A 51507-nucleotide genomic window follows, 5' to 3' on the forward strand; every position below is an offset into this window, starting at 1 on the left:
TCCCACAATGATTGGGGCTGAAATCGGACTTGTGAATGCCACAAGACCTGTGGGTGCTGGCTTACCTGCGATGCAGGCGACTGGGTACATCAGGCCAACCGCGCTGATGCCATCGCGAGCAAGCCCGCTCCCACAGATAACAACCCACCTAAGCCCCCCATTTGTTCAAGGAGAACCCCATGCTTTTCCACGTAAAAATGACTGTAAACCTGCCACTGGACATGGACCCGACCAAGGCCGCGAAGCTCAAGGCGGACGAAAAGGAGCTGGCCCGGCGCCTGCAACAGGAAGGCAAATGGCGCCACCTGTGGCGCATCGCCGGGCACTACGCCAACTACAGCGTATTTGACCTGGCCAGTGTCGAGGAACTGCACGACACCCTGTTGCAATTGCCGCTCTTCCCCTACATGGATATCGAGATCGAAGGGCTGTGCCGTCACCCGTCTTCGATCCATAACGACGACCGCTAAACCTCTCAATCCCTGGATAAAAACAAGACAAGGTGAGCCCCATGACCGTGAAAATTTCCCACACTGCCGATATTCAGAGCTTCTTCGAAGAAGCCGCAGGCTTTCGCAGCGACAACGGCAGCCCGCGCCTGAAAAGCATCATCCTGCGCGTATTGCAGGACAGCGCAAAAATCATCGAAGACCTGGATATCACCGAGGACGAGTTCTGGAAGGCCGTGGACTATCTCAATCGCCTGGGCGGTCGTTCGGAAGCCGGGCTGCTGGTGGCGGGTCTGGGCATCGAGCATTTTATCGACCTGTTGCAGGACGCCAAGGACGCGCAGGCCGGTCTGCTCGGGGGCACCCCGCGTACCATCGAAGGCCCGTTGTATGTGGCCGGCGCCCCGGTGTTTGAAGGGCAAGCGCGCATGGACGATGGCAGCGAGGAGGGCGCCACTGTGATGCTTCTCGAAGGCCAGGTGCTGGACACTCAAGGCAAACCGTTGGCAGGGGCCACCGTTGATGTATGGCACGCCAACAGCAAAGGCACCTACTCGTTCTTCGACCAGAGCCAGTCCGATTACAACCTGCGCCGACGCATCATCACCGATGCCGAAGGCCGCTACCGTGCCCGCAGCATCGTGCCGTCGGGTTACGGCTGCGACCCGCAAGGGCCGACCCAGGAGTGCCTGGACCTGCTGGGGCGTCACGGCCAGCGTCCGGCTCATGTGCACTTCTTTATTTCGGCCCCAGGCCATCGTCACCTGACCACTCAGATCAACCTGTCGGGGGATAAATACCTGTGGGACGACTTTGCCTATGCCACCCGCGAAGGCCTGGTGGGCGAAGTGCAATTTCGCGACGACGCTGCCCGTGAGGTGACGGGGCGTTATGCCGAGCTGAAATTCGACTTCCAGCTGCAACAGGCCGTTGTCCCGGCAGCCGAACAACGCAGCCATCGTCCGCGGGCCTTGCAGGACAGCTGACCGCCCAGCAACAGCGGAGCAACAGCCTGACGTGAAAGCGGGCACTGCGCGGGCCGCTAAAGCCTGCGCAAGCGCCTGAACACGGGGGCAAAAGCAGCGGCATGGTCTGTGCAATGTTTCTGAAAAAACACTTCAGGAACCACAGCCATGCCTGCAACCCCCTCGAACAAACCGCGTTTTCGCCGCAGCCGCTTCTGGCAAGCCCTGACCCTGGCTGTCGTCAGTACCGGGCTGGCCACACTGGCCCATGCCGATGACAGCGATGTGCCTTCGCTGGCCGGTAAACGCATCGCCATCAGCATGACCGGCACCAGTCACTACTTCGATGTCAAAGCCTTTGAAGCGCAGGTGGCGGAGGTCAAACGCCTGGGCGGTACACCGATCACCCTGGATGCCGGGCGCAACGATAAAAACCTGGTCACGCAGTTGCAAACGGTGGTGACGCAAAAACCCGATGCGGTGATCCAGACCCTGGGCACCCTGAGCGTGATCGACCCATGGCTCAAACGCATCAGCAAGGCCGGTATCCCGCTGTTCACCATTGATGCACCGTCGCAATACAGCCTCAACAACACCACCTCGGACAATGTCGCCACAGGCAAAAACCTGGCGGCGCAACTGGTGGCCGACAGCGGCGGCAAGGGTAATATCCTGGTGTTCAACGGCTTCTACGGCGTACCGGTGTGCGCCATCCGTTATGACCAGCTCAAGCTGGCGCTCAAGGATCACCCGGAGCTGAAGATCATTGATCCCGAGCTTCGCGATGTCATCCCCAACACCGTGCAGGACGCCTACAGCCAGGTCAGTGCCTTGCTCAACAAATACCCCAAGGGCAGCGTGACGGCGATCTGGTCTGCCTGGGATATTCCGCAACTGGGGGCGAGCAAGGCGCTGGTGGACGCCGGGCGCACCGAGATCAAGACTTATGGGGTCGACGGCACCCCCGAAGTGCTGGAGTTGCTTAAACGCAGCGACTCACCGGTGGGCGCGGTGGTGGCCCAGCAACCGGCCCTGATCGGCAAAACCGCGGTGCAGAACGTCGCCCGTTATCTGGCCGGGCAGCACGACCTGCCCAAGGAAACCCAGGTGCCGACTCTGCTCACCACCGCTGCCAACCTTGAGCAGGTGCAAACGCTGCGGGGCGATCAGTGACGGTCCCGGCGCTGCATCTGCAAGGAATCGCCAAACGCTTCGGCCCCACTCAGGCACTGGATGGTGTGGATCTGCGAGTCGAACGTGGTTCGATCCACGGGCTAGTGGGGGAGAACGGTGCTGGCAAGTCGACCCTGATCAAGGTGCTGGCGGGTATTTACCACGCTGACAGCGGCACCCTGAGTGTGGATGGGCAGTCGTTTACTGATCTCAGCCCTCATCAGGTTGAAGCCCTGGGCGTGCACTTCATTCATCAGGAGCGCCTGCTGCCGCCCGGTTTTACCGTGGGCGAAGCGCTGTTTTTCGGCCATGAGCTGCGGCGCGGGCCGTTTATCCGCCGGCATGCCCAGGACCGTGAGGCGGCACGGCTGCTGCGCCAATACTTCGACCTGGAGTTCCCGCCGGGGGCTCTGGTGCGCGAGCTGGACAGTGCCCAGCGGCAGATCCTGCAAATCACCCGGGCCTTGCTGGCCAGGCCGAAAATCCTGGTGTTCGACGAACCCAGCGTGTCGCTGGTCAAGCGCGAAGTCGACCAGTTGCTCGCCATCATCCGTCGCCTGCGCGATCAGGGCCTGACGATTGTGTATATCTCCCACTACCTGCAGGAAATCGAAAGCCTGTGCGATCAGGTCACCGTCTTGCGCAATGGCCGCGCCGTGGCGGTGGTCGATCCGCGAACCACTTCGACTGCGCAGATTGCCCGCCTGATGGTCAATCGCGAGGTGGGTGAAATGTATCCTAAAACCCCGCTGTCAGCGGGTGAGGTGGTGCTCCAGGTCAAGGGTTTGAGCGCCGGGGTAGCCTATCGCGATATCAACTTGAGCCTGCGTCGCGGCGAGGTGCTGGGGCTGACCGGGCTGGTGGGTTCCGGGGCCAAGGAGCTGCTTAGAAGCTTGTTCGGTCTGTTGCAACCTGAGGCTGGCAGCGTGCATTTGCAGGGCCGCATCACGCGCCTCAAATCACCCCGCGATGCCGTGCGCAAAGGCATTGCACTGGTGCCCGAGGAGCGCCGCAGCCATGGGGTCGCACCGCAGCTGTCGGTGCTGGAAAACCTGACCCTGGCCGGGCTGGCGCGGTTTACCCGCTGGGGCCTGTTGAGCGCTGCGGCCGAGGCCCGGGAAAGCGACCGGCTGATCGCCGAACTGGGGATCAAGACCGCCGGGCGTGATGCCGCGGTCCAGCAACTGAGTGGCGGCAATCAACAAAAGGTCGCGCTGGGCAAATGGCTAGGGGGTGATTGCACGGTGTATCTGCTGGACGAACCCAGCGTGGGCATCGATATCGGCGCCAAGGTCGAGATCTATCGCCTGATCAGTCGTCTGGCGCAGGAGGGGGCTGCGGTGCTGGTGCTGTCTTCGGACCTGCCGGAGCTGATCGGCATCACCGACCGGATTGTGGTGATGCACCGGGGTGTCGTGGCCGGTGAATTCGATGCCCGGCAGGTCGACAGTGATCGCCTGCTGGCCTGCGCCACGGGCGCCCGGGAAATACTCGATCCATCCCTTGAATCCGAGCGGGAGCTTGACCATGCCTGCGTCTGAAGTCCTCGCCCAGCCGTTATCCCGACGCCTGGGCCTGTTGCTGTTGCGTCGCGGTTCGCTGCTGGCGTTTGTGGCAATTCTGGCGGTGTTCGCCGTGAGTGCGCCGAATTTCCTCAGCCCGGGCAATATTGCCAATGTGTTTGCCCAGTCGGCGATTCTCGGCATTCTCGCCTCTGGCCTGACCTGTGTGGTGATTGGCGGTGGCTCCAATGTGGTTTCCGGTGGCCTTGATCTGTCGCTGGCGGCCAATCTGGGCTTGTGCGCGGCGGTCTACAGCAGCCTGAACAACGCCGGGTTGCAAGCTGGGGAGGCGATCGGCCTGACCTTGCTGTGCGGGTTGGCAGTTGGCGCATTGAACGGTTTTACCGTGGTGGTGCTGCGTTTGCCGCCACTGCTGGCGACATTGGCGAGCATGAACCTGATCGCCGGTCTGGAACTGGTGCTGACCCACAACAGCGTATTGCCCACCGATTCGGCCCTGCTCGACACCCTGGCCAATGGCGAGTGGCTGCAGGTGCCCGTGCTGGCCTGGGTGCTGCTGGGGGTGGCGTTGCTGTTGGGCCTGCTGATTCAGCACAGCCCCTACGGGCTGCGGTTATACGCTGTCGGTGAGTACCCCGAGGCGGCACGGGCTGCCGGGCTGGGAGTGGGGCGGTATGTGTTTTCCAGTTACTTGATCGCCGGGTTGTGTGCGGCCACTGCGGCCTTTTGTTCGTCTGCGTATTTCAGCGGCAGCACCACGGGTTCCGGGGAACTGCTGCTGTCGGTGGTGGCCATCGCTTTTCTGGGGGTGGTGTTTTCCCGGCGGCTGGTGGCGAACATTCCCGGCACCCTGCTGGCGACGCTGTTGCTGGGCTTTTTGATTAACGGTTTCCAGCTGCTGAACATCGCCAGTTTCTGGGTCAACGGTGTGCAGGGGGTGCTGATCTTGTTGGTGGTGGCCATGTCCAGTGCCTTGCGCAAAGAGGAGGGTGGGTTATGACCACGCTTGCTGCAAAACCCGTTTCGCCGCTGTTTTTATCTCGTCTGCTGCGGGGGATTTTGCCGCTGCTGATTGTGCTGATCGTGGGCTTTTTCGCCGTGAACGCACCCGGCTTCTTGAGCCTTGGCAACTTGAGCAGCCTGTTGCTGAATAACTTTGTGTTGTTGGCGCTGGTTGCCATTGGCATGACCTGGGCGGTGGCGGCGGGAGGCATCGACCTGTCGGTGGGCACGGCGGTGGATTTTGCCGCCATGGCCTTTGTAGTACTGCTCAATGGCGGCCATGGCCTGGCCATTGCCATCCCCGGGGCTTTGCTGGCCGGGGTTGTAGTGGGTGGTTTCAATGCAGGATTGATCGCCGGGTTGGGTATCACGCCGTTTCTGGCCACCCTGGGCACCTTGTTTATCGGCACCAGCGTGCAGCAACTGCTCTCTGAAGGCGGGCAGCCGATCTACATCGCGCAGAATATGTTGCCGGGGCTTACTGCTATTGCCTGGCTGGGTGTGCCTTTACCCCTGTGGCTGGTGCTGGTCGTGGCGCTCGGCTATGGGGTGATACTGGCCCGTGGGCGACTGGGCCGCGAGATTCTGGCAGTCGGCACCCAGGTGCAACTGGCGCGGTATTCAGGCTTGTCGATCCGCTTGATCAGCCTCAAGGTATTTGTCGCCAGTGCCCTGGCCTGTGCCGTGGCCGGGATTGTGCTCAGCTCCACGGTTAACGCTTATGTGCCGATGTCGGGTAACGGGTTTTTGATCAATGCCATTGGCGCGGTGTTTATGGGCACTACCTTGAGCCGCAGCGGGCGCGCCAATATTCCTGGCACGCTGCTGGGGGTGCTGTTTATCAATGTGATTGCCAATGGCTTGCTGCTGATCGGCTGGAATTTCTATTGGCAGCAGGTAGCGACCGGGGCGCTGATTTTGCTGGTGCTGGCGTTCAGTTTTGCCAGTCGGCGACTTCAGGCACTGTAGTTTTAATATGGGAGCGGGCTTGCTCGCGATGGCATCGCCGCGGTTAGCCTGAAACACCGCGTCACCCCTATCGCGAGCAAGCCCGCTCCCACAGAGGTTGTGGTTTACCCGGTTTTCAGGTTGTTGCCAATCTGCCACAAATACAACGGCTCGGTCCCGTTCACCGTCCAGTCCCCGACAATCCGCGCCTTGTAAATCCACGGATTGTGGGACGCCGCGGTGCGCGCATTGCGCCAGTGGCGATCCAGCGCCTTGCTCACACTCACCCCGGAAGCCCCCAGGGCATTGAACAGATCGCTGGTCGCGCGCAGGATCAATTCCGACACCACCACCTGGGCCTTGGACGTGTCGATTTCAGCATCGATATTGGCCTGACGTTCGGCCTCGTCATCCCCGGCCTGACGTGCAATATAGGCCCGTTGCAGTGGCTCGGCTGCGCGCAGGGTGGTCGCTTCTGCGGCATACACCTGGGCCGATATCTGCCCGACTACTTGCAGGATTTGCGCATCACCACTGGCGGTGCTGGCATTGCCGTGGCTGTAGACCCGCTTGCGCTCACGCACCTCCTGCGCAATATCGCGCTCCACCGCACGGCCGATCCCTGCCAGTACCGCCAATAACACAAGCTGGTAAAACGCCGTCTGGTATTTGAAACGCGTCTCGAAGGGGATCACATGCTCGGCGCTCAGTGGGACGTTGACATACACCGACGTGCCGCTGCCGGTGGTGCGCTGGCCAAAGCCGTCCCAGTCATCGCTCTGGGTCACGCCGGGATGACGGGCATGCACCAGGGCAATCACCTCGGCGCCGTTGTCCGAACGTTGGGCATAGACATCGATCCAGTCCGCGAAGATGCTACCGGTACTGTAGTACTTGGCACCGTTGAGCAGATAGTTGTCGCCCTGGGGGCTGACTTTGGTCAGCACTTCCCCAAGCTTGACTGCGCCGACTTCGGTCCAGCCATTGCCCACCAATTCGCCCGCTACAAAGCGTGCAAACCAGGCCCCGCGTTCCGGGCTGGGCGGGGCATTGAGGCGGTCTTCGACAAAGGCAAAATGGCCGCGCAGGGACTGCGGGATATTCGAATCGGCCTCGGCCAGTTCAATCAGCAGCTGGAACAACTGGGTGATGGAAGCACCGGCACCGCCGTACTCCACTGGCACCCGCACCGCGCCAAAACCTGCCTGCTTGAGCCAGCGCACGGGTTCATAGGGCAGTTCGCGAGCCTGTTCACGGCCGATATTGCCGGCGGCGATCTTGCGAAACAGCGGGCGGAAGCGATTGGCCAGGGCTTCGTAGTCGGTGCCCACGGACAGAGGTGATGCGGTCATGGCAATTCTCCTGAAAAGAACAAAGGTCCTGTCGTGGGTGGTTGCATGGTTTGTGCCGTAGGCGACAAGTCCGCAAAGCCTGGAGTTCGGCCTGGTCAACTGACTGCTGGCCAACAGTTGCAAGACAAGCTGTATGCAAATCGCACAGCAAGCTCACGCACCTCTCCTGTGGGAGCGGGCTTGCCCGCGATGCAGGCACCACGATCTTTCAGCTAAACCGCGTCGCTGCTATCGCGAGCAAGCCCGCTCCCACAAGGGTTCTCGCAGAGGTGTGAAACCGGCACGGCCTGTGCAACAGCACGTTCAAATGCCTTGCCGTGGAGTAATTCGATGTCCCGTGAAATTCGTCTCAATGCCTTCGACATGAACTGTGTCGGCCATCAATCCCCGGGCCTGTGGGCTCACCCCCGTGATCGCTCGTGGCAGTACAAGGATCTTGAGTACTGGACCGACCTTGCCAAAATCCTTGAGCGTGGCAAGTTCGACGGGCTGTTTATCGCCGATGTGCTGGGCATCTATGACGTGTATCGCGGCAATGGCGATGCGGCGATCCGCCAGGGCGCGCAGGTGCCGGTCAATGACCCGTTGCAACTGATCCCGCCCATGGCGCTGGTCACCGAGCATCTGGGCTTTGGCCTGACTGCCTCATTGTCGTTCGAGCACCCGTATCCCTTTGCCCGGCGCTTGTCGACCCTCGACCATCTGACCAAGGGCCGTGCGGGCTGGAATATCGTCACCTCATATCTGGAAAGCGGCGCGAAGAATATCGGCCAGCAGGCCCTGACCGAGCACGATGCGCGCTATGACTATGCCCAGGAATACCTGGAGGTTTGCTACAAACTCTGGGAAGGCAGTTGGGAAGAGGGCGCCATCCTGCGCGACCGCGAGCGACGGGTGTTCAGTGACCCGAGCAAAATCCATGAGATTCGTCATCACGGCAAACACTTCCAGGTGCCGGGGATTCACCTTTGCGAACCTTCGCCACAGCGCACCCCGGTGCTCTATCAGGCGGGCGCATCGAGCCGTGGCAAGCAGTTTGCCGCCGAGCAGGCTGAGTGCGTGTTTGTCGCGGCGCCATCCAAGGAGCTGTTGAAAAAAACCGTGACCGATATCCGCCGCCGTGCTGCCGAAGCCGGACGTGATCCTTCGAAGATTCTGATTTTCAATCTGCAGACGGTGATCCTCGGCGAGACCGATGCACTGGCCAGGGCCAAGTTCGAGGAATACAAAGGCTATGTCAGCTACGAAGGCGCAATGGCCCTGATCAGCGGCTGGACCGGCATTGATTTCAGCCAGTTCAAACCTGACGAACCGCTCAAGCATGTGCATACCAATGCCATTCAATCGGCGGTCGAAACGTTTTCCACGGCGGACCCGAACACCATCTGGACTCCCAACGCACTCGCCGACTGGGTGGGTATTGGCGGTTTTGGCCCGCTGTTTGTCGGCAGCCCGGAAACCGTGGCCGACCTGCTTGAAGAGTGGGTGGCCGAGACTGATGTGGACGGTTTCAACCTGGCCTACGCGATCACCCACGAAACCTTTATCGATGCCGTAGAACTGCTGGTGCCGGAGCTGCAAAAGCGCGGTGTATACAAAAAGGAATATGCTCCAGGCACCCTGCGCGAAAAGCTGTTTGGTGACGGCCCGCGCCTGGCGGATGGGCATCCAGGGGCAAGCTATCGCAACCTTGGTGAACTCAACCGCAGCCGCGCAGCAGAGCCTGCTTGAAGACAGGGGCTGGACACAGGCAGGGTCGGTGACCGACCCTGCGTGCAGCGCTGAATAACTCCAGGAATGAGTGAATGACCTTAAGTGATGCGCCAACCGGACAGGCAACTCCTGCCATCCGCGAGGCCGATGTTCTGATTGTGGGCGGTGGCCTGAGCGGCGCCTTGTTGGCCATGCAACTGCTGCGTTTGCCGGGTGCCCGGCGCATCGTGGTGGTGGAGCCACGGCCTGAACTGGGCCGGGGCGAGGCCTACAGCGCCACCGAGCTGGGCCACACCCTTAACGGCAATGCGGCGCGCATGAGTGTCGAGCCGGATGATGCCGACGACCTGACCCGCTGGTTGCAAGCCCATATCGCAAGCGGCGGCTGGCCCGAGTCTGCAGTGCAGCAGGTGCCGGTTGCCGAGCTGTTCCCGCCACGCGGGCTGTTTGGTGTGTATGCCCGCCAGCGTCTGGCGCAAGCGCAGGCAATCGGCGAAGCGAACGGCTCAAGCCTGAGCCATGTGCGTGATGAAGTGATTGATCTGCAAACCCTTGAGCAGGGGGTTGTTGCCACGCTCAGGGACGGCAGCCAGTGGCACGCGGGTGCCGTGGTATTGGCCACAGGCATGTTCCCTGCGGCCCGTACGGCGCAGCGCCAGTCCAGCGGTTTGAATGCGGCGGCGCTGGACCCGTGGAATGTCGAGGCCATGCGCGCGTTGCCGGTGGATGCCCGGGTGCTGATCATCGGTTCGGGGCTGACCATGGTCGATGCCCTGGAGTCGCTGAACCAGGCAGGGCATCGCGGGCCGATCGAAGTGTTTTCCCGTCACGGCCTGTTGCCCCATGTGCGCCGTCAGCCACCGGCCTGGGACGATTTTCTGAGCCTGGCCCCGCACATTCGCAGCCCCTTGCAGTTACTGCGTGAACTGCGTCGTCAGTGTGCCCTGGCCCAGGCGCAGGGGATCGACTGGCAGGCACCGCTGGACACCGTGCGCGTGCATATCGCCCGGCTCTGGAGTCAGGCCAGTGATGTGCAGCGCCGTCAGTTTGTGCGGCATGTGCGGCCCTGGTGGGAAAGCCATCATCATCGTTCGCCGCCCCAGGGTGATGCTTTGCTGCAACGGCTGCTCGCAGAAGGGCGGCTGACAATCCGTGCGGCTTCGCTGCAAGGGGTGGATACCTCGGGGCCACGGATCAGGCTGCGCTACCGTGGGCAAACCGAGGCGGTGTGGGTTGGAGGCGCTGGCCTGATCAACTCCACCGGCATCGAGTATGACTGGCGCCGGGTGGACAAGGCCTTGCCGCGGCAATTGCTGCAACGCGGGCTGGTGTTGCCGGGGAATCTGGGGCTGGGGGTAGCGGCGGATGCGGGTGGCGCGGTGTTGAATGCGCAAGCCGAACCTGCCCAACGGTTGTTTGCCATGGGCCCGCCGTTGCGCGGTATGTGGTGGGAGAGCACGGCGGTGACTGATGTGGCCTTGCAGGCCAAGGCATTGGCTGGGCGCTTGGTGGCGCTGTAACCCTCACCCTAACCCTGCGGGGTTAGGGTAGCTTTGTCGGACATAGAATCGGACATCGACAATGGCCATATCTATCCCCTTTTGGCCTGCCTCCCTCTGTGATCGTGCCCGGCTCTCGGCAAGAATCAAACCCGTCACTCAATAACAACAAACCTTTTCGTCCTTGCCCTTGGCCAGTTACTGGCCGCTGCCGTGTACAGAACATAACAACTATCGATCTCACGCCGAACCCGGGGAACTGATCCATGGACACGATGAAACGCTTACTGGGCGCCACTGTTTGCGGGCTGACGCTGCTGGCCAGCGCTGTACAGGCCGAACAGCGCGAACTGCGGGTCTACAACTGGGCCGACTATATCCTGCCGTCGGTGCCCAAGGATTTCGCCAAACAGACCGGCATCAAAGTCACCTGGGATTCCTTCGACACCAACGAAGCCCTGGAAGCCAAGCTGCTGACCGGCAACTCCGGCTATGACCTGGTGGTGCCGTCCAACCAGTTCCTCGATACCCAGATCAAGGCCGGTGTGTTCCAGAAACTGGACAAGTCCAAGCTGCCCAACTGGCAGCACCAGGACCCGGCCCTGCTCAAGTTGCTCGATACCAATGACCCCGGCAACCAGTACGCCGTACCCTATATGTACGGTACCGTGCTGATCGGTTTCAACCCGGCCAAGGTCAAGGCTGCACTGGGCGAGAATGCGCCGGTGGACAGTTGGGACCTGGTGTTCAAGCCCGAGAACATGGCCAAGCTGAAATCCTGCGGCGTGGCGATGCTCGATTCACCTTCGGAAATCCTGCCGTTGGCCCTGCACTATCTGGGCCTGGACCCCAACAGCCAGAATCCCGCCGATTATGAAAAAGCCAAGGCGTTGATGCTCAAGATCCGCCCCTATGTGACTTACTTCAACTCGGCCAAGTACATGACCGACATTGCCAACGGTGATATTTGCGTGGCCATCGGTTACTCGGGCAGCTTCTACCAGTTCGGCAATCGGGCCAAGGAATCGGGTAACGGCGTGGTGGTGGACTGGCGCTTGCCGAAAGAAGGCGCGCCGATCTGGTTTGACACCTTCGCCATCCCCAAAAGTGCGAAAAATGTCGAGCAAGCCCACGAATTCCTCAACAACCTGCTGGAGCCAAAAGTGATTGCCGGGATCAGTGACTTCCTCGGTTACCCCAACGCCAACAAGGACTCGCTTGCGCTGATCAACAAGGACATTACCGGCAACCCCAACCTGACCCCGACCAGTGAAGCGCTCAAGTCCCTGTATGTGGTGCAGCCGCTGCCGCAGAAGATGGAACGGGTGCGCACACGGGTCTGGACCAGCATCAAGTCGGACAAGTAACCCCTCGGGGGTAGTGCATGGGGGTTATCGTCAAGTGCCGGCCAGGTTTCTACACTGGCCTCACTTAAACCAACGACGAGAACAGCACCATGCGTATCCGTGAGCTTGGCATCACCATCGGTTCGGGCACTCCGGGCGTTTACAACGCCATCACCGACGTGCCCGGTGTGCGAGTAGGGCATCACACACTGAATATTGAAACCGGTGACGTTTCCATCCATAGCGGCGTGACCGTGATTGAACCGCGGGCCGGTGCCACCCATCTGCAACCGTGCTTTGCCGGGGTGCATGTGCTCAATGGCAACGGCGATGCCACGGGGCTGGAGTGGATCCGCGAGGCGGGTTTGCTGACTTCGCCGATTGCCTATACCAACACCCACAGCGTCGGCGTGGTGCGTGATGCACTGGTGGCGGCCGAGCGCGAGCTGGGCAAGCAGCACACCTATTGGTGCATGCCCGTGGTGCTGGAAACCTACGACGGTACGCTGAACGATATCTGGGGCCAGCACGTGACGGCCGAGCATGTGCAGCTGGCACTGCAGGATGCCAGGTCCGGCCCGGTAGCCGAAGGTAATGTGGGTGGCGGTACGGGGATGATCTGCCATGAGTTCAAGGGCGGTATTGGCACCTCATCGCGGGTTTTGAGCCCGGAGCAGGGCGGCTGGACTGTAGGCGCGCTGGTGCAGGCCAACTACGGCGTGCGCGAAGCCTTGCGAGTGGGCGGTTATCCGGTGGGTACGGTGCTGGATGATCTGCCGTCACCGTTTAAAAGCACAAAGAATGTCGGCGTGCCGGGCATGGGGTCGATCGTGATTACCCTTGCTACCGATGCGCCCTTGTTGCCCCATCAATGCACCCGTCTGGCACAGCGGGCCAGTGTCGGGCTGGCGCGGGTTGGTGGCGGTACTGAGGATTCCAGCGGCGATATTTTCATTGCTTTTGCGGTGGGCAACAGCAACCTGCCAGCGGCCAACTTCGGCCATCCGGGTGAGCCGACCACGGCATTGAACATGGTCAATAACGATTACATCTCGGCGTTGTTTGTGGCCGCGGCGGATGCAGTGGAAGAGGCCATTCTCAACGCCATGCTCGGCGCTGATGACCTCACTGGCTGTGGCAACACCGTGCTGGCGCTCAAGCCCGAGCGGTTGCTGATGGCGTTGCAGCAGGTGGGGTGGAAAGCAGCTTAATCCCGTAGTCGCTGCCGAGGCACGAAGGCTGCGAGCTTTATGGCGAGGTATCACAGAAACATCGCCAATCGCAGCCATCGTGCCTCGGCAGCGACTACAGGAACAGACCCAACGCCTGTCAGAGCTTTGGCAACTGCCCGACCCGGGCCATCATCTCGGTGATGATCTGCAGGTCCAGCATAAATTGCTCCACGGTCTTGAACTCGTTGTCGGTATGCCCGGTGTATTTCACATCAGGCATGGCCAAACCGAATTGCACGCCGTTGGGCAGTTCATGCACCGAGGTCGCACCGGCCGAAGTGCCGAACTTGTGCTCCATACCCAGGTTCTCGCTGGCCACCGCCAGCAGGGCCTTGACCCACTCACCCTCGGGGTTGCGGTACATCGGCTCGGCAATTGAGTACTCGAAACTCACCGGTACCTGCTTGCTCTTGCTCCAGGCTGCCAGCTTCTCGGCAATCTGCGCTTTCAGTGCTTCAGGCGACTTGCCCTTGGGCACGCGCAGATTGACCGCCAGTTTGAGTGCCTTGTCATCCAGGCCGACAAAGGTCAGTGAGGTGGTCAGCGGCCCCATAAAGTCATCGGCAAAACCTATTCCCAGTTTGCCACCCTCGTAGTCCAGGCCCCAGTTGTCGGCCGCATAGTGCGCAGCGTCAGTAATGTGGTTGTGCTTGAGGGCGATCGGACCGTCGACGCTGCTGATAAAGTCGAGCATCCGCGCCACAGGGTTGACACCGGATTCCGGCTCGGAAGAGTGGGCGGAAACCCCGGTAACGGTCAGCACTACATCCTTGCCTACCACCTTGGCGTTTACTTCAAAGTTGCCGCCATTGCGTTTGGCATACTCAGCACCGGCCTTGTTCAGGCTGGCAGCCAGTTCCGCCGGTTTGTCGGTGATCAGGGTGGCGACCGAAGTGGACGGGATCTGGTTGGTGGCCATGCCGCCGGTCAGCGAGATGATTTCCGCGCCCTGGCCTTCACCCTGGCGCCGGGCAAAGCTGGCCATAACGGTGCCGTAGCCTTTCTCGGCAATCACCACCGGGTAGCCGCCATCCAGCGCCAGGTTGTAGTTGGGTACCGGGTTGTGTTCGAAGTAGTAAGGGATGGCATCACCGGAGGTTTCCTCGGTGGTGTCAATCAGCAGCTTGAAATTGCGTGCCAGTGGCAGTTGCTCTTCCTTGATCACTTTCATGGCGTACATCGCTACCACGATGCCGTTTTTGTCATCCTCGGTGCCACGCCCATACATGCGGTCGCCGATCAGGGTGACCTTGAACGGATCGAGTTTGGTGCCGTCCTTGAGCACCCAGTTTTCCGGGGTCACAGGCACTACGTCAGCGTGGGCGTGGATGCCCACCACTTCATCGCCTGCGCCTTCGAGGGAGACTTCATAGACGCGGTTGTCGATATTGCGGAAGTTCAGGTTGAAGGCCTTGGCCAGGTCCTTGATCTTTTCGGCAATCTTGAGAAATTGCGGGTTCTCGTACTGCGGCACGTCGTCCAGGTTGACGGTGGGGATGGCTACCAGTTCACGCAGGGTTTCGGTGGCGGCCTTGCCGTATTTGAGGCGGGTGTAGAGCCCCAGCAAACGATAGATTTCGTTCTGCTGGTCCGCAGTCATGGCCTTGTGGTCGAGAAAGGCCCTGATGGTCGGGCCCAGGTTATCGTTTTTCGCCAGCTCACTCTTGCCCAAAGCACCGAGAAACTGACGGAAGTCAGTGACTTGGGTGTCGCTGAAGGTCTTGAGGATAACGGCGCTCTGTTGCGGGGTAATAGTGGCGTGGGCTGCGCTGCTGAACGCGGTAATACTGGCCAGTATCATGGTTGCGGCGGCCAGTTTTTTCAGTGAAAAATCCATTGCGGGGGCATTCCTTTGCAGGCAGTTGGTTTGAAATATCGAATAAATGAAACAAGACATTTCAAACTTACACTGCGAGCCAGGGCAACGTCAGGTACTTTTTATTCTTGCGCCTGCAAAAACAGCGAGAACAGTTCGGACTGTGACTTGATTCCCAACTTGCTGTACATGTGCTTGCGATGCACCTTGACGGTCTCGGCAGAGATGGCCAGCTTGCGGGCAATTTCCTTGTTCGAACAGCCACTTAGCAACAACAGGGCGACTTCCATTTCCCGTGCGGTCAGCGGCGTGGTCAATTGTTCGGCAGCGGCTTCCAGGCGGCTTTGCCAGTTGGCGGGCTGCTCTGGTGCCTCCTTGGGTTCGCGCTCAAAGGTCAGGCGCTGGCGCATCAGTGCCGCCACCCAGGGCTGCACCAGCCCCAGCAATGCGCTCTGTTCCAGGCTGAAGCGGCACTGGCTGCCCAGCGACAGGCTCAGGGTGCGTTCGCTGTCGAGCTGCACATTGATATGCACTTCGTCGGTGACGATATTCAGGCGGAAGTAGCGCTGATAGTAATCGGTCTGCTCAAAGCATTCCGGGGCTACGTCCTGCAGGCGCAACAACCCGCTGCGCGGTGACTCGCGGTTGGCGATATAGAAGGGGTCGAGCAGGTACAGGCCCTTGAGGTAGTCCTGGAACAGCGAGTCCATGCCGCCGTCTGCGCCCGGAGATTCGGCCAGCACCCAGGGTTTGCCCGCGCTGTAGATCAGCACCACCCAGTTGTCCACGGGCACATAGCGGCCCAGCAAACGCACCAGGGCAGTCCAGAAGTTGGGCTGGTCGAGGGTCTCGATCACCCGGCCCATCGCGTCATGCCAGGCCACATCCTGCAAGGTCAGATTCATCTCACTACCCACTGGGTGTTACCCCATCGAAGTCATTTATTGGCACTGTGCCGCGCACCATACTCGCTCATCCCTCCCGGCAAGGATTCGAGATGAAAATTGAACTGGTGCAACTGGCAGGCCGTGACGGCGATACCGCTTATAACCTGTCGCGCACATTGAATGCCATCACCACCTGCGCTAACGATACCGATCTACTGGTATTCCCCGAGACCCAGTTGACGGGTTTTGTCGGCGGCCAGCGCTTGGCGCAGGTTGCCGAACCATTGACTGGACCGACCCTGCAAGCGGTGATGGGGGCGGTGCGCGAGCGTGGCGTCAGTGTGGTGGTGGGGATTGCCGAAAATTACCACGGCACCTTCTACAACACTTCGGTACTGGTGACCCCCGAGGGGGTTGCCTTGGAGTACCGCAAGACCCATCTGTGGCCCACCGAGCGCGGTGACTTTTGCCCCGGCGACCGGTTTACCACCGTGCTCTGGCGGGGTGTGCGGGTTGGCCTGCTGATCTGCTATGACATTGAACTGCCGGAAACCGCCCGCGCCCTGGCGCAACTGGGTGCCGAACTGATCATTGTCACCAACGGCAATATGGACCCCTACGGCCCCGTGCATCGTACTTCAATCATGGCTCGAGCCCAGGAAAACCAGGTATTTGCGCTGATGGTCAATCGTGTGGGAGCAGGGGACGACGCCTTGGTGTTTGCGGGTGGAAGCATGGTTGTCGACCCGTTTGGGCGGGTGCTGTTCGAGGCCGGTCGTGAAGAGACGCGCCAGGTGGTCGAACTGGATTTCGCTCAGCTCAAGGCGGCCCGTCGTGATTACGACTACCTCAAGGATCGCCGTTTGCTGCTGTCGGGCGTACAGCTCGAACGGGCTGACGGTCGTCGCGAATTATTGCTCGGAGCCAGCCAATGAACACTAAAAATGCCCTGGGCCTGGCTCTGGCCACGCTGTTCAGTTGCGGCCTGGCACAGGCGGCCGGGCCGCAGGTGAATATCTATAACTGGTACGACTTTATCGCCCCGGACACGATGAAAAACTTCCAGGCCGACAGTGGCATTGGCTCCAGGTACGACGTGTTCGACAACAGCGATGTGATGCAAAGCAAACTGATGGCCGGGCGCAGTGGTTATGACGTAGTGATGGCCACCGGGGATCTGTTGCCCAACCTGATCAAGGCCGGAGTGCTCAAGGAACTGGAACCTGCACAGTTGCCCAATCGCTCACATCTGGACCCGGCGATTCTGGCCAAGATGCAAAGCAACGATCCGGGTAATCGATATGCCGTGCCCTATCTGTGGGGTACCACCGGTATTGGCTATGACGTCGACAAGGTCAAGGCTGTGCTGGGCGCGGATGCCCCGGTGGATTCCTGGGACCTGATCTTCAAACCCGAGAACCTGAGCAAACTCAGCCAGTGCGGCGTGGCGATGCTGGACGCTCCCGGCGAGATCGTCCCGATTGCCCTGCATTACCTTGGACTGCCTTACAACAGCACGAACCCCCAGGACTACCAGAAGGCCGAGGCGTTGTTGCTCAAATTGCGGCCTTATATCCGTTATTTTGACTCGTCCAAATTCATCACTGACCTGGCCAATGGCAATGTTTGTGTGGTGGTGGGCTGGGCAGGCGGGGTACTGGACGCCAAGGCCGCCTCGAAAGAGGCCGGTAATGGCCGCAGCATTCGTTACAGCATCCCCCGGGAAGGCGCGCCGATCTGGGTAGAAAGCATGGTGTTGCTCAACGACGCGCCCAATCCACAGCAGGGGCTGGCGTTTATCGACTATATGCTGCGCCCGCAAGTGATTGCCCAGACTTCCACTTACTTGCGTTATCCCAATGCCAACCGGGATGCCAAGTCGCTGATGGACGCAGAGTTGCGTGATAACCCGGATATTTACCCCGACGAAAAAGTAATGGCTACCTTGTTTCCGCTGGAGCCGTTGCCGCTGAAACTTGAGCGGGTGCGCACGCGGGTGTGGAGCAAGGTTAAAAGCGGTACGTGATCAGGAATCTTGAAACCTTGTAGTCGCTGCCGAGGAACGAAGGCTGCGATCGGGCGCGAAGCGGCCGTAAAACCGGAGCACTCAATATATCTGTCACACCGAGTCGTCTGATTTTACGAGCGCTTCGCGCCCGATCGCTGCCTTCGTTCCTCGTCAGCGACTACAGTTTTCGGTTTCCCTGGCCTTCGGCATCGCTGGCAAAAACGCCGCACCAGGCTCAGGCCATGTGTGCATCCGCTATTAGCGTTTAACTGCAGCCCGAGTTTGTCCCCTAGCACCTGGCCGACGGCGTCCAGCGTTTCAAACACCAACAGGCGGCTGGCAATGGTGGTAAGTAAGCTCGAGGCTCAGCTGCGATCGGCGACGATTACGGTTCCTGATGACCTTTCAGGCAAAAAAAAGCCCCGCGACCGAATGAACGCGGGGCAAAAAATTGGTTGGTTGCGGCCAACCAAAGGAGCTCTTTAAATAATCAGTTCACGCTGGCGACAGTCTCGGCTTGCCAGCCGCCACCCAGCGCTTTGTAGATGGCCACTACGCCGCGATACAACTCAACCTCGGCCTGGGCCTGGCTATCCTCTGCTGCAAGGCGCTCACGCTGGGCATCCAGCAACACCAAAAAGTCCACGGTGCCTTCGCGATAGCGAATGGCTGCCAGGTCCGCTGCGGTACGGCTCGATTCGCTTTGGCGAATCAGCGACACCAGGCGTTGCTGACGTTTGCCGTAATCGCTGAAGGCGTTTTCTGACTCCTCCAGCGCCAACAGCACTTGCTGCTCGTAACTGGCCAGTGCGCCATCAGCCTCTGCATCGGCACCGCGCAGTCGGGCGCGGACGCTGCCCAGGTCAAATGCTGGCCAGGTAATGCGCGGCCCCAGGGCCCAGGCATTGGCAGCCGCCGAGCCGATTTGCGAACCGCGCCCGGCAGTAAAGCCGAGGAAGCCGCTCAGACTGACCCGCGGGAACAGATCGGCCTTGGCTACCCCGATACGGGCGGTAGCCGCGGCCAGCTTGCGTTCGGCGCTCATGATGTCGGGTCGGCGTTGCAGCAAGTCACCGGGGTTGCCGATATTCAGGGCCTTGGCAATGGCCGGCAGCTGTTTGGGGCCAAGATCCACGCTCAACTGCTCAGGCCGCTGGCCCAGCAAGGTGGCGATACGATTACGCTCGCGCACCTGCTCGGCCTGCAATTGCGGCACGCTGGCCTCAACGGCTGCCAGGCGGGCGTCGGCCCGTACCACGTCCAGTTGATCGCCAACACCAGCATCGCGCAGGCTTTCAGTAATGGCCTTGGAGTCCTGCTGGTTTTTCAGGTTGTCCAGGGCAATCCGCTCGCGCAGTTGAGCGCCGCGCAATTCACCGTAGGCATCCACCAGCTCGGCAATCATGGTGACTTGCAACTGATACAGATCAGCGGCAGCGGCTTGTTCGTCGGCGTCACTGGCCTCAAGCTCGCGCTGGATACGGCCAAACAGGTCGACTTCCCAAGCCATGTCCAGGCCCAGGTCGTAGCGTTCACTGTTGACACGTTTCTCAGTGGTGCCCGGGATCTGGCCTTTGCCCAGATCGCTGCTGGCACGGCTGGTGATGGTCGGCATGGCGTCATTGCTGACGTCATCGCGAATCGCCCGGGCCGCGCGCAGGCGGGCAAAGGCCACGCGCAGCTCGCGGTTGCCGGCCAGTGACTGGGTCACCAGCTGGTTGAGGGTCGGATCGTCAAACTGCTGCCACCAGATACCTTCAAAATGTGCCCGGTCAAAGCCCTTGAGGTTATCGGCACTGATCTGTGCCGGTTCGGTGGCCGGGGTCTTGTAGTCCGGGCCTACGGCGCAAGCGCTCAAGGCCAGCAGCAACAGGCTCGGCAAAAATACTTTCACGCTCATTGTTGCGACTCCAACGTGAGGTGTTTGGCCGCTTTGCGCGCTTCACTGCGTTCCACATAGCGGCGAATCAAGACATAGAACACCGGCGTCAGCAGCAGGCCGAAGAAGGTCACCCCGAGCATCCCGGAGAACACCGCAACACCCATGGCGTGGCGCATCTCGGCACCGGCACCGCTGGACAGTACCAATGGCACCACACCCATGATGAACGCGAATGATGTCATCAGGATCGGTCGCAGACGCAGGCGGCAGGCTTCCAGTACCGCAGCCAGCGGGTCGAGACCCTCTTCCTGTTTGTCCTTGGCGAACTCGACGATCAGGATCGCGTTTTTGCACGCCAACCCCACCAGTACGATCAAGCCGATCTGGGTGAAGATGTTGTTGTCACCCCCGGACAGAATCACCCCGGTAATGGCTGACAGCAGCGTCATCGGTACGATCAGGATCACTGCCAGTGGCAGGCTCCAGCTTTCGTATTGGGCGGCCAGTACCAGGAACGCCAGCAGTACGCAGAGCGGGAATACAAACAGCGCGGTATTGCCCGAGAGAATTTGCTGATAGGTCAGCTCGGTCCACTCGTAGGTCATGCCGTTGGGCAGTTCCTCTTTCAGCAGTTTCTCCATCGCTGCTTCGGCTTGCCCGGAGCTGTAACCCGGTGCTGCGCCGCCGTTGATTTCAGCGGTGACAAAACCGTTGTAGTGCATCACCCGGTCTGGCCCTGCGGTGTCGCTGACCTTGATAAAGGTCGCCAGCGGGATCATTTCGCCCTTGTTGTTACGCACTTTCAACTGGCCGATCTGCTCGGGTTCCAGGCGGAACTGTTGCTCGGCCTGCACGTTGACCTGATAAGTCCGACCGAAGCGGTTGAAATCGTTGGCATACAGCGAACCCAGATAGATCTGCAGGGTGTCGAAGATGTCGCTGATGGCCACGCCGTGGGTCTTGGCTTTTTCGCGGTCGATAGCTGCATCGACTTGCGGCACGTTGACCTGATAGCTGGTGAACAACCCGGCCAGTTCCGGCACGTTATGGCTCTTGGCGATGACGTTCTGCACTTCTTTGTACAGTTCGTCATAGCCCAGACCACCGCGGTCCTCGACTTGCAGACGGAAACCGCCAATGGTGCCCAGCCCTTGTACCGGCGGTGGCGGGAAGATCGCGATATAAGCGTCCTGAATGTCCGCAAATTGCGCGTTCAACGCAGCTGCAATCGCCGCTGCCGACTGGCTTGGGTCTTTGCGCTCATCGAACGGCTTGAGCGGAGTGAACACGATGCCGCTGTTCGGGCTGTTGGTAAAACCGTTGATCGACAGGCCAGGGAAGGCCACCGAGTTGGCTACGCCGGGTTGCTTGAGGGCGATCTCGGACATCCGCTTGATCACCGCTTCTGTACGGTCAAGGCTTGCAGCGTCAGGCAGTTGGGCAAAGGCCACCAGATATTGCTTGTCTTGCGGTGGGACAAAGCCGGTCGGGGTATGGGCAAAACCGGCCCAAGTCAGCACCATCAGGCCTGCATAGACCAGCATGGCGATGCCGCTGCCACGGATGATCCGGCGCACCGTACCTACGTATCCGTTACTGGCCTTGACGAAGAAACGGTTGAACGGGCCAAACAGCCAGCTACCGAACAGGCGGTCCAGGACACGAGTAAAGCGGTCTTTCGGGGCGTGATGGCCCTTGAGCAATACAGCAGCCAGCGCCGGGGACAGGGTTAGCGAGTTGAAGGCCGAGATCACCGTGGAAATGGCAATGGTCAGGGCGAACTGCTTATAGAACTGTCCGGTCAGGCCCGAGATAAACGCGGCCGGGATAAACACCGCGCACAGTACCAGGGCGGTGGCGATGATCGGACCGGTCACTTCACGCATGGCGCGCTTGGTGGCATCCACCGGGTTAAGCCCCAGCTCGATATTTCGCTCGACGTTCTCCACCACTACGATCGCATCGTCCACCACGATACCGATGGCCAATACCAGCCCGAACAGTGACAAAGCGTTAAGCGAAAAGCCGAACATATGCATCACTGCGAACGTACCGATCAGCGATACGGGCACAGCGACCAGCGGGATAATCGAAGCGCGCCAGGTTTGCAGGAACAGGATTACAACCAGAACTACCAGAATCAGTGCTTCAAACAGGGTGTGGACTACCGCTTCGATCGAACCGCGAACGAAGATGGTCGGGTCATACACGATGTCGAAGTCCATGCCTTCGGGGAAGTTCTGCTTGAGTTCGGCCATTTTGGCGCGAACGTCATTGGAGATCTGAATCGCGTTGGAGCCAGGCCGCTGGAAGATCGGGATAGCCACGGCCGGCTGGTTGTTCAGCAAGGAGCGCAGGGCGTACTGGCTGGAACCCAGCTCAACCCGGGCAATGTCCTTGAGGCGGGTGATCTGGCCATCATCGCCTGAGCGGATGATGATATTTTCGAACTCTTCTTCAGTCACCAGGCGACCCTGGGTGTTGACCGACAGCTGGAAGCTGGTGGCATTGGGTGCAGGTGGCGCGCCCAGTGCACCGGCGGCTACCTGACGGTTCTGCTCGCGAATGGCTGTCACTACATCGGTGGCAGTCAGGTTGCGCGAAGCGGTCTTGTTTGGATCGAGCCACACCCGCAACGAGTAGTCGCCCATGCCGAACATCTGTACATCGCCGATACCGTTGAGCCGCGCCAGTTCATCCTTGATATTGAGGATGGCGTAGTTGGACAGGTAGAGCATGTCGTAGCGCTTGTCCGGTGAGGTCAAGTGCACAACCATGGTCAGGTCGGGGGAGGCCTTGTCTACCGTGATACCGATGCGCGTCACTTCTTCGGGCAGCTTGGGCTGGGTCCGGGTCACGCGGTTTTGCACCTGTACCTGAGCGTTGTCCAGGTCAGTGCCCAAGGCGAAGGTGATGGTCAGGGTAATCTTGCCGTCAGCGGTGGACTGCGAAGACATATACAGCATGTTCTCCACACCGGTGATGGCCTGCTCCAAAGGCGCGGCAACGGTATCGCCGATCACTTTGGGGTTGGCACCCGGGAAGTTGGCGCGTACCACAACCGTAGGCGGAACCACTTCCGGGTATTCACTGATTGGTAACTGGAACAGCGAAATGCCGCCCGCAATCAGGATCAGCAAGGAAAGCACAGCGGCGAAAATCGGCCGCTGAATAAAGAACTGGGAAAAATTCATCGGAGTTATCGTCCCTTAACCGCGAGGAGTTGCAACGCTGGCCAGCTTCGGCGCGCCAGTGGCGGGCTTGATTTGCGGCAGGTTGCTGGCTTCCAGGGCTTGTCGTTGTTGAGCCAGTGCGGCGAGGGTCTGTTCGTTGGCCATCGGGATCACTTCAGGCGTCACCGGTGAGCCAGGGCGCACTTTCTGCAAGCCCTTGACGATAATGGTGTCGTCTTTGTTCAAACCGCTGCGAACAATGCGCAGGCCTTCGATTTTCGGCCCCAGGTCCACGGCGCGGTACACCGACTTGTTGTCAGCATCCATCACCAGCACGAACTTCTTGCCCAGGTCAGTACCCACGGCTTCTTCATTGATCAGCACGGCGGAGTAGGTGCCGCTGCCCACCAGTTTCAGGCGGGCATACAAGCCGGGAGTGAAACTGCCGTCGGCGTTGTCGAATACGGCGCGACCGCGGATGGTGCCGGTCTTGGGATTGACCTGGTTGTCGACAAAGTTCATCTGGCCCAGGTGCGGATTGCCGTCTTCGTTGGACAGACCGAGGTAAACCGGAGTGGTCTGGCCGCGCTGGCCCTGACGGGCAAGTTGGCTGTATTTGAGAAACACGCGCTCGTCGGCGTCGAAGTAGGCGTACACCTTGTCGGTGGATACCACGCTGGTCAGCGGCGTGACATCGGCGGAGACGATATTGCCTGCAGTGATTTCGGCACGGCTGACGCGACCGGTGATCGGCGAAGTGACGCGGGTAAAGCTCAGGTTGAGTTTTGCCAGATCCAGTTGTGCCTGGATCGCGGCAACACCGGCGCGGGCTTCTTGCGCTGCGGTGGTGCGTGAGTCGGCCAGTTCTGCTGAGATGGCATTGCTCTGGCGCAGACGCTCGCCGCGCTGGGCTTCGTTTTCGGTACGGCTGGCATTGGCGCGAGCTTGCTGCACCTGGGCTTCAAGCTGACGCACGGTGGCCTGGAACGGACGTGGATCGATCTGGAACAGCAGGTCGCCCTTTTTCACCAGGGCGCCCTCGGTAAAGGCGACCTGATCAATCTGGCCCGACACGCGTGGACGGATTTCAACGGTTTCAGGCGCTTCCAGGCGCCCGGTGAACTCGTCCCATTCGTTGACCGGCTGTTCTAGTACCTTGGCCACACTGACTTTTGCAGCGGGAGCTGGAGCAGTCGCTTGGGGAGTTTTGCCGCATGCACTCATCACTACGATGGCCAGGGCCGCGAGTGGGAAGCGCAAATGTTTAAGTGACTGTTCCATGAGAGGGGAGTCCGCCAATCTATTGAGATGGGCGGATAATGCTGGCGCGCGTGCCGGGGAACGAATCGAACCCAGCGAAGATCAATATCATCCGGAATGATACAAAGCGTTACCAAGCTCTCTAGCTTGCGCTTTTTGATAGGAGACTATCAATTAAATCCCGCGTTATACGCGCCCGGGTTTCTGCGGGTGCGGCTATTCAGGCTCCCAGGTATCGTTTTCATCCTCATTGATGCTGTACCAGGTGTACCAGGTCTGCCGGCTTAAATGACCTCTGGCGTTGACTTTGCTGGTGGGCCTGCCCAACGGGTCATAAAACAAGCTATCGCTGTAACCATTGTTGCGCAGGGCCTCATCATCGCTGTAGCGGTGCTGGTCGACGAAGTAAGCTCGATAGATGCGGATCGCTTGCCCCTTGTTGTTGTATTCGACCCTGGCGCTGACCCGCCAGCGCTTCTCGCAGCGCTGCTGCTCAAGGCTCAGACGCCCCGATGAGTCGGCTATATGGGCCATGCCTGGGCAGGTTTTTTGTTTGGTTTGCAGGATCCGGCCAAAGCCATCACTGAATGTCAGGTTGAGATGGATATTGATGTCTTCTTTGCTACCGGGGTAGTTGTCCGCCTGCAGCACTGCGCCATAGACCGGCTCGCGTCGTGCCTGGCGCAGTTGTTCAGCCAACTGGCGGTTGTGCGGGTTGCTCATGTCCAGGCTGGCCACACGTGCGCGTGCGCTGGCCCTGATATGCCCGCCCGGGGTCAGATACCCCTGGGCTATCCAGTGCACCTGCAGGGGCGATGGCGGTATGTGGCCCATCCAGTTGAACGGTGCGTAAAAACAGGCGCTGGCGGCATTGTGCAGTGCCGCAGCAGGGTCTTCGATCGCGGCTCCAGGGCTGTCGTCAGCAGGGCGCCGGTACTGTGAGAGGGGGGCGAAACCCGCTGGTTTGCCACGTTCCTGCCCGTAAACGCTGGTTGCCTGCAGTTGCCCGAAGGCGTCGTAGTGCGCTTGCTGAACGTTGCCCTGAGGGTCGGTAACGACAATGGGCAGTAACAGGCGATAGTCATGCACGGCGTGGGTGCTACCCCCGTCCGCTGCGCTCACTGACGTGATATGGCAGTTATAGCGGTCATATGCGAGTCGGGTGACTGAGTGACTTTCAGACGGGCGCACCTCGATGGCCCGATAGAACCCCGGCGCGCCTGCATAACGGGCAAAGCCCTGTTTGAGTGACCAGAGTGTGTTGTGTGCTTTTTCATTGCCGAGGAAAGGTGGCAGCGGATGGTAATGCTCGCGGGCGAGGGTGGCAGGCAGATCAAAAGGTCGTTGCCCGGTTTGGTCGGGCACATTGTCGTAGACAGCAAGCGCTTGTTTGTCCAGCTCTGCACACTCCTGATAAGCGCTCAGCGCCTGAAAGCTGGCCTGGCCCGCCGGCAAGGCTGAGTTGCTGTCTGCGTGGCAGTAATACTGCACGGACAAGCTGCACAGCGTGCGCCGGGCATCTGGCCCAAGCGGGTTGTCAGGTGCGCTGCTGATCAACTGTTCATAGCTGATGCGTTCGGGCTCAAGGCTCCCCTTTTCAAGGATCAGGGCATTGCTGCGCTGGCGGTAGGGCAATTGCAGCCGCCAGCGTTGCGGGCCTTGCAGATGAATGCATTGCGCCAGGGTTTCGCGGATGTAGTAGGCCTGCTGAGCTGGATCATGGGTGTCGCGCCACCATGTCTGCTGATGGGCGGCGATGAAGGGCGGCGGATCGGTCGGACGCTTGCGGCGGGCGTAGTCGATGGTCAGCGCGTGCTCAATACTGCCATAGCGGTCATGACGCAAGTTGATGGTGTGCTGGCAGGCAGGATCGGAGGCTTCGCGCTCGTAGCGGCAGGTCTGCGACTCCAGGGGCAATACCAGCAGGGCACCTGATGGTTGCAGTTGTTGCAGCATATAGCGGTTCTGGTTCACGGTGTAGGGCACCCGTGACGATGGTGGGTCATCGGCGGCGAACACTTCCTCACGCACCACCAGGCCGCTTAGCGCCCGTTGCATTTGCTGCACCTGCGGCGAGGCGGCGGTTGGCAGCAGGGTCTTGCCCAGCGGGTGAGCCTGGGGGTCCCCCGCCCAGTAATCGTCGCGGGGCACGTCGAGGTATTTGCCCGTGTGAAACCAGATTTTGCGCAGCAGGGCTGGCGTGTGGTCCTTGTCGGTTCGAGTAGCTGCAGGGTGCTCGGTGTCGCTTGCCAGCAGCAGACCGTAGCCCTGGAACTTGCGCTCAGCGGCATCGTAATAGCCGTCCCTGTACTCAAAACGCTGGGTCAGTTGGTTGCCACTGATCAGATCCAGTTGTTGCTGCTCGCTGACCAGGTGCATTGCAAATGGCAGACCGCAGATCGGCGGCTTGTTGCTGTCACTGCGCTGCTGTTTTTCATCCAGCCAGTACTGGGCGCTGCTGCGGTAGTGCAGGTGTGCGGCGGCACCCATATTGTTGTTGGTGTTGACCAGCAAATAGGGCTTTTCAGTGACAAAGTCGTAGCGCCAGTGACGCGGCGAGGGGTGGGGGACGGAGAGGATCAGGCTCGCGCAGCCCAGGCCTTGCAGGTCAGCCACACTGACCTGGCAAAAGCGGTCATGCCTGACCCCGTCCGGCCAGGGCAGCACCGTGGGCGTACCCTGTAGACCGTTACCGCAACGGTTGATGAAAATCAGCGCCTGATCGGGCTGAAGATAGATCAGGTCACTGGCGCCACTGCCGTCCAGATCGGCAAGCAAGACCTGCGATGCCTCGAACTCGGCATAGGAGAAGGGCAGTGTGGCAAAGACAAAACCTTTGCCGAAGCGCCCCCGGCCCAGATTCGGCCAGCATTTGATCTCGTTGTGGCGAATGCGGATGAGGTGCTGCTGGCCGCTGCCCAGAATATCGCTGAATGCCAGCAGTTCAGTTACGCCATCGCCAGGCAGCGGCAAGCGGTCATCGTCCGGCTGATGGGGGATATCGGCCCCGGCTGCAAATCCCTGCGGCCCCTGATTGGCATACAGGCGCACGCTATTGCTGCCAATCAGGGCAAGGTCCTGGATGCCATGACCCATCAAGTCAGCGAGCTGGCCCATGGGGTGGAAATACTCCTGCGGCAGCGCTGCAAAGGGCACGAAGCCGGACCATTGGCGGTCATGCTCCAGGGTGAAAAATCCGCTCATGCCCGGTTGGGCAACGATCCACTCCAACTGGCCGTCACCATTGAGATCTGCCAGGGATTGTTGTTGCGGGCTGTTCGGGGCTGCCACGGGGATACGCTCCAGCGCTTGCAGCGGGCCGTAGATCACTTGATTACCCACGCCCCTGAGTGGCTCGCGGTAGTGCCAGTTTTTATCACTGCGGTAGAGCACGCCGGGCACGCCGTCGTTGTACAGGTCAATCAACTGGTAGCCCTGACCGGTGTCGGGGCCTTGCAGAACCTCAAAGGATTGATGGCGTGCGGTGTCGGCGGTCAGGGTGAAAGGGCTGTAAGCCAGCTCCAGAGGTGGCCAGTGGCTGATTGCCCCGGCGGCGTCAAAGGCCTGGTTATGCACGGCCTGCAGCAAGCTGGCCCGGGTGTCGCTGGTCGAATACTCCAGCAACAGGCGTCGGGTCAGAACGGGGGCAGGCCCCAGGGCCGTTTCTTCAGGGAAATAGTGGAACATCAGGATTTGCTGGCAAAGACGCCGCGTACCCAGCTCGAAGCCATAGGCATAACTGCACAATGGATCGCTGCGTTCCATCCAGGGTGTTTGCTCAAGATAGGTGGGGGGTTGGGTCAGCCCGGTAAAGCGCTCGCCGTAGTCAAACAGCAACTCAAAATGCCACTGCTTTTGCGCCAGGGTTGCGCGGGACCAGAGAGACAGTTGGGCCATGGCGGTGATGTTCGCGTAGCAGATACGGCTCAAGTAGCGCTGAGCGCTGAAATCACGCTGAGTATCGCCCCGGGTGTCCGCTTTGTAGTGGTAGCCGATCTGCTCGCCGTGAGGGGTGAGGCTTTCTTCAAGCAACCATTGCGCGACATGGCCCGCCGCCTTGGGGTCAGCGATACGCGCCGAGGGTGTCTTGCCATACAGATGGATATCGCCATCTGCGCCCTGAACCAGCCAGAACCCGGCGCTATCCGCTGTCGATGACCAGTGCTCGATGCGGTCGAAGCTGGATTCGTGACGTGGCACATAGCGCACCACGCTGTATTGCGTATCCAGTTGCAGGTCGTTGTAGTGGTCGACGATACGGGTTTGCAGTGTGCCTTGCGCCGTTCGCAGCGGGAGCAGTTCGGCTCCCGAAGGGGCAATGAATATATCTTCGTCGTTGTAGGCGGGTACACCCTTGAGGGTACTGCGGCCAATGGCGCCCGCAGCCGCCACCCAGCCCATGCCGAACGGACCGTTGCCCAGGGTGCTGTGATAATCGAGGCTGATTGCCGGGGCATGGCCACGCCCCGGGGATATGGGCAGCGGGATCTGAAATGACGCAGCACCGGTTAGCCCCACGGCACCCCAGCCGGTACCGATACTGTGGATGGCACCACCGCCCTTGGGCAGGGACGGTGTAAGCACCTCGCCTTGTGCGCTCATTGTTGACCTCCTGCGCTTCTTGCGGTGTAGCGCACATGCACAATGATGTCGTTCAGCGACTTGAGCATGGCCAACTGGGTCGTGTGGTTGGGGAACGTCAATTGCCATCTGGACACCGCTCCGGTGTATTCAAACGGCAGATAGCGCTCGTCGGTGTCGAAGTTGAGGGTAAACAGGCCGCTGTCACTCAGGCCGGTGGAGAGGGCGACCTGCTCCCTGACCCGCAGGTTCTCGCGAGTATCGGCGGGGCTTTCGGATAACTGGGTCTGGTTCCAGGTCTGGGTCAGGATCGCGCGAATATCCTCATAAGGCCCGAGCGTGGCGGGCAGGGATACACTTACGCTTTTGATCCGGCGCAGATAATGGCCGGGGTAGTCGGCGTCAAACAGCGCCTTGGTCAACTCGAAGTCGACGCTGGCGCTGGTGAGTAATTGCTGGCTGAGTGCGCTCCACTCCTTATTGGCTGTGGTGCTGGTGTCTTTGCCATGCAGTTGGCGCAAGGACAGGGTTTTGCTGATTTCCAGCTCGCGCTGGTTGCGTTGCAAATAAGCCCTGTTCATTGCTTGCAGGTGCAGCTTTAGCGATTCCCCGGCGGTCATCCCCTTGAATTGATTGTTCCAGGCGCTGCCTTGAATAAAACCGGTATTCCAGTCGGCACGTTCAAATTGCCAGCACGCCTGGGCGGCCAAACACATCGAATGGGCCGCGTCGTACGCCTGATAGTAGAACGCCGCCAATTGGCTGTTGAGCCATTGATTCAGCTGTCTACCCGAGAAGCGCTTGTTGAGCAGCTCATAGGTAAGCCGGGCCTGATCCATTGCCGTTTCGCTGTGCTGCAGTTGCAAGCGCAGCAGGGCGCTCTGCTGTGTGTGGGCCTTGATCTGCACGTCGAGCTGATTGAGCTCCAGCCGACACTGCTCCAGCGCCTGGCGCCATTCCTGGGCGCGGCGGTTGAACAGCTCGGTGCGATCCAGGTGATTGGCATTGGAGCGCTTGTCATTGGCCACACCCTGGGCCACCGCCTGAATGGCATGAAACGCGCCTTCGAAGCGCATGCCGCCGTTGGAGGTGCCGAATATGTTGGGCGCCAGCATTGCCATCCCGGCACTCGCCTGGGCTGCTGAAGCGGCCCTGTCCCATTGCGCGCTTTCCAGATAATGCTGGCTGGCGCGCGACTCTGCTGCGGAGATGCCTTCCTTAAGCAATTTTTCGAAATAGTGCACGCGGCCTTCGATCACCTGTCGGCTGGCGAGCAGGGCCATATGGTTGGTGGCGTCGACCGTCATGCCTTGAAGTTGTTGGTCAAGGGCGATCCTGGCCAGGTCCCAGGCATGCTGTTGTTGTAACTGCATAAGCTCGTTTTGGTCCTGGCGTTCGAACAGCAGCAGCAAGGTGCTGCCGAGCTGGATGACATTCTCGACCAGGCCCATTGCCTGCGCGTAAACCACCGCAAAGCGATAATGGCCGATATCCGCCAGCGGCATATTTGCTGTGGAGCCGTTGCTGGAACCGGCGCTGCGGGCGTAATGGGTGAGCAGTGAACGGGGGGGCTGCGCGGGGGCGTACACAGGCAGATGCAAGGGTTTCCCGGTAATGCTGAGGTGATTGCGCAGGTTGTATAACCGGCTTTCGATCTTGTCCCGACGCGCTTCCAGATCGGGGTTGAGAGGCCGGCACAGTACGCTGGCCTCCGAGGTGCTCAGCTCGTGCAGGGTCATGGGTTCCCAAGGGTCGGCATCGGTGTTGACCGGTCGCGGGCCGAGCAGGTGGTTGATCCGTACATACCAGAGTTTGGCTTCTGCCAGGCTGTCGGCGCTGGTTTGACGGTAGGCGGCATCACCCCGGTTGAACAGGATGTCCAGATACAGCATGTACAAGGCCTGACGAAAGTGAACCGGGGTACTGAGCGCGATCTGGTTCGGGTCATCCGGGGTGTACTGCGCGTAACCGGGTTCGGCCGTGGTTGGGGTCAGGGCATGCAGCTTCCAGTAGTCGGGGCCTTGTCGGGGATCAGTAGTTGTACGGGTCGGGTCGAAGAGGTAAGTAAGCCAGGCTTGGGCCTCGGCATAGCGCTGCTCCATATTCAGGCGCCAGGCCACCAGCCACGGCAGGTACAGGAACAACTCCCAAAAATATTTGCCGTGAGCACCATGGAAATCCAGCATCGCCGGCGCCGTGTTATGAGGCAGTGCAGGTTCGCGCCATTGGCTGGCGGTCATCGAGAACAGGCGGTCAAGGCTGACACTGGCGGCGGCGCTTAATTGCCTGCTGACCTCGGTGTTCATGCGCACGGGGAGGCGTGGTGTCTGGACCAGGGTATTGTCGCTGTACTGGATAATCGAACCGCTGAAGTCGATGAACTCCGCCGTACCTTCAGCCTGTGCCGCGCCACGGGTGATTCTTGGCGCCAGAGGCGGTGCAGTTGCCGAATCGCCCGGGTTCAGGGTCAGGCTAAAGGCTTTAAGGGCATAGCCGCGGATGATGCGGTCGTTATGGCGTGTATCCGTATCGAAAATCAGTACCCCGTGAATGATCGTGATGGGGCGCGCACTGCCGGTGGAACCGCTGCTTTGCTCTTCGTGGGGGCGCAGGGTTTTGGGGTTGAGTTGAATATGGGCGCTGAAGGGCTGGGCGGGATCCAGGCTCAGGGAGGAGCCATTGAGTTCCCGTCGCGATGTATTGGGCGCGCCGACAATTTGGCTGTTGCCGCGATGGAGCTTATGAGGGTGAGGTGTGTCTTCGTGCCGCGGGGTGATGATGACGGGCTTGTAGTGGCGGGCATATAGCGTGGCCCTGGCGTGATCGAACAGCCAGTCTTTCTGGGGGTCTGCCGGACTGTTGGCTTCAGCATGGAAGTGGACAGCAATGCGGTAGTCGGTATTGGTGTTTTCAAACATGAAGTTGAAAGCGTCGTACTCGATGTACTTGCCTTTAAGGTCGACCTCCCAATCCAGGCGTACCGGCCTGGCCAGCAGTGGCTGGACAGTGCCGGCCGCGGAATCGGCGCGCTCATGGATCAGACCGGAGTACACAAGGCCGGTCTTCAGGCAGGTAATGGACAGGGATATCCAGTTGCACGGCGGGCTGATCTCGGAATTGATTGTGAGCACCGAGCCATTTTGCAGCATCGGTTTGCTGTGGCCACCAGTGGGCGGGCGCAGGAGGGTCAGATCCAGGGTCAGTTCGCCGCCCCTGGTGCTCGCCTTGAATGTCACGCTCTGGTGTGCGGGGAATTCCCGGGCCAGCCTTGTCGTCACTTCCAGCACACAGGAGGTGGCGTTGAAAACAATGTCGCCTGCCATGGACTGGTCGCTGATATAAGCCTGCATGCCATCGAAGTTCCAACCCGCCGGAACAGGATTCGGGGTGCTGTTGAGCATGCCGGTGACGGCAATGGTTTCGCTGGCTGGAGCGTGGAAATTTAGGTTCTGATGGTTGTTGTAGATAAAGAGGGATAAATAGCGTTTGGCCAGCTTTTCGTGCTCGGGTGTGGACTTCATGTCTGCCACTGTGCCCCTTGAAAACAGGTGTTTCTGGGCAAAGCTCTGATCGATTCTTACGGCCTGAAAGTAGTCACTGCGGCTGTGGTCCTTGCTCACAGCACGCGATAAGGGCGCATGGGCATTGAGCCCCAGAAACAATGAGGGCGGTTGAGTGGTGGAATCAAGGACGGCGACTGTTTGAGTGGCCTGTTTCAGTGCCTCCATATCCAGTTTGTTGAGCTCTTTCATGACGCAGTATTCGTCACTGCATACCTGCGGCACACTCCAGCTGCCATCGTAGTTCAGATAGGTGAAACACAGGCGAAACTGGATAAAGCGGCTTTTAAGAAAGCTTTCCAGGCGTGTTTTATAACTCTTCTCGGACTCCCCGGGATCGGACCAGGAATACTCGCTGCTGTTGCTGCCTGCCGCAGGTGACAGGCACTGAGCCCAGACGACAAACAGGCGATTGTTGAAATACACCGGGCGCACGCTGTGTTCGGGGATATTTCCTGAAGCAGGAAGGGAGATTTTTTTCCAGTCGGACCAGGCTACCGGCTGCGGTGTATCCAGTTTGTAAGGTGCAACCCCTCCGGCGTCTTGCTGAAGTCCACGGCGGGACATATCCAGTGAGCGCCAATAATAGGTGTTGTCGACATTCGACCTGCCAACAAAGTAGTAAGTGCTGCTGGCGAAATTGTCCTTGTCGCCGTCGATATAGCCGTTGAGGGTTTTGAGGTTGGCGATTTCTTCGAAACGGATCAAATAGCGCTGAATGGCGGGCAGCACACTGTCCGACTGGATCCGACACTGGTTTATATCGTTTTCCAGTTGCTGGAAACTGTCGGTTTTATGGCTGCGCAACATGGGGTTCAGGTAGTTGGCCGGAAAGTGGCGCAGTTGTTGAACCGTACGCCACAGCGAATAGGCATTCAGGCTGTCGCGCCAATGGGCGTGTTGGGCAGCGCTCATGCCCCGGGTTTCATAACCCGGCTCGAGGCCCAGCGAAATGGCGTTGATATATTGCTGCAGGCTGGCAATGGCACTGGCTACGCGAGTGGTGGGCACTGCCTGGCTGACCTGCATATCGAGCAGCCACCAGGCGTACAGGTCATCGGCAGTGCTGATTCCGTACCCGAGCAGGTTGCTGTCTTCAGGTACCGCATAGGTGAGGCAAAGCGCGAGCAGTGCATCACGTAATTGTTCATTGAGTTGCTGATGGAGTTGTTCTGACATGGTCATTCCCTGAACGATGCAAAGGCTTATGGGTGGGCGGCAAGGATGGCGCTGCCGACCTGTTTCCAGTCGTCAGAGCTGAAGGTGGCTGTCAAACCTGTCGCCATCAGCAGACGGTGGGCCGAAAGCCCCGTCAGCCTGGCGGTGTCATGGCAGCGCATTAGCCAATCCAGTTGTGCCATTGAGAGCACCCGCTTGTTTGGCAAACGATCGACCAGCGCCAGTACTTCGCTGGTGCTCCAGCCCAGCATCAGGGATAACTGCTGATTGATTTTTGTGGCCGATTCCGGGCCCTGACCCAGCTCATTGGCCAGCCGCAAGTAATTGAGCACGGTGTTGTGATCGACCGCGTACAGCTCACTGAAGTGATTGAACCTGTTGAACAGATACAGGGTGCTCAGGGTCAGGCGCAGGGTTGCGGATCCGGTGTGTTCGGCATCCAGCCAATGGGGGTTATGCACGAAGGCTTGCAGTGCCAGGTGGCTGATGGGCAGTTGCAGGTCCATCTGGGCATTGGGTAGAAACAGCAGCAAGTGCTTGAGTGTTTCCCGGGAGCCGTCACTGCCCAGCGCGTTGGCGAAAATGCGCGTTGCTTGTTTGCCTTTGTGTTTGAGCAGATCGGGCGCCTCACTGGCCTGGGAGTTGTCCTTGAGCAACTGTTGCACTTGCTCCCTGAAGGGCAGCAACAGTGTGTAAGCCGCCGAAATCTGGCTGTTGAGCTTGTGTTTTACATCGGCCTTGAGCGTCTGGTTGCGTTCAGGGTCCTGGCTTAGGGTTATGTATCGATCAACCATGTGCGCAATGCTTTTTTCCAGGCTGTCGGGTTTCGGCTGCCTGGGTAGCTGGGGCTGTGCGCGTAACAACCCTTTGGCCAGCAGTACGCTCCAGGAATACGGCAAGGGCTTTACCTGCGCTTCGGGCCGGGGCAGGTCCAGTCCGTCGATAAGGGCCTGGGGCAGTAAATACCCTTGCAAGCGCTGCAGCACATCGTCGACCTCCTTGAGTCGCTGCTGTACGCGTAATGTCTCAGTCGCCGTCTCCAGCAGCAGTTGCTGGCGCAACTGTGGCACGCTGATACCGATGTTCTTGATCCAGGTGACCGCCCAGTCCAGTTGCATCAGCACATCGAGAAAGTCTGCTGGCGCGTTGCTGCCCGATGTGCGCAAGTCGGGTTTGACCAGTTGCTGTCGGTACGTCTCGCCCCCGAGCAATTGGGCAAGGTGATCGCAATCCCTGACGCTGAGGCCGAACATGCCGGGGACTGTGGCCTGGCGATAGAGGCTGGAGAGGGTGGCAATATTGCGGCCGGGTGCGCTCAGGTAGTGGCGCGTACGGCTTTTCAGCAAACCCAGAGATTCGGGCGTGTCTTCGAGACCCAGGGCTGCGCAGATCTGATACAGGGAGGTATCCGTTGTGTCGAGGTCTAGCGGCTGGTTGTCCAGGGTTAGGGGTGAGTTGAACCCGCGAGGCGGATTGAACACCTGATCGAACAGTGCCGGGTTTTGCCCGACTCCGTGTACGGGTATCTGGAATAGCCAGGCCGAAAATACCTCGGGCCTGAGGCCGTAGCTTTTGCTCAGATAGCGAAATACACCCAGTGCCCGCAGGCTATTGTCATTGATCGCGAAGTACTGTGTGGCAGAGGTTTCGCAACGCATGGCGCTGTACAGCAGGGTATCCAGATCGACAAATGGCATGTCGAGCCAGCGTTGCAGGCGGATCATCCGTTGCAACCGGTCATGACGCTGGATGCTGGTGTGTTGCAGGTGAGTTTTTCCGGTTGTATCGCTGCCCAGCCCGAGTTGTTTTTGCCCTGCCATTAAGGGGCCATTGATATAGCGGGCACCCACTCTGAGATCTTCAGCCATCTGATCGGGATTTTGTATGACGTTGTCAGACAAGCTCGGTCGATAGCTGCCTTGTGCCAGCAGTTCATTGAACTGCTGGCTGTTCAATCCTGTGTGCTGCATGAACTGCTGGCGTTCGGTGATGGGCTGGCTGTTGCCATAGTGCCGTTTGTAAAAGGCCGCCGGTGCCGGGTCGAGAGTCGGGTTTTGCCCGTGAATGCTTTCGCTCAGCAGGTTTTGCTGAGCGGGGCTGAGAAGAGTGAGCAGGCGTTGCGCCACATAGGCTTCCTGCTGGATCGTGCCGTACTTGTTCTCCGGGTGCTGGCTGCAGGGCAGCTTCAGGCTTATGCGGTAATTCAGGGCGCCGAGCCCCGGTTTATTACCTGCCAGCCCCAGTACGCATTGGCGGTGGGCCAGGTCAAACGGCAACAGGAAGGGGTAGCGCAGGTCGGCCAGTATCTGCTCAACCGGGCGGTTGCCATAGAGGTCACGGTTATTGCCCAGGTAAGCCTTGACGGGCTCGGTGAGGGCTTCATTGACCAGAGTCAGCAGGGGCACCTGGCGAGTGGTGTTCTCTGCATCGATCACCAGCGCCTGAAGCATGGGCCGGCGCTGGGCGAGGGTGGCTTTGGTTCGCGTCCCTTTGCCGGTTTGCTCCACCTGCAATGCAAACAGGTATAGCGCGCGCAGATATGCAGCAGGCGAGTCGACAGCAGCCAGGGACGTTGCCGAACAAAAAGCGTCCTGGTCATTTTCGAACAGGGCCGAGTAGGTAGGGGATGAGATTTCCTTAGGCATGGTGAATATTCCTGAGCGTGCAGCGGGTGATCCACTGCACGACAGAAAATTAGCATTGCCAAGGTGCGTTTTTCGGCCAGCCGCAAGCACTGCAGGCTTTAGGATTTGTCGTTATTGGCGGCGAGCTTGGTGCGCTGAGGCTGGAGGTTTTTTATATTTGCGGTGAAGGCAGGGGACTACATTGCTGTCCCCCCCTATCGGGTTGCAAGGCCGGGTCAGAAGTTGATCGAGGCGCTTAGCCGTGCGGTCAGCGGTGCGCCCTGGAACACATAGTTGTCGCCCATGTATTCGCCCACATCACGCCAGTAGCGCTTGTCGAACAGATTGTCGACGGTCAGGCGAAACACCGTATCGTAGCCGTCAATGCGAGTGCTGTAGCGACTGCCGATATTGAAAATGGCGTAAGCGTCGGCCTGTGTTTCGCCCAGCTGGCTGGCGTATTTCTTGCCGCTGTACTGCACGCCACCAAGCAGGGCCAGGCCATCGACCCAGGGCAGGGCATAATCGCCGTAGAGGCTGGCGCGCAGGGTCGGCACGTTAATGGTCTGGTGACCTTCATACTCCGGGGTGCCGCTGCCGGTAACCCGGGCCCGGATGGCCGCCACACTGGCCGCTATCTGCAAGCGGTCAGTGGCCCAGCCGTTGGCGGCCAGTTCCAGGCCGGTGTTTTTCTGCTGGCCTTGCTGTACGTAGGTGAACGTGTCATCTGCCTGGGGTTGGGAGTACTGGTAGGCCTGACGAATCTGGAACAGCGTGGCGCTCAGGCTGATGCGTTGCCAGTCGTACTTGATCCCGGCCTCGATTTGTCGCGATACCGTGGGGGCGAGTATTTCAAAGGCATTGCTGGCAAACCACGGTGCTTCGCCGCCCAGGGACAGGCCCTTGCTGTAGCGGGTGTAGAGGGTCATGTTCTGCACCGGCTTGTAGATCAGCGCGGCCTGGGGCAGGAATTCATAGCGTTGGGTGTGGCGGGTGGTGTCGCCAGCGCTGTCGAAGGTTTTTTCATCCAGGCGCACTTCGCGCCCGCCCAGCACGGTCTGCCACTGCTCGTTAAAGCTGATCCGGTCGTTGAAAAATACGCCGTACTGGCGGCTGTCCAGGCGGCGGTGGCTGTCTTTGAGCGCACCTTCGTAGCGGTCAAGATTCTCAGGTTCGCTATCGATGTTGCCGCTGCCGAGCCAATGATTGATGGCTTCGCGGTTATCGACGACTCGCCGAAATGCACTTGTGCCTACGGCCAGTTCATGGCCGATTTTGCCAGTATTGAAGTTGCCGCTGAGTGCTGCTTGCACTTCATCGTTGCGTCGCGTGTCGTCGGGGCTGCGGAAGTCGTAAATATCGTAGCCGCCCTCGGGGGTGAAGTAGTTGCCTACATTTGGGGTGACGCAGCCGATCGTGCAGCCGCCCCATGCAAACGAACTGTAATCGTCGATCACTACTTTGCTGCGCGAGGCACTCAGGCTGCCTTTCCAGCTGTCGCTGAAGCGGTACTCAAAGTTGCCGTTGATATTCAGCGAATCAATGGTCACCGGTTTGGAGCCGCTCTGGTGCGCCAGCAGTTTTTTCGGTGAGGCGTGGTGCGGCAGTTCGCTGCCACCAAGCAATTGATAGCCTGGCACCGAACGCTGCTCCTTGTTCTGGTATTCCACATCCAGTTGCAGCAGGGCATCGGGGCTGATGTTCCAGTCGAACGCCACGGAGGCGAAATCGCGCTGACCATTGGCGTGCTCAACGTAAGAATGAATGTCCTCATGGGCAAAGTTGGCACGCAGGCCGAACTGCTGTTCGCTGCCGAACCAGCCGCCCACGTCCGCGGCCATATAGCCGCTGCCGCGATCGTCGGTAGATAGCGTCACCGAGCGTACATCGGCAGCCCGTTTGGTCACGTAATTGACCACGCCGCCAGGTTCGGAAACTCCGCTTTGCAGGCCCGCCAGGCCCTTGAGCAATTCCACCTGCTGCTTGTTTTCCAGGCCGACGTTTTGCTCACCGGTGATGGTGCGGCCATTGATCTTGTAACTGCTGGCCGAGTTCAACGAGAAGCCGCGCACTACGAAGTTTTCGTAGTAACCGACCGGCGCATAGCTTTCACCTACCGATGCATCGTTTTTCAACACATCGCTGAGCAGGCGCGCTTGTTGGTCTTCAATCAGCGCATCGGTAAACACCGAGATGGCAGCCGGAGTGTCGAGCAAGGGCGCCGCCTCGAAACCGCCGACCCAGGCGTTATCGGCCTGATAAGCGCCATTATCGTCGGCAGTTACAGAAGTTACCGGTAATTCGGTTTTGGCTGCGTGTGCCGCAGGTACGGCACTGGCCAGCAACAGGCCCAGGCTGAGCAAATTGAGCGTGAACCGCGGGGCGGACTCTCCCTCGTTGAAAGTCCGATAAAGCATTTTCATGCACAGCTCCAGAACGGTGGGCAGGCTTGTGGCCAAGGCCTGTTGATCAAGCGGGCTATCATACAGCTACTCGCGACTTGGGGCTGGGTGGGTGTGCTGAATTCGTCATGCCTACAGGCTGATTCGATCAAGCCACCGGGCTTGCAATGGGCCAGGCTGCAAGGTCTGTTAAGGAGCTGAAAATGATCCGACTGACCCTGGCCCAGGCTTACGAACTGGCCGAATCGATCTTGTTGCATAACGGTTTCAATGGCGCCCATGCCCGAGCGGTGAGCGCTACGGTGCTGGCCGGGGAGCGCGATGGATGCGCTTCCCACGGTTTGTACCGGGTACTCGGCTGTGTCAATTCGCTGCGTGCGGGCAAGGTGTCGGCCGATGCCGAACCGCAGGTGATCGATCAGGCGCCTTCGATTGTGCGGGTGGATGCGGCGGGCGGTTTTTCCCAGTTGGCGTTCCAGGCCGGGTTGCCTTTGCTGGAGGAAAAAACCCGGGTTAACGGCATTGCGGCGCTGGCGATCAATCATTGTGTGCATTTTTCGGCACTGTGGGTTGAGATCGAGCAACTGACTGCCGCCGGGCTGGTGGCCTTGGCCTGCAACCCGAGCCATGCCTGGGTTGCACCTGCGGGCGGCAACCAGCCGGTGTTCGGCACCAACCCCATTGCTTTTGGCTGGCCACGGGCGGGGCGTGATCCCTTTGTATTCGATTTTGCTACCAGTGCCATTGCTCGTGGTGATATCGAGCTGCACTGTCGGGCGGGCAAGGCGATTCCTGAGGGCTGGGGAGTTGATGCTCAAGGACTGCCGAGCACAGACGCCAGTGTAGTGCTGGATACGGGGGCAATGCTGACATTTGGCGGGCACAAGGGCTCGGCGCTGGCGGCGATGGTTGAGTTGATTGCCGGGCCATTGATTGGTGATTTGACCAGTGCCGAGTCACTGGCTTATGACGCGGGCAGCAAGTCGTCGCCGTACCATGGCGAGTTGATTATTGCCTTTGATCCGCAGCGTTTTCTGGGGGCAGCGACCGAGCAGCATCTGGCCCGTGCCGAGCTGTTGTTTGCCGGTATCGAAGGGCAGGGCGCGCGGTTGCCGTCGCAACGCCGGTACGAGGCGCGGGCGCGCAGTAAGGTGGAGGGGGTGCAGATACCGCAGGGGTTGTATGACGATTTGCTGGGGTTGCTGAGCTAGCACATGGATGAAAGTTGTGGGGACTGGCTTGTCAGCGATGCTTGCACCCCGGTGTTTCAGGGGGGGGGGCGAGTCGATGCCATCGCGGGCAAGCCCGCTCCCACAGGAGCTGGCTTGCCAGCGATTCTGGCAGGGTTACCGAGTCGATGCCATCGCGGGCAGGTCGAACCGCCGCTCCCACAATGCACTTCAGGTTACGTCGGCTGCAATTGCCAACCCAACACGTTCAACAGATCGCAGCCGTCACGTAGCAACAGTGCAGCAGCTTTAGATATATGTTTGAGATCAACAGAGTCAGTCTCCTCCAGCTCGTGGGCGGAAAAAGTTTCCATCAGTTGAGTTACTGCCAGTACACGGGCGACGGCGTTGGCGTGGAGTACATCAGCAGGAGTATTGCGATCGATAAGCAAGGCAGGGATGGTGCAGTCAATTGCTGTAAGCGGAATAAATTGGTTCATATGGGGCAACCTCTAGAACAGGGATTTAAGCCCTCCGCTCTTGTCGCCAAACAAAAACAGGTGGCTGCTGCACGCGGGTTGGCGAACCGGCAAATCCCGAAATCCGGCAGATCCAAAGATCTCCCACGCACAGCTGCCATAAAGCATTGCGAGCAAAATACACGCTTAGCCATAGATAGCAATTACGCATTATTTCGAGACTGTACAGGTCGCCAAACCCGGTCGCCCAAAGGCGAGGGCTGACTATAGGTGTCGTGCAGTTGCCTCGGCAATTGGAAAACCTGTGCGAAAAATCCTGAAAAAACGTGAGCCTGGCAAGATCCTCTAAATTTCATGAGTACTACAAAAGCTATGGAAGCTGGCTTGCCAGCAATGCAGGCACCACTGTATGTCAGGGTTACCGAGTCGATGCCATCGCGGGCAAGCCCGCTCCCACAGTACTGCCCGCAGCAATCAATCAATCAAAGACCGACATCGGGCAGATGCGGGCGGTTGGCCAGGGCCTTGGCCATGATCCGTTCGACAAATTCGCGGTCTTCCCGTGGCAGGGCCAGGCGCGGCGGACGGGTCAGGGCGCTGCCGCGACCGGCAATGGCTTCACACAGCTTGATGCACTGCACCAGGTCGGCGCGGGCGTCCAGATGCAGGATCGGCATCAGCCATTCATAAATCGGCATGGCCTCGGCAAAGCGTCCGGCCCTGGCCAGGCGGAAGATGGTTTCACCTTCCCCGGGGAATACGTTGGACATCCCCGAGACCCAGCCTTCGGCACCCACGGCGATACTCTCCAGCACCACATCATCGAGCCCGGCAAACAGCACAAAGCGGTCGCCGACTTCATTGCGGATATCGATAAAACGGCGGGTGTCGCCCGAGGAATCCTTGAAGCACACCACGTTGTCGCAATCGGCCAGGGAAATCAGGATTTGCGGGGTGACGTCGTTTTTGTAGATCGGCGGATTGTTGTAGACCATCAGTGGTACGTCGGCATTCTTGGCCACGTAACGATAGTGCTCGGCAGTTTCGAAGGGCTTGGAACCGTAGACAAGCGCGGGCATCAGCATCACGCCATCGACGCCGACCTTGCGCACGGCGTTGGCCACTTTGGCCGCCTGCACGCTGGTAAATTCGGCCACGCCGCAGATCACCGGCACACGACCGCGGGAGGCATCTACCGCGACTTCGGTGACGGCGATTTTTTCTTCGGCGGTCAGCGAGGTGTTTTCCCCTACAGAGCCGCAGACCACCAGGCCCGATACGCCGTCACGGATAACGTTGGAAATCACCTGGTGGGTTTTGTCCAGGTTGATGCTGAAGTCATCGTTGAATTGAGTGGTCACCGCAGGGAAGACGCCACTCCAGTTGATGCGCTTGCTCATTGTTTGTTGCCTCCGGTTGGATGATGGTATTTCGTATACGGTTGATTGCGAAAAATGAAAATGTACTGTCCCTGTGGGAGCGGGCTTGCTCGCGATGCAGACGACTCGGTTTTGCTGGCACACGCGGTGATGCGATCGCGAGCAAGCTCGCTCCCACAGGGGTAAGGGTGTGTATGCAGATTTGTTACGCACCTGGCCAGGTATCCGAAAGGCGATAGCCCTGTGGCCACGGGTCGCTCGGGTCGAGCAGTAACTGGTGGGTGCCGGTAATCCACGCCCGCCCGGAGATGCACGGGTAGATCGCGGTGCGCCCGGCCACTTCGGTCATGGAGTCAATGCGGCAATGGAATTCGGAACCGATAATCGAGCGGCCGATAAAGCGATCGCCCACCTTGAGCACGCCCTTGGCCTGCAATACCGCCATGCGCGCCGAGCAACCGGTGCCGCAGGGCGAGCGGTCAATCTTGCCCGGGCGGATCACCACCGCGTTGGCGCCGCTGGCGATACCGTTCTCATAAGTCACAGGCGCAGCGATCTGGCAAAAGGAGATATGCGACCAGTCCGGGTTCAGTGGGTGAGTGAAGCCCAGTTGCTCGTTGGCAGCACGGGTGATTTTCAGGCCGATCTCAACGAGGTCCTTCGCTTCATCCGGGCTGATGGCAAAGCCCAGCTCTTTGGCATCGGCCAGCACAAAGCTGTCGCCGCCATAGGCGGTGTCGACCTTGAGTGAACCCAGGCCTTCAACTTCAATCCAGGCATCCAGGCGGTCGGCGAAGGAGGGTACATTCTTGATCTCGACCCGCTGCACCTTGCCGTCGCGGCAATCGGCCACGGCTTCGATCAGCCCGCCGGGGGCTTCGAGCACCAGCCGGGTTTGCGGTTCAGTCATCGGCAAAATGCCGCTGTCGAGCAGTACCGTGGATACGCAGATGGAGTTGGAACCCGACATCGGCGGTGTGTCAGCCGGTTCCATGATGATCCAGGCCATTTGCGCCCGCGGGTCCTTGGCTGGCACCAGCAGATTGACGTGACGGAACACCCCGCCGCGTGGCTCATTGAGCACGAAGTTGCGCAGGGTTTCGTCCCGGGCGATCCAGCGTGACTGCTCCCACACCGTTGCACCGGGCGGTGGCGCGACGCCGCCGACGATCACGTCACCGACTTCGCCCTCGGCGTGACAGCTGACCACATGAATGACTTTCGATGAACGCATGTTCTGCTCCTATTTGACCGATTTGAGGAAGGCCGCGGTTTCCGCGTGCACAGGGTTGCCGATGACTTGGTCGGGGGAGCCGATTTCGTGCACCAGGCCATTGCGAAAGAACGCCACGCGGTCGGATACATCTCGCGCAAAGCGGATTTCGTGGGTTACCAGGACCATGGTCATGCCGTCTTCGGCGAGCATGCGCATGGTGTCCAGCACCTCGCCCACCAACTGCGGGTCGAGGGCCGAGGTGGCTTCGTCAAACAACATGTAGTCCGGTGACATGGCCAGGGCGCGGGCAATCGCCATACGCTGTTGCTGGCCGCCGGAGAGCTTGCCGGGGAAAGCCTTGAGCTTGTCGCCCAGGCCCACATGGGTCAGTTGTTGCACCGCCAGGGCCTCGGCTTCGGCCTTGCTTTTGCCCAGCACCTTGCGTGGCGCGAGCATGACGTTTTCCAGCACGGTGAGGTGCGGGAAGGCGTTCCATTGCTGGAATACGATGCCGATTTTCTGGCGCAGGTGGTTGAGGTTGGTGGCGCGGTCGTGGACTTCGATGCCGTCGACGCGGATATGACCCTTCTGGATCGGTTCCAGGCCGTTGATGCACATCAGCAGGGTCGACTTGCCGGAGCCGGAGCCGCCGATAATCGACACCACTTCACCCTTGTTGACGGTCAGGCTCACGCCCTTGACCACTTCAAGGTCGCCGAAGGATTTATGCACGTTGTCGATCTCAATCATTTTCTTGCCACCTTTTTTCCAGGCGAGCGCCAAGGCGGGCAACCACCAGGCTCATGACGTAATAAATAAGGCCCGCGATGCACAGCACCAGCATCGGTTCCTGGATGCGGGTGACGATGATTTGCGAGGCACGCAGCAGTTCAACGATGCCGATCCACATCACCAGGGCGGTGTCTTTCATCACGCTGAGCACCAGGTTGAGCCAGCCCGGGAAGGCCACGCGCATGGCGATGGGCAGCACGATATAGCGCAGGTCCTGAAAGTAGCTCAGGCCCAGTGAGCGGCTGGCCCGGCGTGTGCTAAAAGGCACCGCGAGCACGCCGCTGCGCACGATTTCGGTGAAGTACGCTGCGGCGTAGACCCCGAGTACGATGCAGCCGACACTGAAGGCGCTGATATTCAGGCCGACAATGCTTTTGAGCGAGTTGAACAGTACAAACTGGATCAGCAACGGCACGCTGCGAAACACATCCAGTACCCAGGCCAGCGGCAGGCTGGCCCGTGGCAGCAGGGCACGCAGCAGGCCAAAGATCAGCCCTGCGACGGTGCCAAGCAGAATCGCCCAGATGGTCAGTTGCAGGGTGACCCAGGCACCGTCGAGCAAAAACACAAAGTCGTTCCAGGTAAAACTGGTGGAAAACATGGGTTCGTCCTCAGTAGCGGAACAGTCGCCAGGCCATCAGCCGGGCTACCGCAACGATCGCCTTGGCAATCAGGTAATACAGCACCGCGGCAATGGCGAAGTATTCGAAGGTGCGGAACGTCTTGACGTTGTAGTCCTGAGTCACGCCGGTAAGGTCATTGTTGAGGCCGACGATCACCCCCAGCGAGGTCATCAGCACGGCCCAGACCATCTGGTTGGTCAGCGGGTAGAAGACGATGCGCAGCAACTGCGGGACGACGATCATACGGTAGGTCTGGAATGCGCTCATGCCCAGCGAACGGGCGGCTCGCACCTGGGTTTCGGGCACAGCCTTGAGGCCGCCACGAAAGTTTTCCGCCAGGTAACCGGCGTTGTTGAAGGTGATCCCGGCCAGCAGGGCAATCCATGAACTGACATGCAGGCCCAGAGAGCCGAGGCCAAAGTACAGGACATAAATCTGGAACAGCGACGGCGTATTGCGGGCAATGGACACCCAGGCATTACCGACGCCGCGCAGCAGCGGGTTTTTGGTTTCGCGCATCACGGTCAGGGCCAGGGCGATAAGCACGCCGAAGATCATCGACAGGGCTGCTGTCTCGAAGGTCACCAGGGCCCCGGCGAGCATGTCCGGCAAGGCACGCAGGGCCGAGCGCCATTGGAAGGTGTAGTCAAACATGGGCTGGAGTCTCCAATGAGGCTGCGGTGTGCAGCCATAACGGCAAGCGACCGCTGGCCGTGGCGCTGCACGCCGCCTCCACGCACTCGGCGAGGCAAGCGAAATGCACCTTGCGCCCCACCAGGCCGGGGGCGTAATGGGCGTATTTACCCGAGTTGGTGATTAAATTTTTGGCGGTTGGCGGGATCACCGGCTCGCCCAGCATGCACCAGCAGGTATCGCTGACCAGGGTGGCGCCGAAGGCTTCGAGCACGGCGATATACCCGGCTGCGCGGGCCTGCTCCAGCACGGCACGGCCACAGGTGATCGCCATGACCACGTCCGGGTGACGCTGGCGACCCTGACACAGGCGCGCAAGATGGGCGAACTCGCTGAGGGAAAAGTGCGGGTTGCCCAGGGACACAACATCGACTTTGGAGTCACGGGCGCTGTTGAGCTCCTGCCAGCTGAGCAGCAAGTCTGGTAGCGCGATCTTGATCACCGGCAGCGGCCCATCGAGCACCTGTGCCGGGTCCAGTGCTTCGGGGGTGACCCCGGCGATATGAAACAGAGGCGCCGCACTGGTGGTGGCAAAGGCCGCCCCGAATGCCTTGAGGTTGTCGAGGTCCGGGTGATGCTGTTGCAGTCCCGACACCAGCGGGATACGGCTGCCGGCCAGGGCGCCGACGTGGTAGCCGAGCAGGGGGTAGAACGCGTCGTCGAGGTTGGCCAGAGGTGGCAGTTCGATATGCAGACGGGCCTTGCGCTGGCTTTGCAGGTGGCAGCCAATCAACGGTGCACGGCCGGTAAGGGCGATGCAAATATCCAGATAATCGGGGTATTTGAGCGTATGGGCGCCCAGCACGCTGTTGGCGTAAACCACGGCGTTGGACTCAGCCCAGACAATTTGTTCGCCCGCCTTGGGCGCGCTGTCGAGCAGGTAGGGCGCGCAGGTAAAGCTCAGTTGCGCACCCATGGCCATATAGGCATCGCCCAGAGCACTGGCAGGTATGCCGAGGGCCGGGTCGATACCCAGTTCGCGCCAGCGGCGCTGGTCTACGGAAATCGAATTGAGGGTGGTGGGTACCCGAACTTTGGCGCCCCATTCCACCAGTTGTTCAGCAAAACGCAGGCTGGCAGGGCCGGTATAGATGCAACCGTCGATATGCGCCTGGGTAATGTCGATCAGCTGCTCGGCGCCTTGCAGATGAGCCATGCGCAAAACGATCTGCATTGCGACTTGTGCGGCCTTGCCGTAGCTGCCGTCGAGGAGTGCCCGATCGTGTTCGGTCAGCTCGATTGCAGTGTTGGCGTCTTCAATCGCTACCTCGTTGCGCGGCGTCGTCGGGCTGTCGTTGATCGCCGTTTCGAACAGCTCCAGGGTGGTGCCATCGACCCTGGCACAGGCCTTGCCGTGCAAGGCGGCAAAGGCTTCCTTGCCGATGCACAGCACCGGCAGGGAATGTCCGAACAGGGTCTGTGCCACCAGCACGCCAAGGGTCAGGATCTCATCGGCTTCAGCCAGCACCAGAGCTGCGGGGGCGTGGCCATTGCTGATCAACTCCATCATCACGCTGCTGCCGGTGCAGGAGCCGCGCCCGCTGGGAATCGCCAGCACGCGGCCGGCCAGGCATTGACCGCTGAGCGGGTGGTGACGGTCAATCACCTCACCGCTGAACGGGTCGACGCCGCCCCAGAAACTCAGGCCGAGATCGGCGTACAGCAATGGGCCAAAGGCTGTGCCTGCAACCAGGCTGCGACCGTCAAGAGAACTTTTCCCGGACATGCTGGATACCTCAGTAGTAAACGTGAGGTACGGTCAGATCAGCCGGTGGAATCTCGGTACCGACCCATTTGACCCACAGCTCCTTGTAGCGTCCGGTGCGTACTTGCTGGTTGACGAACAGGTTGAGGTAGTTGAGCAGGCCGTACTCGTTGCGCTTGGCGCCCAGTGACACGTAATCGACCACATAGGGCGCGTTACCGGCGACCTTGAGGTTTTTGTACTTGCCTGATTTAAGGGTAGCTGCGGCCACGGTATTGGTAACGACGGTGGCTTCGATATGGCCTTGGGCGACGGCCAGCAGGGTGTCATTTTGCGACTGGTAGGCACGGAACGAGCCGCTGCCCCAGTTTTTCACGTCTTTTTCCAGGGCGATGGCTTCATAGGTGCCACTGGTGTTGCCCAGCGCCTTGCCCTTGAGGTCGGCGAAGCTGTTGATACCGGTATCGTCGCGGGTCAGCACGACCATCTGAAAGGCGAAGTAGGGAATGCTCAGGCCAACGGTCTTGGCCCGCTCCAGGGTGTCGGAAGTGGACGCCACGATCACGTCGGCGCGGCCGGACACCAATGCAGGGATACGGTCAGGGAAGGGCGTTTCGACGATTTCGGCATCGACTCCGAGCACTTTCGCCAGGTCGTTGCAGTAGTCCACATCGAAGCCTACCGGCTTGTTGGCTTCATCACGCGAACCCATCGGCGGGAAGTCCAGGGTTACGGCGCAGCGTAGCGTGCCCGAGCCGATAATATCGTCGAGCTTGTCGGCGTGGGCCGTGGCAATAAAGGAACTACTGAGAACAGCGCTGAGGGCTACGGCAAATACGGGGTTTTTCATAGAAGCCTCGAAGTCGTTGAAGTGCTGTTGAATGTCGCATTAAGAATTTCGTATACGATATTTGTTTAGCAAATCATGTGCCGATTTTTCCTACACGCGGGTAATCAGTCAGCGAGTGAGGTTTTTACTGGCTTGCGTGATGGCACTTTGCGGCAGGAGGGGGTGGCGGGTAGCAGGGGGGTGTTACAGAAGGGAGCATTGCCGTAGGAATTGCCCCACAAGGGAACACTTGATGGTTTTTATGCTGCCTGGCTGAGGTGCCGATGGTACAAAACCTGTGGGGGCGTGCTTGCTTGCGATGGCATCTGCGCGGTTTGGCTGTCAGGCCGCGTCGCCTGAATCGCGGGCAAGCCCGCTCCCACAATGATTCCTGCAAGGTTTGGATTTTGTGAGCGCTACAAAACCTGTGGGAGCTGGCTTGCCTGCGATAGCAGCAGCGCGGTTTGGCTGCCATACCGCGCTGCTTGAATCGCGGGCAAGCCCGCTCCCACAATGATTCCTGCAAGGTTTGGATTTTGTGAGCACTGCAAAACCTGTGGGAGCTGGCTTGCCTGCGATAGCATCCCCGCAATCAGCCAGATACACCGCGTTGTTTGCATCGCGAGCAGGCTCGCTCCCACAAAGTTGTTCAATGACTCTGCGGCAAATGCTCGAACAGGGTCTTGCACACCCCGGCAATATGTTCGTCGAGCAGCTTGACCGCCAGTTCCACATCACCGGCGCGGCAGGCGTCGAGGATTTCCCGGTGTTCGTGATCGGCGCGGTGCTTGCCGGCGGACAAACTCATCTGGATACGCAGGTAGCGTTCCAGCTTGTCATTGACCGAGCGGATCAGGCTGATCATGAACGGGCGTTGTGCCGGTTCGTAGAGGCAGGCGTGCAGTTCCCAGTTGAGTTCGGCCCAGCGGCCCACGTCATCTTCGCCGACAAACTCCTGGCAGATACGTTCGGCGCGGGCGAAGGTTTCTTCGGTCATATTGGGTATGGCCAGGCGCAGCAGCTTGTCTTCAATCAACATGCGTACTTCAAACATCTGTGCCAGTTCCACTTCGGAAATGCGCGTGACCATGGCCCCGCGATTGCGCTGGAACATCACCAGACCCTCGGCTTCGAGGCGCTTGAGAGCCTCGCGTACCGGGATTTTGCTGACATTGAACTGGCGGGCGATATCGTCCTGACGGATCGGCTCGTCCTCAGCGAAGTGCCCGGCGACGATGGCATCGCGCAGATGCAGGGTGATGATTTCCGACGTGGAAGGGGAATTTCCCAGGTCGGGAGCATTGAGTTTTGGGTGGGCCACGGCAGTCATCGTTCGCAGGGAAAAAAGATATGGTATACGAATTTGTAAGGGGGTTACTTGTACCGGTCAAGTGTGTCTACACAAATACAGGTAGCAGTTACCGAGGAACCATGGCTGCGAAGCAGTCATAAAACCATTCCGTACCGCTGTATCAGATGCAGCGTATTTACCGGACGTGTGACTGTTTTGTGATGACAGGCAAACTGAAAAAAAACGGATATGCCATGCAACCCTTGCTGACAGCAGGGCTGATGTTGGGGGGAGTGGGGGGCATGAGCGAGTGTGATTCTGTGGGGAGCGGGACGTTGCCCATGTCCCCACAGATCACCTTTGCATTTACATGATCAGGTTAGTAGTAACCCCCTGTTGTACCAGCAACTCGGCATCCAGTGCGGAATGACGGTACACGTCATAAGCCACGCCACCGACATTGACCTGCCCTTGTACGGCCCAGACTCCTGGATCTTCAGACCCTGACAAACCCTGCAGTTCAACCGCGTCTCCTTCATCACCTTTGATCATCATCTGGATTGCACCACTGTGGAAGTACAGTTCAGCGGTACCGTTGTTCAGTACGTCGTCCAGGGACAATTTGAGGGTGTTGTCGCCGGAGCCGGTGAGGTCGACGATTTCAATGGAGCTGATGTTGTTGCCCAGCGCTGCCATGTCCAGGATTTGATCCTGGCCAGTGAGCCTCAGGGTGTCAATGCCTTCATATCCATGAATCGAGCTACCAGGGCTGTTGACAAAAGCCTCCGGGTTTTCAAGCAGGAACAGATCTTTGCCCCATGAGCCAATGTAAGCCCCAGGAGTTTCCCCACTGATGGTCTGCTCGCCAGGGTCGGATTTCCAGGTCATCTGATCAAGGCCGCCAAACTCGAAGTTGTCCAGGTAACCCAGCTCGCCGGTAGAGGCAATGATTTTACCGATCTGCATACCCTCTGGCGCCGTGTAAGACACGGTATAACCGTCCTTGTTACCGTCAAACTCCAGCCTGGCAAGCAGATTGCCCGCGGTGTCGTAAAACTCATAAACGGCCGATTTTTCCAGATCGCTGGTGGTAAAGCTAACCCGGGAGCATGGAGTGAAGGCTGATATTTCCAGCTTGTCGATCATACCGTTAAAACTGCCAGCGAGTCCGAAGTGCAGGCGCAATCCATCCCCGTCATCTGGTGTGCCGATGCTCTCTTTAATGCGTGTCAGACCATTCAAAACCTTGATCTGCATGCTGTCCAATACCAGAATCCTTCCTTGCGCATAAGTCTTGCTATCGGTCACGCCGCTGAAGTTCTCGTGGATCACTTCACCCCTGGTGATGATTTGAGATGAATAGCCCTCAGCATTAATGACGGCAGCTGATATGAGGCCGACGTCAAGCGGCTGAAGTTCGTGGGGCACATTGATATGCGCCGTTCCAGCGGCAATATCAGCAGCGCTCAGAGGGTAATCAATACGTTGCCCGCCGATGGACAGGCTGATCGAGGCGCCCTCGACCAGACCGTCGCCATCAAACTTGACGGTGACAGTGTCAGTACCGACCTCAATCGCCTTGGGGGGATGGGGTGAGGTGCGATCGAGATTGACACTTTGCGAGCTCTCTTTGCCTTTACTCTGGGTGACCGAGTTGATTACCCGCGTCTTGATTTCCCAGCTCAGAGAGTGCTCGGTTTGATCGACGAAGCTCCAGCTGCCATCGCCATTAAGCACGGCATCATCCCATGAGTTACCACCATTGACAGAGATCTGGACTTTTTCATTTTCAGCCAGCGGTTTTGTCAAGGAGCCACGGATCAAGCGCCCTGCGCTGCCATCGCGGGTGATAAAGTCGTTGTGATCGGCACCACTGTCCTTGCTCATGCTGTCGATGCTAGCGATGGCCGCCGGCGCAGAATCTTCGACAGGGGGCTCGACCTCAGGCTGGGAGCCATCATCGCCAATATGCACGATGTAGGGTGCAGACACTTTGCTTTCATGACCCTCTGTGTCAATTGTGATGATTTGGATCGCGTTTTGACCTTTTGCCAGTGGCTGGTCAAATTCGTATGTCCAGCCACCGCGCACATCAATTGCAGCTTCACCGATGCGTTGGCCATTGACCATGATGATCGCGGTGCCGCCGGACAATGAAGTAAAGCCCTGAATGGTCGGGGTGTTGTCCTTGGCAAGTGCTCCATTGGCGATGTAATCGCCGTTGTCATCTAGGAGCAAGAAGTAGCCAGGATTGCTCGTGCCTGGTTGATCAGGTGTAGTGACCTCCGGGGCCTCGATGGTCAACGAATAAGGCTGCGAAAATTCGCCAGGCTGATTCGGGGCATCGGCGGGCTTGGTGTTGAAGTTGTACACACCGTCTGCCAGTGGTTTATCGGTGGTGAATACCCAGTTACCACGTTCATCGACGAGTGTTTCACCGATTTTTTTTCCATTGGCGTAGATCTCAAGGATTACGCCCGGTTGACCGGCACCCTTGAGGGTCGGGGTGTTGTCAGCAGACATGCCGTATTGTGGGTTGCCGTTATCGTCAAGTACCTCAGAGATCGTTGGTCGGATCGCTGGCGGTGTCACGAGCACATTCAAAGGGTCGGACATTTCACTCTTGATGCCTGTCGAGCTGACGGCAATCACCGAGAGTGTGTTCTGGCCTACTGGCAGTGGCTGGAAAGGGGTGAATTTCCAGTTGCCGTAATTATCCACGGGCGCCATGCCGATGGGCATGCCGTTGAGATAGAT

Annotated in this window: 33 protein-coding genes; 13 read left to right on the forward strand and 20 right to left on the reverse strand. The window is 59.5% G+C overall.

The genetic code is table 11. From position 1 onward, the window contains the following. The first annotated feature begins 179 nt into the window (after nt 1-179). The 6 genes from catC to ACZRMH_RS21125 all read left to right on the forward strand — a co-directional run bounded on the left by catC (nt 180) and on the right by ACZRMH_RS21125 (nt 6081). The gene (gene catC, locus ACZRMH_RS21100; protein WP_464015111.1) at nt 180-470 is read left to right on the forward strand and encodes a muconolactone Delta-isomerase; all 291 of its coding nucleotides are present in this window, start codon (nt 180-182) and stop codon (nt 468-470) included. A 41-nt stretch (nt 471-511) separates the two neighbouring features. Then, nucleotides 512-1435 carry a catechol 1,2-dioxygenase gene (gene catA / locus ACZRMH_RS21105; RefSeq protein ID WP_464015112.1) on the forward strand — a complete coding sequence of 308 codons (924 nt, stop codon included), beginning with the start codon at nt 512-514 and terminating at the stop codon, nt 1433-1435. Between the two features lie 147 nt (nt 1436-1582). Continuing rightward, nucleotides 1583-2587 carry a sugar ABC transporter substrate-binding protein gene (locus ACZRMH_RS21110; RefSeq protein ID WP_464015113.1) on the forward strand — a complete coding sequence of 335 codons (1005 nt, stop codon included), beginning with the start codon at nt 1583-1585 and terminating at the stop codon, nt 2585-2587. Next, on the forward strand, nt 2584-4128 hold the full coding sequence (locus ACZRMH_RS21115; protein ID WP_464015114.1) for a sugar ABC transporter ATP-binding protein: 1545 nt from the start codon (nt 2584-2586) through the stop codon (nt 4126-4128). Before ACZRMH_RS21110 ends, ACZRMH_RS21115 begins: the two co-directional genes overlap by 4 nt. Continuing rightward, nucleotides 4115-5110 (forward strand): ABC transporter permease, encoded by a 996-nt coding sequence (locus ACZRMH_RS21120; RefSeq protein WP_464015115.1) that lies wholly within the window; start codon nt 4115-4117, stop codon nt 5108-5110. The genes ACZRMH_RS21115 and ACZRMH_RS21120 overlap by 14 nt, the downstream gene beginning before the upstream one ends. Next, nucleotides 5107-6081: an ABC transporter permease gene (locus ACZRMH_RS21125; protein ID WP_464015116.1), complete on the forward strand. Its 975-nt coding sequence runs from the start codon at nt 5107-5109 to the stop codon at nt 6079-6081. The genes ACZRMH_RS21120 and ACZRMH_RS21125 overlap by 4 nt, the downstream gene beginning before the upstream one ends. 104 nt (nt 6082-6185) lie before the next feature. Here ACZRMH_RS21125 and ACZRMH_RS21130 read toward each other — a convergent pair whose 3' ends face one another. Further along, entirely contained in the window at nt 6186-7412 is a 1227-nt protein-coding gene (locus tag ACZRMH_RS21130) for an acyl-CoA dehydrogenase family protein (RefSeq protein WP_464015117.1), read from the reverse strand. 330 nt (nt 7413-7742) lie between these two features. On the opposite strand from ACZRMH_RS21130, the gene ACZRMH_RS21135 reads away from it, so the two are divergent. The 4 genes from ACZRMH_RS21135 to ACZRMH_RS21150 all read left to right on the forward strand — a co-directional run bounded on the left by ACZRMH_RS21135 (nt 7743) and on the right by ACZRMH_RS21150 (nt 13181). After that, nucleotides 7743-9143, forward strand: a complete 1401-nt coding sequence (locus ACZRMH_RS21135; RefSeq protein WP_464015118.1) for an LLM class flavin-dependent oxidoreductase — start codon at nt 7743-7745, stop codon at nt 9141-9143. 74 nt (nt 9144-9217) lie between these two features. Further along, entirely contained in the window at nt 9218-10645 is a 1428-nt protein-coding gene (locus tag ACZRMH_RS21140; RefSeq protein ID WP_464015119.1) for an FAD/NAD(P)-binding protein, read from the forward strand. Between the two features lie 245 nt (nt 10646-10890). Further along, on the forward strand, nt 10891-11991 hold the full coding sequence (locus ACZRMH_RS21145) for a polyamine ABC transporter substrate-binding protein (RefSeq protein WP_464015120.1): 1101 nt from the start codon (nt 10891-10893) through the stop codon (nt 11989-11991). An 89-nt stretch (nt 11992-12080) separates the two neighbouring features. Further along, nucleotides 12081-13181, forward strand: coding sequence for a DmpA family aminopeptidase (locus ACZRMH_RS21150; protein ID WP_464015121.1), 1101 nt, complete (start codon nt 12081-12083; stop codon nt 13179-13181). A 118-nt stretch (nt 13182-13299) separates the two neighbouring features. Here ACZRMH_RS21150 and ACZRMH_RS21155 read toward each other — a convergent pair whose 3' ends face one another. Both ACZRMH_RS21155 and ACZRMH_RS21160 read right to left on the reverse strand, forming a co-directional pair. Continuing rightward, the gene (locus ACZRMH_RS21155) at nt 13300-15039 is read right to left on the reverse strand and encodes a dipeptidase (RefSeq protein WP_464015122.1); all 1740 of its coding nucleotides are present in this window, start codon (nt 15037-15039) and stop codon (nt 13300-13302) included. Between the two features lie 101 nt (nt 15040-15140). Next, a complete protein-coding gene (locus tag ACZRMH_RS21160) occupies nt 15141-15923 on the reverse strand; it encodes a helix-turn-helix transcriptional regulator (protein ID WP_464015123.1) in 783 nt (260 codons plus the stop codon). A gap of 92 nt (nt 15924-16015) precedes the next feature. Between ACZRMH_RS21160 and ACZRMH_RS21165 the strand changes: the two genes are divergently transcribed. Further along, a complete protein-coding gene (locus ACZRMH_RS21165) occupies nt 16016-16840 on the forward strand; it encodes a carbon-nitrogen hydrolase family protein (RefSeq protein WP_464015124.1) in 825 nt (274 codons plus the stop codon). Beyond that, a complete protein-coding gene (locus ACZRMH_RS21170; RefSeq protein ID WP_464015125.1) occupies nt 16837-17931 on the forward strand; it encodes a polyamine ABC transporter substrate-binding protein in 1095 nt (364 codons plus the stop codon). Before ACZRMH_RS21165 ends, ACZRMH_RS21170 begins: the two co-directional genes overlap by 4 nt. Before the next feature lie 472 nt (nt 17932-18403). Here ACZRMH_RS21170 and ACZRMH_RS21175 read toward each other — a convergent pair whose 3' ends face one another. The 7 genes from ACZRMH_RS21175 to ACZRMH_RS21205 all read right to left on the reverse strand — a co-directional run bounded on the left by ACZRMH_RS21175 (nt 18404) and on the right by ACZRMH_RS21205 (nt 38595). Next, nucleotides 18404-19813, reverse strand: coding sequence for an efflux transporter outer membrane subunit (locus ACZRMH_RS21175; protein WP_464015126.1), 1410 nt, complete (start codon nt 19811-19813; stop codon nt 18404-18406). Then, a complete protein-coding gene (locus ACZRMH_RS21180) occupies nt 19810-22989 on the reverse strand; it encodes an efflux RND transporter permease subunit (RefSeq protein WP_464015127.1) in 3180 nt (1059 codons plus the stop codon). The genes ACZRMH_RS21175 and ACZRMH_RS21180 overlap by 4 nt, the downstream gene beginning before the upstream one ends. A 15-nt stretch (nt 22990-23004) precedes the next feature. Then, the gene (gene mexE, locus ACZRMH_RS21185) at nt 23005-24249 is read right to left on the reverse strand and encodes a multidrug efflux RND transporter periplasmic adaptor subunit MexE (protein ID WP_464015128.1); all 1245 of its coding nucleotides are present in this window, start codon (nt 24247-24249) and stop codon (nt 23005-23007) included. A gap of 195 nt (nt 24250-24444) precedes the next feature. Continuing rightward, complete coding sequence (locus ACZRMH_RS21190) at nt 24445-28830, reverse strand: SpvB/TcaC N-terminal domain-containing protein (RefSeq protein WP_464015129.1); 4386 nt, start codon at nt 28828-28830, stop codon at nt 24445-24447. After that, complete coding sequence (locus ACZRMH_RS21195) at nt 28827-33548, reverse strand: Tc toxin subunit A-related protein (RefSeq protein ID WP_464015130.1); 4722 nt, start codon at nt 33546-33548, stop codon at nt 28827-28829. Before ACZRMH_RS21195 ends, ACZRMH_RS21190 begins: the two co-directional genes overlap by 4 nt. Before the next feature lie 26 nt (nt 33549-33574). Further along, nucleotides 33575-36193 (reverse strand): Tc toxin subunit A, encoded by a 2619-nt coding sequence (locus tag ACZRMH_RS21200; protein WP_464015131.1) that lies wholly within the window; start codon nt 36191-36193, stop codon nt 33575-33577. Nucleotides 36194-36408: 215 nt separating this feature from the next. Then, a complete protein-coding gene (locus tag ACZRMH_RS21205) occupies nt 36409-38595 on the reverse strand; it encodes a TonB-dependent siderophore receptor (RefSeq protein WP_464015132.1) in 2187 nt (728 codons plus the stop codon). Nucleotides 38596-38777: 182 nt separating this feature from the next. On the opposite strand from ACZRMH_RS21205, the gene ACZRMH_RS21210 reads away from it, so the two are divergent. Further along, complete coding sequence (locus ACZRMH_RS21210; protein ID WP_464015133.1) at nt 38778-39785, forward strand: Ldh family oxidoreductase; 1008 nt, start codon at nt 38778-38780, stop codon at nt 39783-39785. Between the two features lie 194 nt (nt 39786-39979). Here the strand turns inward: ACZRMH_RS21210 and ACZRMH_RS21215 are convergent, their stop codons facing one another. The 10 genes from ACZRMH_RS21215 to ACZRMH_RS21260 all read right to left on the reverse strand — a co-directional run. Then, nucleotides 39980-40243, reverse strand: a complete 264-nt coding sequence (locus ACZRMH_RS21215) for a short-chain dehydrogenase (RefSeq protein WP_464015134.1) — start codon at nt 40241-40243, stop codon at nt 39980-39982. Nucleotides 40244-40704: 461 nt separating this feature from the next. Then, nucleotides 40705-41622, reverse strand: a complete 918-nt coding sequence (locus ACZRMH_RS21220) for a dihydrodipicolinate synthase family protein (RefSeq protein WP_464015135.1) — start codon at nt 41620-41622, stop codon at nt 40705-40707. Nucleotides 41623-41806: 184 nt separating this feature from the next. Then, entirely contained in the window at nt 41807-42835 is a 1029-nt protein-coding gene (locus tag ACZRMH_RS21225) for a trans-3-hydroxy-L-proline dehydratase (protein ID WP_464015136.1), read from the reverse strand. 9 nt (nt 42836-42844) lie between these two features. Next, complete coding sequence (locus ACZRMH_RS21230; protein WP_019827257.1) at nt 42845-43567, reverse strand: amino acid ABC transporter ATP-binding protein; 723 nt, start codon at nt 43565-43567, stop codon at nt 42845-42847. After that, entirely contained in the window at nt 43560-44210 is a 651-nt protein-coding gene (locus ACZRMH_RS21235) for an amino acid ABC transporter permease (protein WP_464015137.1), read from the reverse strand. Before ACZRMH_RS21235 ends, ACZRMH_RS21230 begins: the two co-directional genes overlap by 8 nt. Nucleotides 44211-44220: 10 nt before the next feature. Beyond that, complete coding sequence (locus tag ACZRMH_RS21240; RefSeq protein WP_464015138.1) at nt 44221-44886, reverse strand: amino acid ABC transporter permease; 666 nt, start codon at nt 44884-44886, stop codon at nt 44221-44223. Further along, nucleotides 44879-46651, reverse strand: coding sequence for a cis-3-hydroxy-L-proline dehydratase (lhpI, locus tag ACZRMH_RS21245; protein ID WP_464015139.1), 1773 nt, complete (start codon nt 46649-46651; stop codon nt 44879-44881). The genes ACZRMH_RS21240 and lhpI overlap by 8 nt, the downstream gene beginning before the upstream one ends. 10 nt (nt 46652-46661) lie before the next feature. Beyond that, on the reverse strand, nt 46662-47480 hold the full coding sequence (locus tag ACZRMH_RS21250; protein ID WP_464015140.1) for an ABC transporter substrate-binding protein: 819 nt from the start codon (nt 47478-47480) through the stop codon (nt 46662-46664). Nucleotides 47481-48108: 628 nt separating this feature from the next. Further along, entirely contained in the window at nt 48109-48780 is a 672-nt protein-coding gene (locus ACZRMH_RS21255) for a GntR family transcriptional regulator (RefSeq protein WP_464015141.1), read from the reverse strand. 336 nt (nt 48781-49116) lie between these two features. Then, nucleotides 49117-51507, reverse strand: a 2391-nt coding sequence (locus ACZRMH_RS21260) for an Ig-like domain-containing protein (RefSeq protein ID WP_464015142.1), incomplete at its 5' end; no start/stop codon positions are given.

It is taken from the genome of Pseudomonas sp. B414 (assembly GCF_055408445.1).

Bases quoted from the DNA above. Each gene is read 5' to 3' on its own strand.
- catA (WP_464015112.1), top strand. From the start codon at position 512: ATGACCGTGAAAATTTCCCACACTGCCGATATTCAGAGCTTCTTCGAA.
- ACZRMH_RS21130 (WP_464015117.1), bottom strand. From the start codon at position 7,412: ATGACCGCATCACCTCTGTCCGTGGGCACCGACTACGAAGCCCTGGCC.
- ACZRMH_RS21125 (WP_464015116.1), top strand. From the start codon at position 5,107: ATGACCACGCTTGCTGCAAAACCCGTTTCGCCGCTGTTTTTATCTCGT.
- ACZRMH_RS21240 (WP_464015138.1), bottom strand. From the start codon at position 44,886: ATGTTTGACTACACCTTCCAATGGCGCTCGGCCCTGCGTGCCTTGCCG.
- mexE (WP_464015128.1), bottom strand. From the start codon at position 24,249: ATGGAACAGTCACTTAAACATTTGCGCTTCCCACTCGCGGCCCTGGCC.
- ACZRMH_RS21220 (WP_464015135.1), bottom strand. From the start codon at position 41,622: ATGAGCAAGCGCATCAACTGGAGTGGCGTCTTCCCTGCGGTGACCACT.
- ACZRMH_RS21205 (WP_464015132.1), bottom strand. From the start codon at position 38,595: ATGAAAATGCTTTATCGGACTTTCAACGAGGGAGAGTCCGCCCCGCGG.
- ACZRMH_RS21155 (WP_464015122.1), bottom strand. From the start codon at position 15,039: ATGGATTTTTCACTGAAAAAACTGGCCGCCGCAACCATGATACTGGCC.
- ACZRMH_RS21160 (WP_464015123.1), bottom strand. From the start codon at position 15,923: ATGAATCTGACCTTGCAGGATGTGGCCTGGCATGACGCGATGGGCCGG.
- ACZRMH_RS21200 (WP_464015131.1), bottom strand. From the start codon at position 36,193: ATGCCTAAGGAAATCTCATCCCCTACCTACTCGGCCCTGTTCGAAAAT.
- lhpI (WP_464015139.1), bottom strand. From the start codon at position 46,651: ATGTCCGGGAAAAGTTCTCTTGACGGTCGCAGCCTGGTTGCAGGCACA.
- ACZRMH_RS21135 (WP_464015118.1), top strand. From the start codon at position 7,743: ATGTCCCGTGAAATTCGTCTCAATGCCTTCGACATGAACTGTGTCGGC.
- ACZRMH_RS21210 (WP_464015133.1), top strand. From the start codon at position 38,778: ATGATCCGACTGACCCTGGCCCAGGCTTACGAACTGGCCGAATCGATC.
- catC (WP_464015111.1), top strand. From the start codon at position 180: ATGCTTTTCCACGTAAAAATGACTGTAAACCTGCCACTGGACATGGAC.
- ACZRMH_RS21140 (WP_464015119.1), top strand. From the start codon at position 9,218: ATGACCTTAAGTGATGCGCCAACCGGACAGGCAACTCCTGCCATCCGC.
- ACZRMH_RS21225 (WP_464015136.1), bottom strand. From the start codon at position 42,835: ATGCGTTCATCGAAAGTCATTCATGTGGTCAGCTGTCACGCCGAGGGC.
- ACZRMH_RS21165 (WP_464015124.1), top strand. From the start codon at position 16,016: ATGAAAATTGAACTGGTGCAACTGGCAGGCCGTGACGGCGATACCGCT.
- ACZRMH_RS21175 (WP_464015126.1), bottom strand. From the start codon at position 19,813: ATGAGCGTGAAAGTATTTTTGCCGAGCCTGTTGCTGCTGGCCTTGAGC.
- ACZRMH_RS21250 (WP_464015140.1), bottom strand. From the start codon at position 47,480: ATGAAAAACCCCGTATTTGCCGTAGCCCTCAGCGCTGTTCTCAGTAGT.
- ACZRMH_RS21145 (WP_464015120.1), top strand. From the start codon at position 10,891: ATGGACACGATGAAACGCTTACTGGGCGCCACTGTTTGCGGGCTGACG.
- ACZRMH_RS21120 (WP_464015115.1), top strand. From the start codon at position 4,115: ATGCCTGCGTCTGAAGTCCTCGCCCAGCCGTTATCCCGACGCCTGGGC.
- ACZRMH_RS21170 (WP_464015125.1), top strand. From the start codon at position 16,837: ATGAACACTAAAAATGCCCTGGGCCTGGCTCTGGCCACGCTGTTCAGT.
- ACZRMH_RS21230 (WP_019827257.1), bottom strand. From the start codon at position 43,567: ATGATTGAGATCGACAACGTGCATAAATCCTTCGGCGACCTTGAAGTG.
- ACZRMH_RS21215 (WP_464015134.1), bottom strand. From the start codon at position 40,243: ATGAACCAATTTATTCCGCTTACAGCAATTGACTGCACCATCCCTGCC.
- ACZRMH_RS21150 (WP_464015121.1), top strand. From the start codon at position 12,081: ATGCGTATCCGTGAGCTTGGCATCACCATCGGTTCGGGCACTCCGGGC.
- ACZRMH_RS21195 (WP_464015130.1), bottom strand. From the start codon at position 33,548: ATGTCAGAACAACTCCATCAGCAACTCAATGAACAATTACGTGATGCA.
- ACZRMH_RS21180 (WP_464015127.1), bottom strand. From the start codon at position 22,989: ATGAATTTTTCCCAGTTCTTTATTCAGCGGCCGATTTTCGCCGCTGTG.
- ACZRMH_RS21110 (WP_464015113.1), top strand. From the start codon at position 1,583: ATGCCTGCAACCCCCTCGAACAAACCGCGTTTTCGCCGCAGCCGCTTC.
- ACZRMH_RS21190 (WP_464015129.1), bottom strand. From the start codon at position 28,830: ATGAGCGCACAAGGCGAGGTGCTTACACCGTCCCTGCCCAAGGGCGGT.
- ACZRMH_RS21235 (WP_464015137.1), bottom strand. From the start codon at position 44,210: ATGTTTTCCACCAGTTTTACCTGGAACGACTTTGTGTTTTTGCTCGAC.